The 57,671-nt window shown below is 60.5% G+C and carries 52 protein-coding genes, 1 tRNA gene and 1 pseudogene (1 of these 54 running past the window's edge); 12 read left to right on the plus strand and 42 right to left on the minus strand.

What is annotated here, in order from left to right:
- From J7I86_RS18560 to J7I86_RS18585, 6 genes and pseudogenes are all read left to right on the plus strand, one after another.
- Nucleotides 1-221, plus strand: a pseudogene (locus tag J7I86_RS18560) (hypothetical protein); the annotation flags it as partial.
- A gap of 209 nt (nucleotides 222-430) precedes the next feature.
- Nucleotides 431-688, plus strand: coding sequence for a hypothetical protein (locus J7I86_RS18565; protein WP_214822239.1), 258 nt, complete (start codon nucleotides 431-433; stop codon nucleotides 686-688).
- Between the two features lie 20 nt (nucleotides 689-708).
- Nucleotides 709-1,377, plus strand: coding sequence for an alpha/beta hydrolase fold domain-containing protein (locus J7I86_RS18570; RefSeq protein ID WP_214822241.1), 669 nt, complete (start codon nucleotides 709-711; stop codon nucleotides 1,375-1,377).
- Nucleotides 1,378-1,453: 76 nt separating this feature from the next.
- A complete protein-coding gene (locus J7I86_RS18575) occupies nucleotides 1,454-2,134 on the plus strand; it encodes a TetR family transcriptional regulator (RefSeq protein ID WP_214822243.1) in 681 nt (226 codons plus the stop codon).
- Nucleotides 2,135-2,503: 369 nt separating this feature from the next.
- Entirely contained in the window at nucleotides 2,504-2,944 is a 441-nt protein-coding gene (locus tag J7I86_RS18580) for a MarR family winged helix-turn-helix transcriptional regulator (protein ID WP_214822245.1), read from the plus strand.
- A complete protein-coding gene (locus tag J7I86_RS18585; RefSeq protein ID WP_286180017.1) occupies nucleotides 2,937-4,331 on the plus strand; it encodes an MFS transporter in 1,395 nt (464 codons plus the stop codon). Before J7I86_RS18580 ends, J7I86_RS18585 begins: the two co-directional genes overlap by 8 nt.
- Before the next feature lie 62 nt (nucleotides 4,332-4,393).
- Here the strand turns inward: J7I86_RS18585 and J7I86_RS23170 are convergent, their stop codons facing one another.
- Nucleotides 4,394-4,723 (minus strand): aldo/keto reductase, encoded by a 330-nt coding sequence (locus J7I86_RS23170; RefSeq protein WP_214822247.1) that lies wholly within the window; start codon nucleotides 4,721-4,723, stop codon nucleotides 4,394-4,396.
- 1,398 nt (nucleotides 4,724-6,121) lie between these two features.
- Nucleotides 6,122-6,256 carry a hypothetical protein gene (locus J7I86_RS22950; protein ID WP_286180018.1) on the minus strand — a complete coding sequence of 45 codons (135 nt, stop codon included), beginning with the start codon at nucleotides 6,254-6,256 and terminating at the stop codon, nucleotides 6,122-6,124.
- 98 nt (nucleotides 6,257-6,354) lie between these two features.
- Between J7I86_RS22950 and mobF the strand changes: the two genes are divergently transcribed.
- Nucleotides 6,355-9,918 carry a MobF family relaxase gene (gene mobF / locus J7I86_RS18595; protein ID WP_214822249.1) on the plus strand — a complete coding sequence of 1,188 codons (3,564 nt, stop codon included), beginning with the start codon at nucleotides 6,355-6,357 and terminating at the stop codon, nucleotides 9,916-9,918.
- 575 nt (nucleotides 9,919-10,493) lie between these two features.
- Here the strand turns inward: mobF and J7I86_RS18600 are convergent.
- The 15 genes from J7I86_RS18600 to J7I86_RS18670 form a co-directional block, all read right to left on the minus strand.
- A complete protein-coding gene (locus J7I86_RS18600; protein ID WP_214822251.1) occupies nucleotides 10,494-10,775 on the minus strand; it encodes a hypothetical protein in 282 nt (93 codons plus the stop codon).
- A gap of 108 nt (nucleotides 10,776-10,883) precedes the next feature.
- Nucleotides 10,884-11,390, minus strand: coding sequence for a single-stranded DNA-binding protein (locus tag J7I86_RS18605; protein WP_214822253.1), 507 nt, complete (start codon nucleotides 11,388-11,390; stop codon nucleotides 10,884-10,886).
- A 53-nt stretch (nucleotides 11,391-11,443) separates the two neighbouring features.
- Nucleotides 11,444-12,589, minus strand: coding sequence for an ArdC-like ssDNA-binding domain-containing protein (locus J7I86_RS18610; protein ID WP_214822255.1), 1,146 nt, complete (start codon nucleotides 12,587-12,589; stop codon nucleotides 11,444-11,446).
- Nucleotides 12,590-12,674: 85 nt separating this feature from the next.
- Nucleotides 12,675-13,175: a hypothetical protein gene (locus J7I86_RS18615; protein ID WP_214822257.1), complete on the minus strand. Its 501-nt coding sequence runs from the start codon at nucleotides 13,173-13,175 to the stop codon at nucleotides 12,675-12,677.
- Complete coding sequence (locus J7I86_RS18620; RefSeq protein ID WP_214822259.1) at nucleotides 13,172-14,974, minus strand: type IV secretory system conjugative DNA transfer family protein; 1,803 nt, start codon at nucleotides 14,972-14,974, stop codon at nucleotides 13,172-13,174. Before J7I86_RS18620 ends, J7I86_RS18615 begins: the two co-directional genes overlap by 4 nt.
- The gene (locus J7I86_RS18625) at nucleotides 14,971-16,431 is read right to left on the minus strand and encodes an ATP-binding protein (RefSeq protein WP_214822261.1); all 1,461 of its coding nucleotides are present in this window, start codon (nucleotides 16,429-16,431) and stop codon (nucleotides 14,971-14,973) included. Before J7I86_RS18625 ends, J7I86_RS18620 begins: the two co-directional genes overlap by 4 nt.
- Nucleotides 16,428-17,903, minus strand: a complete 1,476-nt coding sequence (locus J7I86_RS18630) for an SCO6880 family protein (RefSeq protein ID WP_214822263.1) — start codon at nucleotides 17,901-17,903, stop codon at nucleotides 16,428-16,430. The genes J7I86_RS18625 and J7I86_RS18630 overlap by 4 nt, the downstream gene beginning before the upstream one ends.
- Entirely contained in the window at nucleotides 17,896-19,299 is a 1,404-nt protein-coding gene (locus tag J7I86_RS18635; RefSeq protein ID WP_214822264.1) for a type IV secretion system protein, read from the minus strand. Before J7I86_RS18635 ends, J7I86_RS18630 begins: the two co-directional genes overlap by 8 nt.
- 6 nt (nucleotides 19,300-19,305) lie before the next feature.
- Nucleotides 19,306-19,620, minus strand: a complete 315-nt coding sequence (locus J7I86_RS18640; protein WP_062096305.1) for a hypothetical protein — start codon at nucleotides 19,618-19,620, stop codon at nucleotides 19,306-19,308.
- Nucleotides 19,621-20,010: 390 nt separating this feature from the next.
- Entirely contained in the window at nucleotides 20,011-20,694 is a 684-nt protein-coding gene (locus J7I86_RS18645) for an HNH endonuclease (RefSeq protein WP_214822265.1), read from the minus strand.
- 142 nt (nucleotides 20,695-20,836) lie between these two features.
- A complete protein-coding gene (locus J7I86_RS18650) occupies nucleotides 20,837-22,339 on the minus strand; it encodes an ATP-dependent endonuclease (protein ID WP_214822266.1) in 1,503 nt (500 codons plus the stop codon).
- A 265-nt stretch (nucleotides 22,340-22,604) separates the two neighbouring features.
- Nucleotides 22,605-22,985, minus strand: a complete 381-nt coding sequence (locus tag J7I86_RS18655) for a hypothetical protein (protein WP_214822267.1) — start codon at nucleotides 22,983-22,985, stop codon at nucleotides 22,605-22,607.
- Nucleotides 22,986-23,002: 17 nt separating this feature from the next.
- Complete coding sequence (locus J7I86_RS23175) at nucleotides 23,003-23,866, minus strand: protein kinase family protein (RefSeq protein WP_214822268.1); 864 nt, start codon at nucleotides 23,864-23,866, stop codon at nucleotides 23,003-23,005.
- A gap of 261 nt (nucleotides 23,867-24,127) precedes the next feature.
- Nucleotides 24,128-25,234, minus strand: coding sequence for an NlpC/P60 family protein (locus tag J7I86_RS23180; protein ID WP_309476764.1), 1,107 nt, complete (start codon nucleotides 25,232-25,234; stop codon nucleotides 24,128-24,130).
- 760 nt (nucleotides 25,235-25,994) lie between these two features.
- On the minus strand, nucleotides 25,995-26,894 hold the full coding sequence (locus tag J7I86_RS18670) for a sigma factor (RefSeq protein ID WP_214822270.1): 900 nt from the start codon (nucleotides 26,892-26,894) through the stop codon (nucleotides 25,995-25,997).
- Between the two features lie 182 nt (nucleotides 26,895-27,076).
- Between J7I86_RS18670 and J7I86_RS18675 the strand changes: the two genes are divergently transcribed.
- Nucleotides 27,077-27,400 carry a helix-turn-helix transcriptional regulator gene (locus J7I86_RS18675; protein WP_214822271.1) on the plus strand — a complete coding sequence of 108 codons (324 nt, stop codon included), beginning with the start codon at nucleotides 27,077-27,079 and terminating at the stop codon, nucleotides 27,398-27,400.
- Here J7I86_RS18675 and J7I86_RS18680 read toward each other — a convergent pair.
- Nucleotides 27,354-27,860 carry a hypothetical protein gene (locus J7I86_RS18680; protein ID WP_214822272.1) on the minus strand — a complete coding sequence of 169 codons (507 nt, stop codon included), beginning with the start codon at nucleotides 27,858-27,860 and terminating at the stop codon, nucleotides 27,354-27,356. The genes J7I86_RS18675 and J7I86_RS18680 overlap by 47 nt on opposite strands.
- A gap of 194 nt (nucleotides 27,861-28,054) precedes the next feature.
- On the opposite strand from J7I86_RS18680, the gene J7I86_RS23340 reads away from it, so the two are divergent.
- On the plus strand, nucleotides 28,055-28,321 hold the full coding sequence (locus tag J7I86_RS23340; protein ID WP_396019922.1) for an ArsR family transcriptional regulator: 267 nt from the start codon (nucleotides 28,055-28,057) through the stop codon (nucleotides 28,319-28,321).
- On the opposite strand, the gene J7I86_RS18690 is transcribed toward J7I86_RS23340, so the two are convergent.
- The 4 genes from J7I86_RS18690 to J7I86_RS18705 all read right to left on the minus strand — a co-directional run bounded on the left by J7I86_RS18690 (nucleotide 28,318) and on the right by J7I86_RS18705 (nucleotide 31,442).
- Nucleotides 28,318-29,184: an alpha/beta hydrolase gene (locus tag J7I86_RS18690; protein WP_214822275.1), complete on the minus strand. Its 867-nt coding sequence runs from the start codon at nucleotides 29,182-29,184 to the stop codon at nucleotides 28,318-28,320. The two genes, J7I86_RS23340 and J7I86_RS18690, sit on opposite strands and share 4 nt — an antisense overlap.
- A 298-nt stretch (nucleotides 29,185-29,482) precedes the next feature.
- Complete coding sequence (locus J7I86_RS18695; RefSeq protein WP_286180019.1) at nucleotides 29,483-29,815, minus strand: hypothetical protein; 333 nt, start codon at nucleotides 29,813-29,815, stop codon at nucleotides 29,483-29,485.
- A gap of 122 nt (nucleotides 29,816-29,937) precedes the next feature.
- A complete protein-coding gene (locus J7I86_RS18700) occupies nucleotides 29,938-30,954 on the minus strand; it encodes a hypothetical protein (protein ID WP_214822277.1) in 1,017 nt (338 codons plus the stop codon).
- Nucleotides 30,951-31,442, minus strand: coding sequence for a hypothetical protein (locus J7I86_RS18705; RefSeq protein ID WP_214822278.1), 492 nt, complete (start codon nucleotides 31,440-31,442; stop codon nucleotides 30,951-30,953). Before J7I86_RS18705 ends, J7I86_RS18700 begins: the two co-directional genes overlap by 4 nt.
- 598 nt (nucleotides 31,443-32,040) lie before the next feature.
- Between J7I86_RS18705 and J7I86_RS18710 the strand changes: the two genes are divergently transcribed.
- Nucleotides 32,041-34,821 carry an ATP-binding protein gene (locus J7I86_RS18710; protein WP_214822279.1) on the plus strand — a complete coding sequence of 927 codons (2,781 nt, stop codon included), beginning with the start codon at nucleotides 32,041-32,043 and terminating at the stop codon, nucleotides 34,819-34,821.
- 160 nt (nucleotides 34,822-34,981) lie between these two features.
- On the opposite strand, the gene J7I86_RS18715 is transcribed toward J7I86_RS18710, so the two are convergent.
- A complete protein-coding gene (locus tag J7I86_RS18715) occupies nucleotides 34,982-36,064 on the minus strand; it encodes a site-specific integrase (protein ID WP_286180041.1) in 1,083 nt (360 codons plus the stop codon).
- 134 nt (nucleotides 36,065-36,198) lie between these two features.
- Nucleotides 36,199-36,280: transfer RNA gene (locus J7I86_RS18720), tRNA-Leu, on the minus strand.
- A gap of 198 nt (nucleotides 36,281-36,478) precedes the next feature.
- Between J7I86_RS18720 and J7I86_RS18725 the strand changes: the two genes are divergently transcribed.
- The gene (locus J7I86_RS18725) at nucleotides 36,479-37,084 is read left to right on the plus strand and encodes an ANTAR domain-containing response regulator (RefSeq protein WP_214822282.1); all 606 of its coding nucleotides are present in this window, start codon (nucleotides 36,479-36,481) and stop codon (nucleotides 37,082-37,084) included.
- 127 nt (nucleotides 37,085-37,211) lie between these two features.
- On the opposite strand, the gene pyk is transcribed toward J7I86_RS18725, so the two are convergent.
- From pyk to hisI, 11 genes are all read right to left on the minus strand, one after another.
- The gene (gene pyk, locus J7I86_RS18730; protein ID WP_214822284.1) at nucleotides 37,212-38,705 is read right to left on the minus strand and encodes a pyruvate kinase; all 1,494 of its coding nucleotides are present in this window, start codon (nucleotides 38,703-38,705) and stop codon (nucleotides 37,212-37,214) included.
- Between the two features lie 54 nt (nucleotides 38,706-38,759).
- Entirely contained in the window at nucleotides 38,760-40,217 is a 1,458-nt protein-coding gene (locus tag J7I86_RS18735; protein WP_024820589.1) for a glutamate synthase subunit beta, read from the minus strand.
- Nucleotides 40,210-44,823: a glutamate synthase large subunit gene (gene gltB, locus J7I86_RS18740; protein ID WP_214822287.1), complete on the minus strand. Its 4,614-nt coding sequence runs from the start codon at nucleotides 44,821-44,823 to the stop codon at nucleotides 40,210-40,212. Before gltB ends, J7I86_RS18735 begins: the two co-directional genes overlap by 8 nt.
- Nucleotides 44,824-45,082: 259 nt before the next feature.
- Nucleotides 45,083-46,237, minus strand: coding sequence for a prolipoprotein diacylglyceryl transferase (lgt, locus tag J7I86_RS18745; RefSeq protein ID WP_214822289.1), 1,155 nt, complete (start codon nucleotides 46,235-46,237; stop codon nucleotides 45,083-45,085).
- A gap of 21 nt (nucleotides 46,238-46,258) precedes the next feature.
- Nucleotides 46,259-47,071: a tryptophan synthase subunit alpha gene (gene trpA / locus J7I86_RS18750; RefSeq protein WP_214822291.1), complete on the minus strand. Its 813-nt coding sequence runs from the start codon at nucleotides 47,069-47,071 to the stop codon at nucleotides 46,259-46,261.
- On the minus strand, nucleotides 47,071-48,447 hold the full coding sequence (gene trpB / locus J7I86_RS18755; RefSeq protein WP_214822293.1) for a tryptophan synthase subunit beta: 1,377 nt from the start codon (nucleotides 48,445-48,447) through the stop codon (nucleotides 47,071-47,073). Before trpB ends, trpA begins: the two co-directional genes overlap by 1 nt.
- Before the next feature lie 114 nt (nucleotides 48,448-48,561).
- Nucleotides 48,562-49,380: an indole-3-glycerol phosphate synthase TrpC gene (trpC, locus tag J7I86_RS18760; protein WP_214822294.1), complete on the minus strand. Its 819-nt coding sequence runs from the start codon at nucleotides 49,378-49,380 to the stop codon at nucleotides 48,562-48,564.
- A 2-nt stretch (nucleotides 49,381-49,382) separates the two neighbouring features.
- Complete coding sequence (locus J7I86_RS18765) at nucleotides 49,383-49,655, minus strand: HGxxPAAW family protein (RefSeq protein WP_214822295.1); 273 nt, start codon at nucleotides 49,653-49,655, stop codon at nucleotides 49,383-49,385.
- A 133-nt stretch (nucleotides 49,656-49,788) separates the two neighbouring features.
- Nucleotides 49,789-50,394 (minus strand): Trp biosynthesis-associated membrane protein, encoded by a 606-nt coding sequence (locus tag J7I86_RS18770; protein WP_214822296.1) that lies wholly within the window; start codon nucleotides 50,392-50,394, stop codon nucleotides 49,789-49,791.
- Nucleotides 50,391-51,974 (minus strand): anthranilate synthase component I, encoded by a 1,584-nt coding sequence (locus tag J7I86_RS18775; protein WP_214822301.1) that lies wholly within the window; start codon nucleotides 51,972-51,974, stop codon nucleotides 50,391-50,393. The genes J7I86_RS18770 and J7I86_RS18775 overlap by 4 nt, the downstream gene beginning before the upstream one ends.
- A gap of 58 nt (nucleotides 51,975-52,032) precedes the next feature.
- Nucleotides 52,033-52,449, minus strand: coding sequence for a phosphoribosyl-AMP cyclohydrolase (gene hisI, locus J7I86_RS18780; RefSeq protein ID WP_214822305.1), 417 nt, complete (start codon nucleotides 52,447-52,449; stop codon nucleotides 52,033-52,035).
- Between the two features lie 89 nt (nucleotides 52,450-52,538).
- Between hisI and J7I86_RS18785 the strand changes: the two genes are divergently transcribed.
- The gene (locus tag J7I86_RS18785) at nucleotides 52,539-53,183 is read left to right on the plus strand and encodes a TIGR03085 family metal-binding protein (protein ID WP_214822307.1); all 645 of its coding nucleotides are present in this window, start codon (nucleotides 52,539-52,541) and stop codon (nucleotides 53,181-53,183) included.
- A 77-nt stretch (nucleotides 53,184-53,260) separates the two neighbouring features.
- Here the strand turns inward: J7I86_RS18785 and hisF are convergent, their stop codons facing one another.
- The 7 genes from hisF to J7I86_RS18820 all read right to left on the minus strand — a co-directional run.
- Nucleotides 53,261-54,037, minus strand: coding sequence for an imidazole glycerol phosphate synthase subunit HisF (hisF, locus tag J7I86_RS18790; protein WP_214822313.1), 777 nt, complete (start codon nucleotides 54,035-54,037; stop codon nucleotides 53,261-53,263).
- A 36-nt stretch (nucleotides 54,038-54,073) separates the two neighbouring features.
- Entirely contained in the window at nucleotides 54,074-54,934 is an 861-nt protein-coding gene (hisG, locus tag J7I86_RS18795) for an ATP phosphoribosyltransferase (RefSeq protein ID WP_214822314.1), read from the minus strand.
- 84 nt (nucleotides 54,935-55,018) lie between these two features.
- Nucleotides 55,019-55,282: a phosphoribosyl-ATP diphosphatase gene (locus J7I86_RS18800; RefSeq protein ID WP_214822316.1), complete on the minus strand. Its 264-nt coding sequence runs from the start codon at nucleotides 55,280-55,282 to the stop codon at nucleotides 55,019-55,021.
- Nucleotides 55,283-55,389: 107 nt separating this feature from the next.
- Nucleotides 55,390-55,875 carry a 6,7-dimethyl-8-ribityllumazine synthase gene (ribH, locus tag J7I86_RS18805; RefSeq protein WP_214822318.1) on the minus strand — a complete coding sequence of 162 codons (486 nt, stop codon included), beginning with the start codon at nucleotides 55,873-55,875 and terminating at the stop codon, nucleotides 55,390-55,392.
- A gap of 16 nt (nucleotides 55,876-55,891) precedes the next feature.
- Nucleotides 55,892-56,596 (minus strand): GTP cyclohydrolase II, encoded by a 705-nt coding sequence (gene ribA, locus J7I86_RS18810; protein ID WP_214822319.1) that lies wholly within the window; start codon nucleotides 56,594-56,596, stop codon nucleotides 55,892-55,894.
- On the minus strand, nucleotides 56,593-57,288 hold the full coding sequence (gene ribB, locus J7I86_RS18815; RefSeq protein ID WP_214822320.1) for a 3,4-dihydroxy-2-butanone-4-phosphate synthase: 696 nt from the start codon (nucleotides 57,286-57,288) through the stop codon (nucleotides 56,593-56,595). Before ribB ends, ribA begins: the two co-directional genes overlap by 4 nt.
- On the minus strand, nucleotides 57,285-57,671 hold the 3' portion of the coding sequence (locus tag J7I86_RS18820; RefSeq protein WP_214822321.1) for a riboflavin synthase. 243 nt of this gene lie beyond the right edge of the window; 387 of the gene's 630 nt are visible here — the last part of the coding sequence; the start codon falls outside the window, past its right edge; the stop codon is at nucleotides 57,285-57,287. The genes ribB and J7I86_RS18820 overlap by 4 nt, the downstream gene beginning before the upstream one ends.

The following is a 57,671-nucleotide window of genomic DNA, read 5'->3' on the forward strand; positions in this document are numbered from 1 at the left end:
GCACGCCTGAAATGATGCGCGCAATCCGGCTCACGGGCCCCGTTGACATCGACAATCTCATCGTCAGAGACGTACCGATCCCCGAAGTGCGCCCGGGATGGGTGCGCATTCACGTGATGGCGTTCGGGGTCAACGAGTCCGAGGCGACGAGCCTCGTCATCGAGAGGGCGCTGGCTCCGGTTGGCCTTGAGGGTGATGGCACGTCGGCGTGGGCGAGATAACACCGCCTGGATGGACAGCGTAGGGCCAATTCCTAGTTGTGCAACAAGTAATTTCTTGCGGCTTCGGAAGCCATGTTGATAGCTTTCGCGACGCTCCGAATCGAGAATCTAGCCCAGCTCGGCCTGGCCCTTCCGTGATGTGGCACGGAGTGCCAGACTTTAGGGCCTTGGTTACAGTCCGCAATGGAGCGGAAGATTAGGAGACAGCGATGCCACTCACACTCGATGCAGAGATCGCGGCAGTTCTGGCGGCGACTGCCGCAGCAGCAGGCGAGATCCCCGCCGCCGCGCACGGAAGCGCGCTGGAGTTACGCGCGCAGATCGACGTCATGCTCGCAGGACTCAACTCGATGGATCCAGAATCGCCGGACGTGGCAACGAAGGACTACGAAATCCCGGTGGCCAGCGACTCGTCGATCCTTGCCCGCTGGTACACGAAGTCCGGTTCGAACCCGGCTCAGCAGTAGTCAACCTCCATGGCGGCGGTATGGTCTGCGGCTCACTCGAAGCCTACGACCGGTTCGTGGCGAGGTACGTCGACGTGACGGGAGTACCGTTCCTGTCGGTGGACTATCGACTTGCACCGGAATTCCCGGGAACCACCCTCGTCGACGACAGCCACATTGCTCTCGTGTGGCTCGTTGATCACGCCGAGCAACTCGGTATCGACGCGGACCGTATCGCTGTCATGGGCGACAGCGGGGGCGGCGGAGTCGCCGCCGGAGTGGCGATCGCGGCCCGCGATGCTGGCACGCCCCTCGCCAAGCAGATCCTGATGAATCCGATGCTGGATGACCGCAACCTCGAACCCGATGCTGAGCTCGCACCTTTCGCCCTATGGACATACGACAACAACTACACCGGGTGGCACGCACTTCTCGGAGACGACCTGGGCACGGACGGGGTCTCTCCACTCGCAGCACCCTCGCGCCTGAAGGACTTCAGAGGACTCGCCCCGGCATTCATCGACGTCGGCGAAATCGATATCTTCCGTGATGAGAACATTCTCTACGCCCTCGGACTCTTGCGCGCCGGCGTGTCGTGCGAGCTCTACGTCCGCGCCGGAAGCTTGCACGGCTTCGACCGGCTCGCCCCGGAAGCGAGAGTCGCCATGGCGTCGTGGGACGATAGGTGCCGCGCGATCAAGGCGATTTAGAAAGCTGGCGTGCCGCGTCCACGTATCTCGAGCGCTGGGGGCGGCCACGTGTTCCCAACAACCGGAAGGAGACCCGGTGGTTCTGACAATCCGCCCATCGTGGTCCACGCATGGAGACGACCGCCGCGGCGATCGTCTCTCTGAACGCCTCGCGGTTCGCCGTGGAGCACTCCCACTCCTCGCCGAGCGGGGGTATGACAACACGACCGTCGCGGACATCACAACGGCCGCTGGTGTCTCCCGACGCACATTCTTCCGTCTCTTCGGCGGAAAGAGCGAAGTGCTTTCGTGCGACCACGAGGTGTATCACCTAGAGATGCATACACACCTCCTGCAACATCAGAGCGAGCGAACCTTGGGCAGAGCAGCGCGCGGAGCCGCGCTGATCGTCGTTAGCCTCACGGCCGATCCAAACGAGGCGGCCATCCGGACCAAACTCCTTGCAGAAAGCAGCGATCTTCGCACCGAGGAGAACCGATGGTTTAACCGGCACCAAGCCGCGCTCGCGCTGTTCTTGAGCGACCGTCATGACGGAACGACGAGCATCGAGGCTGAGATGACGGCCGCCGCTATCATCGCTGCCGCACAGACATCGATCCGAGACTCTCTTCTCGATCCCGCGCAGACCGCACTACGCCGATTCGATCGTGCCATCGATCACCTCGGCAAGGGGGGTGGCGACGCCGGAAACCTCGTGGCAGTCATACAGTCCACGCTCACCATCGACGAGCTCATCAGGCGGATCGGCGGGGAGTAAGAGCCTGTTGGTGTCACCAAACGTCTACGTAAAACGCTGGAAGCGTTCCAGCACCTGGCGGCGCTGCTTCATGGCACCACTCACTGCGACCCCTAAACCGTGGAACACGCATGAAACGCAGCAACCGTACAGTGGTAAGGGATCCAGCAAAATGCGCTGCGCACTTGCGGGAAACCCTCACCGCAATTTTCGACCCACGCGCCTTCTTGTACGGGTAGTCATTCAGCCGGAGCTCGTCGTGACAACCAGCTCCGATCGATCGACGCCGGAGTCCCCGATACCGATGGTGTACGCCGTCCTCTTCCATCGTTGCCGGAGCGTTCTGAATATACGCAAGCAACTTGATCAAGAGTTTTGTATAGTTGAGGGATGACCCACGGATCAATGACGGACCAGTTAATGACGCGCTCCTTCTTCGACGCACTGCGCCCGCTGCTGCGGCGGCTCAATGCCGAACGGACGCTGTCTCCGGGCAAGTTGGGGGTGCTCAGCCACTTGGCGGAACAGGGGCGGGCGACCTCCTCGGAACTCGCTGCCGTCGTTCAGGTCAGCCCCCAGGCCATTTCGCTGGCCGTCGGCGAGCTGGAACGGTTGGGATTCGTGGCGCGGGTGCCCGACGAGGAGGACCGTCGTCGGACCTGGATCACGCTCACCGACGCGGGACAGCAGAAGCTGGCCCAGGAGTTGGCGTCCGGTTATGCCTGGCTTGACCGGGCTATTGCGGAGCGGCTGACGCCGGAAGGCCGGAAGGCACTTGAGGCGGCCATCCCCGTCCTCCGCAAGCTTGGGTCTGAGGCGTCCGTTGACTGAACCGGCGGCACGTTCAAGCCTCGTTCCGGCGCTGGTCTATGCGGCGCTCTCCACGGCCATCGTGAGCTCGCTCGGCATGTTGCTGGTGCCGTCCATTTCCCGCGAGATGGACGTGTCGGTCAGTACGGCGCAGTGGATGCTCACCATCAACCTCTTGGTCGGTGTGGTGGCGACCCCGGTGATGGGACGGATCAGCGACGGACCACACAAGAAGCGGCTCCTGCTGTTGGCACTGTGGATCATCCTCGCCGGGTCCGTCATCGCCGCGGCGGCGCCCAACTTCACGGTGTTCCTGGTCGGACGGGCGCTTCAGGGCCTGACTTACGGGATTGTTCCGGTGACGATCGCCCTCGCCCGCCGCTACATCGCTGCTGATAAGGTGCGGTTCTCCATTTCGAGCCTGTCGGTGACGGTGGCGACTGGCCTTGGCGTCGGCTACCCACTGACTGGAATCATTGCGGGGCTCTTCGACTTCCGGTTCGCTTTCTGGTTCGCGGCGTTGTTCGTGGTGACGGCGATCTTTGTGGTCTTCCGCGCCGTGCCGGCAGGACCCGACGAACGAGCCCCACGGCTTCCCTTTGATTTCGCCGGCGCGGGTCAGCTCGGCCTTGGCTTGGGCGCTCTGCTCCTGGGCGTCAGTGAAGGGCCCTCCTGGGGGTGGAGCTCTCCCGGGGTTGTCGGCGCGTTCATTGTCGCGGCAGCAGTCCTGACGGCCTGGGTCCGGGCTGAGCTTCGGACGCGGCATCCCCTGGTCAACCTTCGGGTCCTGCGGAACGGTGAGGTGCTGCTGGCTAACGGTACGGCAGTGGGGCTGGGCGCCGCACTGTACATTGGCCTGTCAATTTCCAGCCTCGTGGCCCAAGCCCCGGCCTCCACCGGCTACGGCATCGCCTTGCCAGTGTTCTGGGCCGGTTTCGTGATGTTCCCGCTGTCGGTTGGTAGCTTCCTCGCGAATCGTCTGGTGCGCCGATTAGCGCGCCGGATCCCTCTGGCGACCGTGCTGCCGATCGGTGCCGGCCTGGTGACGGCAGCCGGAATGCTGCTCTGGTTTGCCCATACCGAGCTCTGGGAGATCCTGATCGGGATGCTGGTGTTCGGTCTGGGCATGGGTGCCAGCTATGCCGCCATGCCAGCACTGATTGCCCGCAGCGTGGCCACTGAAGAGCTGGGCAGTTCCGTGAGTTTCAATCAGGTCCTCCGCAACGTGGGAGCCTCCTTCGGCACCGCGGTCTCGGGTGCGGTACTCGCGGCGAACATGGCACCGGACCTTCACCCGACCGATGCCGGAATCAGCACCACGTTCGCGATCGGCGCAGTCCTCTGCGCGGCGGTGTTCATCGCCCTGCTCATCCACACCCTGATAACGCGTTCCCGCCGGGCGACCTGACGCTTTGGTGGGGTAAACGCGGCAGCTTGCCGCAAACGAGGGATGCTCCGGCCCACCGGAGGCTAGCCTGGCAGACTCCCACCTCGGGGCAGATATGGATCTCGCTTCGCTCGGACTGTAGAAGCATTTTTTCTTTGCTTTTTTGCCGCTGTCCTGCGGATCGTACGCGCCCGCTCCACCGGCGCAACCGTCCTGCGGACGGCCGCGAACTCCTTCACGGCACCTGCGACCTCCTCGATGGGGACGTTGGGGTCGGGGCGGTGCTGGTAGAGGACGTCGATGTGATCCATGCCGAGGTAGCGGAGGCTGTTCTCGACGACTTCGCGGAGATGCTCGGGGCGGCTGTCGAGACCAAATTCGGGTGTGAAGCCGAACTTGGTCGCGATGACCACGTCGTCGCGGAAGCTCTTGACGGCACGGCCGACGGTGCCGTGAAAACTGGGGTGCTACTCGACGAGGCCTTCCAGATGCTCAGACCGGCCGCACTGGTCGATTAGAGCCACCATCGAGACGGCACCGTTGGATAGAGTGCCCACCGTGGGTGCGTTCCTTTCGGCATCGATCACGACTTACTGAGACACCACCGCTGAGAGGTAGTACTTCAACTGCGCTCTCGGGCGAGGGCATCATCCATGAAGGATGGTGCCCTCGCCCTTTGGCGGCGCTCGGTTCCCCGGAGCCGTTCCCATCGCTAGGCGCGCGCCTATCAGCCCGGCCGCTGAACGAGGCGGGAGTGGCCGCACATTGGTGAGTTCAGGTTCAGCGTGGATGCGTTCTACCGCCTCGGTTCCGAATTTAGTAGTGCTGCTGCCGGATGAGCCCGAAGGGCACTGCCGGGTGTGCGCGGACGATGTAGCGGTCGGGGCCAGTTCCGGTGATTATGATCCCGGTCTCGTGGCGGGTGGCCGCGGCTTTTACGGTCTCAACTGCGTCGTTGAGGGCCCGGGACTACCTGCGCGGCGTCGTCAACGCTCACATCGACCATTCCAGGTGAGGGGTAACTTTGTGTTGTTGTTGTCACTGGGATCTCACATCTGCAGAAAGTAGTTATCAAAGCTGTTGAATTAAGGGTGGTGCGGGAAAGGTAGAGCCACACCGACGTTGTCAGGTGCATCTACATCCCCTCCCCTCCCGCCCGCTTTTGCAGGGCCAACCGCATGATGACTAGAGCAAAGGCGGGCGCTATTTGTGGCAGCGTCCCATACGGGAGGGCATGGGGCGCTGATCTGTGCTTAGCGCCAACCGCTGCACGGATACTACTCAACCCCCGGATCAACCAGTCGACCAAGGGGACTGCCCCCGGTTTTGTTGACTCCTTGACCTGATATGTAGAGGGTTCTTGCCACTAGGGCAAGGGAGAGCGGTCCGCGGCTGGTTTCGCGTTGACCGCTCTTTTGTGTTCGTCAAAGGCTTTCACGATGGTTACTCAATGTCGATTCAGGCTTGGTCATGGCGGGTTCCATTGACTTGTTTGAAAGGATCGCTGTTGACTCGCTAAGCCGCGTTGCTGCCGCTCAAGGGCACTGCGTCACCATGACCTAGACCCCTCAACCAACTACGACAATCGCACCTAACAATCGAACCCGCCACTCTCTTCACTCTCTTCACACCTCTGGCATCCAAGGCGGACCGAGTTGTTTTGGTCGCGAAGATCATGCAGAGCGCCTCGCCAATGTGTATGAAACCTTGTGAACAGAAAAACTGCGATACCTTCAGCGCATCCCAACGGCGAACAGTGCCAAAACCGTGTCGACCGCCTCACCACGGAACTGCGGACCCAGTCCTCCGAACTAGAACGCCTCCACGCCATCTACGACGAACTGGAAACGAGGAGCAGCCTCCTCCATAACGAAGTCCTGCGCCTGAAACGAGCCCAGCGCACGAACATCCAGGACCTCGCCCACGTAGCCGCGGTCCTCGTTCACGTCTCCAAACTCAAAGGCGTTGCTCTCGACCCCACAACCGTGAGCCTCCTCCGTCGCCGCGGCTGGCTCCCAAAATCGAGAACCGGCACGTCACGGCCATGACTATGTCCATCGCCCGGTTGTCCGTGAAGTCCGGGCTGAAGTACCTCTTCAAGTCCACGATGCTGGACGACGCCAGGCCCACTCCCCCAGACACCATCAGCTACTACCTAGCCACGGGAACACCCCAAGGTCAGTGGATCGGCCGCGGACTCGACGGCATCAACCGCACATCGGGAAGCCACGTAACGGAATCGGACGCAAGGTCTATCTTCCAAGACGCCCAAAACCCAGACACAGCGGCGCCCCTCGGCCGCGTTTACGGCGAAGTCACCATCACCGAAGGAAACCACGGCCAAACCAGCACCAAGCACGCCGTCGCTGGCTTCGACCTCACCTTCAGCGTCCCGAAATCCGTCTCAGCACTCTGGGCACTTAGCCCCCGGCATCTGCAAGAACAAATCCTCCAAACCCACCACTCGGCAGTCGAAGCAAGTATCCGTTGGCTGGAGGACTTCGTCATCAACACCCGCGCCGGACGCAACGGCATCGCGCACCTCGGAACACGAGGAGTCATCGCCGCGGCCTTCGACCATTGGGAATCAAGAGCCGGCGACCCGCAAATCCACACCCACGTCATAATCGCCAACCGCGTCCAGCGAATCACCGACAACGCTTGGACGACACTGGACTCGCGAAGCCTCTACAAGGCCGTAGTATCGGCCAGCGAACACTACAACGGCCTCCTCTTCGACGCCCTCAAAAGGAACCTCGGCACCGACACGGACATCCGGGCTCCGGCACAGAACACGCACAATCCGAGCCAACAACTGACCGGCATCGATGACGCCCTTATCCGCGAATTCTCCAATCGGTCAAGGCTCATTGATGTCGAAACCGACCGGCTCGTCGACGAATGGATCGTCGAGCATGGCAAACCACCATCAGCCACCACCGTCGTCAAACTCCGGCAACAGGCAACGCTCTTAACCCGATCCCCCAAGGATTCAACTCTGACTCCCCTGCGCTTGCTCTCCGCTCATTGGAGAGAGCGGGCAAAGGCCAGAGGCTTTGACCCTGAAAGGGTCCTGGCGTCCACCATCCGACGCTCGCAGTCTCGATCGTTTCGTGTCGGCGACATGGCCCCAGACTGGATTGCCGCCGTCGGACATGTCACCCGGCAGCGTGTGGCCGAAAAGCGGTCCACGTGGAATCGCTGGAACCTGATTGCGGAAGCCGAGCGCGTGTGCGCTGAGATCCGTTGCGCCGCTCCGGAGGACCGTAACGCGATGATCGACGCCGTCGCCACAGCTGCGGAGCTCCAGTCGGTACCGCTCAACGAATACCGCTACAGCCTCCCTGTCGAGGCTGCCGACGATCTCCATTTTGCGAACAGGAGCGTCTTCGACTTTCACGGATCGCGCCTCTATACGGACGAGGCGACGCTCACCTTCGAAGATCAGATCCTTGCGGCCAGGAACGACGACGTCGGCCCGACTGTCAGCGCGGACGTTGCCATGGCGTCACTCGCCTCGTACAGAAAGAATGGCACGTCGGAGTTGCACCACGACCAGAGGGCTGCAGCTGCCGAGGTCCTGCTGAGCTCCCATCGACTGGATGCCATCGTTGGCCCGGCCGGCACGGGCAAAACCACAACCCTGGGCGCGATCAAGGCCGCTTGGGAGGCGCAGTTCGGTGCGGGCAGCGTTGTCGGATTGGCTCCGGCGGCTGCGAGCGCGGAAGTTTTGGGCTCGGAGTTGGCCATGGTTGCTGAGAATGTTTCCAAATGGCTTTATGAGTCCGTGGGTAGCGGAGCGGCGCAAAGGAGTTCGGCTTTCTTCGATGCGGAGTCACGGCTCACGCCAGGTCGGGCCAGGGATGTGGCAAGGACTCTGCTTGAGCAACGGATCACGCGGTTGGTGGCTGAGCAGGCCCTGTGGACCTTTAGGGCGAATCAGCTTGTGGTGGTCGATGAGGCGTCGATGGTTTCCAGCCAGCAGCTCGCGGCCATTGTGGCGCAGGCCCGACAGGCTCAGGCGAAGGTGTTGTTGGTTGGTGATCCGGGCCAGCTAGATTCCATTGATGCCGGTGGGGTTCTAGGTTGGCTCGACCGGCAGGCTAAGGCGGAAAGGTTGAGTTCGATTTGGCGGTTCCAGCACGCGTGGGAGGCTTCGGCTTCCGTGGGACTACGTGCAGGCGAGATTTCCGTTCTGGCGGAGTACGAACATCATGAGCGGATCAGTCACGGCACGTATCTCCACATGATGGACCGCGCTTATGCCGCTTGGCACGCCGACGTTCTTTCGGGGCAGGCTTCGGTCCTTATTGCTCCCGATAACGAGACGGTTAGCATGCTGAACGAACGAGCTCAGGCTGACAGGGTGATCTTGGGTGTCGCTGATGCGGAACAAACGCTCGTGCTCAGGGATGGGCTGCAGGCGGGTCGGGGCGACATCGTCATTGCCCGTCGAAATGATCGATCTCTTGTGGACGACCAAGGCGCATTCATCCGGAACGGGACACTACTTGAAGTACTCGGTGTCAACGTACGACAACGATCACTGCATGCTCGCCGTACGGATACCGGCGCGACGGTCGAGCTAGGCGCTTCGTATTTGGAGTCTTCGGTTGAGCTTGGATATGCCACTACCGCCCACAGGTCTCAGGGCATCACGGTGGACTCAGCCCACGTCGTCGTCACACCGGGTCGGCTGACCCGTGAACTCCTTTACGTCAGCATGACCCGGGGACGACTCTCCAACATGGCATACATCAGTGAGAACGACCCCGACGAAGACGAAATCCTTGACCCGACTGCTCGATCGGGGTGGCGGGCGATACTGGGTGAAGTCCTGGCTGCAGAAGGTGCAGAAAGGACGGCCCACGAGGTTCGCGACCGGGAACGCTCCCACGCGGACAGCCTTGAGCGGCTGAACTGCGAGTACGATTACTTGGCTCAGATAGCGGCGAGCACCGATTTGGCACGAGTGATGGAGACCCTTTCACCCGGTCTGGCAGACACACTTCGGGTCTCCCCCGCATGGGGAGCAGCGGTAGCTTCATGGCGGCAGGCGACAAACGCCAATCGCCCAGGGGCGCATCGCGCACTCTCCGAATCCCTTGAGTCAGGCGCCACGGCCAATGACCTCACCGCAGTAATGCACTCACGCCTTCGCCGCTTCTACTCCGCGATGCCCCACGCACCCATCGATCCCTTGTCAGAACAGCTCCTTAGCGAGCGTGACGATTTGCAAGAGATTCTGAATGGTGTACGACGTCGGATTGGGAACCGCACGAATCTCGTCACCAGAGCTGCACTACTTGAGGAACCTGAATGGATGGCAGCCCTTATCAAAGACCTCGGGGCTCAACGAGATGCGTTTGAGCTCGCAGCCCTGGTTCGCGAAGTTGCCATCTACAGAGACCGTTGGGGTATTTTCGACTCCCCACTCCCTCTAGGTACTGCACCTGCCGACTGGGAGTGGGAACAGCGCTCGCAATGGGAACACCTCCAAGGGACAGTCCAACAAGCATCCCACCCAGTTCTCGAGTCGCCAGCCATCGTGGATTTCAACGGAATGCAACCCCAGCAAAGCCTTACAAGCGCGGGTTGGCAGCTTTAAACTGGGAAGTGGAGCAAGCCATGCAAGCAAATCCAGTACTCAGACCGAAAGTCGCGACACCCGCCCTGATCGTTACTAGCGCGGTGATAGTCGTCGTTGCCCCGATGCTCTTTGCGCTTGCGTCCACGCTGACCGGCCCCAACCTCTGGGTTTGGCTCGTCGGCTTAGCGGCTCTCATTCTTCTGGCGGCGTGGGGTCAGCGCATTCGCAGGCTGCGGCACTGGCAGACCGCAACTAGCGAAAAATGGAAAGTACTCGAAAGCTTCAGGCATTCGGGCATTACAACCACTGAAGTTACGCTGCTCTCCATGGACACGGTCCAGCCCACTGGAGCCTGGATAACGATCCGCTGGAACCGCTTTGGCTACGTTCAATCCGCCTGGATCGAAGCACTAGATGAACCATTGTGGCCTGGATCCGTTCTGCTCATCAAACCCGACCCACGGCAGATTCACCCCGGAGCTCCGTGGCCATCAACCTACCGAATCAGCAGTGACCAAGTCTTGGCGTGGGCTCCACTCATGCGAACCAAGTCGTTAGGGCATACAACTTGATGTCAATCCAATTGGCAGGACCTACAGCGGTCGCCCCCTCCACGCTTCCTGGTCCACCCGCTTGATCTGCCCGGCCGGGAACCACTGAACGTGGTAGGCACGCTTGTCATCTACCCCCTCCACCAACCCATAGGACCGCGTGTATTTGATGGCACGTCCGTAAACTTCACTGACGCGGACAAACGGCTGCTTGCTGACGTCCAGCTCCACAATCTTGCCGTCGTCGGGCTTGGGGTGGTTGGTCTCAGCATTGGTTTGGGCCATCATGCGGGCGAACGCTGTGGAGTCTTGCTTCGGTCTCATAGAATCCAGATTAGAACATATATTCGAATGCGGCGAAGCTCTCCGAGCGGAGTGCAGCCCACGTCGCAAGGCTGAGACGTGGGCTGTGAACCGGGGCAGCGAACAGAATCAGGCAGACATCTCACTCCCCGGCGCCCCGGCTAAAGGGGACGTCACCACCGGACTCTTAGTCGTCACGTTGTAGACCGGCCAGCCTGTCGCGGTCGTGGGCTGCGGCCCCGTGGCCTCAACCTGCGATTCCGGTTCGGCTACCGCACGGGCTGAGCGCTGATACGAGGCAGTTCCAAAGCGAAGATCCGGACCGATCGTGTCGGCGATGATGCGCCTGGCCTCTCGGCGCTCTCCGTCCTTGTCGTAAGACCGAAACTCCAGTTCGCCCGAGACCGTCACAGGATCCCCCTTCTTGAGTGAGATGGCTGCGTTCTCCGCCAGCATCCGAAAGGCCGAGACGTTGTGGAAGACCGGCTCGCCGTCCCGCCAGGTACCGTCCGGGTTCTGAATTCGTTGGTTCACAGCGACCCGGAGTTTGGCGTGCGGGGTCCCGGACTCTCCGATGGTGAGCTCAGGATCCGCAACAAGGTTCCCGGCGATGGTGATAGGGATCTTGGTATTCATTGTGGTTTACCTTCCTTAGCCGACAGGTCTCTCCCGTCGGACAACTGCGTTGCCTAGGGCCCCTTCAACTCCGGGCCGTTCAAAGAGCTGCTCGGCCCAGGCACGCCGGCGTATGTTGATGAGGCCTTTAAGTCCCTCGATGCATCGACTGCGGCAAACTTCCCTCCATACCCAGGTGGATCCGAGACAGCGAGAATGCCTTTGGTCGCCGCCGTCACCCGCCCCAGCACAGACTTAGCGATATCCACGCGCGACGTCGGAGCACGCCCCTCCTGCATTTCCTTCTCTGTTCTAATCACCGCGTCAGCCCAACCAGCCAAGTACGTCGCCGATTGTGGTCCACGATCGATGCCGTGAGCCCTGAGGACCGTGTAAGCGACCGACTCGGCCTCCACTTCGGCTAAGCCACGATGGTTCGCACTGCTGCCGTAGAGCCGGCCAACGCTGTCGTCCGGGCCGTGCAAGAGGACGTGACCAAGTTCGTGGGCCAGAACGGCCACCTGCTCTTCGGTGCTCATCCAAAGGCCAACTTGGATTCGACGAGCATCAAAGTCCGTGTAGCCACTCGTATAGCCGTACTGGTAACCCGTAACCTCGACACGGAAGCTGTGTTCCTTAGCGACCTCACACAGGGAGCTCCACAGATCGTCCAAGTTTTCCCCGGATTCAGCGCCCCCGCGCGGGACCAGGATCGGCGTCCCCTCTGTTTGGGTAACGTCAAAGACGGCTTGTCCCCGCCACCCCGTGACGACGTTCTTCTTACCAAGGCTGACGGCATCGATCGGAGCTGTCTGGGCTGCTGGCAGCAGCTTCCGCTGGCCATCCGCCATTTTCAACTCCTGCATGGAAGCAGTCCGCGGCGCGATCACCCACAGCGCGTGTTCGCCCCGCAGCACCGTCCGCCCATGGCGCGCCCATTCCTTGTAGCCGGCCACCAGTGTGGGCTCCTCGGCACCACGCTGCGCCATCTGCATCATCAGCAGGGCGACGTTGCCCCCTGAGTAGCGCCAGAGAGTTGCGGAGGCATCAAGCAGAACCTGCCAACGCGCCGGTGACTCTATCGCTTGCTCAAGTGCGGTATGGAGCCCTTCGGTGAGGCTCGCGATGCGCTCTTCCGGTGACATTCGAACTCCAGCCGCGCGGCCGCCGTCGTCCGTCCCGCCAGGCAGGTGAGTGTTCGATTCAAATTCAGCGGCCACGACAGCCATCCTTCATACTTCCGAGTCAGCCCTGAGAAGGGATCACCTATTCATGTCCCGCCGGAGCCGGGACGCCATGACGTAATCAGCTCCCAAACTGGTGAGCGCCCAATTTCCAGTCGTCGAAGGCCGGTTCCGCCGGCACAATCCTTGAGACCGGTTCCTTGTGGCTCTGCAGACCGACACACCCTGCGGTTCTCGTGTGGGTTCGGAGGCGCTCGACGCCGTGAGGCAGCCTCTCGTGGAAGGCCAACGGTCCGAAACCAGAGTCGTCCGCCGTGTACGAGGCCCTCTCGGCTCGCTGCAGAGCGTAGAGCTCGGCCACCACTTCCGAATGCCGCCACCAGCAATCCGGCACAACAGAGGTGGTCAGCTGGTAGGTTGCGACGAACCATCGAACCCACTCGAAGAGGCTCTGCCACACAACTTCAGCTTGTTCCGATGACATCTCCCGCCAGCGGCGAGTAACTCCCCCCGCGCGAATCGAGGGCTGAAACGACGAGCGGAACAACTCAGCCGTCAGTTCGTCGTCAAGGTCCGGGACGCGGCCAACTTCAAACTCGGAATCGTCGGCCTGTGTGCTCATGACTCTGCCTCACTGTTCAGTTCCTGCCGGGTCAGGTGACCGGCAGCCAACTCCCGCTCCGTCTCCACCTTCGAACGGCCCAGTTCCGCCGCGTCTTTGCGTTTGTGCCAGTCGCGGAGGTCCAGAAGGATGGGACGGGTTCTCCTGCCGAGCATGAGGGCCGCGCCGACCGGGAGACGCCGGATTTCGTCCAGGCGAATCACTGGAGTGTCCCGGATCTGTTCGCCGTCCTGGCGGCCTTGAGCGGACCAGGACCGGGTGTTCATGATGAGGCTGCGTTCCCCCAGCAGGCCTGCCAGCGAACGCAGGTCACGTTCGTCAGATCCGCCGCCGAATATCACCTTGATGATCGCGGAGTCCCAAATAGTGGCTGCCTCCTCAATCGACCATCCACTGCGGGCTTGGGACAGTGACTGGAGGACCACCAGGGTCGAGATCCCAATACCTCCGCCGTCGGAGAGGACCACTGGGAGCCCGGGCCATGGAGACAGGTTGGCGATCTCATCAAGGATCAACGACAATGGTGGGTCCAGTCGCCCGCCCGCCGAGACGAAAGCCATCTCGCGGGCCGCGTTGTCTATGTCGTCAATGAGCGCTGAGAGGTAGGGCCCTGCGGCCGCGGCTCCAGACCGAGTGCCAATCAGATACAAAGTTCCCCGCTGTCTGATGAACGCCTTAGGGTCGAACTCCTGGGCTTCATCCTGCGGATTCAGCGCCGCCATCACTCGCGGCGAGGACAGGGGTGCGACGGCCGCGGAGACTCCAATCCAAGAGTTCGAAGTGTTGCGAGGATCGTCCTCCAGTATCCCCATCAAGTCTGCCTGCCAACCGAGGGCCGCACCCGTGCGGCCGAGGATATCCAGTGCCTCACGTGCAAGGACCGGGCTGGATGACCAACGGCGGAAAGCAACAATTCCCTCTCCCGAGAGGGCCGAAGCATGGAGGAGGCACTGCAGAATGATGAGTGAGCGCTTCTGCCAAGCCGCGTTCTCCCCCTTCATCTCTGTATCTGCCGTAATCACCAAGGCTCGTCTTGTTGCGATATCAGGATCGCCACAACCGCGGACAGGTGACCATCGAAGCGTCGACGGCAGCCCTGACATACCTTGCGGATCAAAGACAGTCACAGGTCGTCCATCACTCATCCGGGCCCGCATCGTGACCACTAAGTTGTCGGCGCGTGTGGACGTGGTCACCACAGCCCCGGGGGCATCAAGGATCGCATTGATGACGACGTACAGGCCCTTACCTGACCGAGGCGCCCCTTGGATCACCATCGATTCCTCCGTCGAGACGTGGATGGTCACTCCCCGCGAGCGCCCCAGCGTCCATGAGACATCTTGGATGCTGGGTTTGCTGAGCCCTGGGCGCGTGTACAGACCGCGACGTCGGACGGCCCTGGAACCGAAGTCGCGGACTATTTCCGCTCTGCCAGCCACGCCGTCCCTGCTCAGGATGTCTTGTCTCAGCCAGGCGCCGGATTGCTTCCACATCCTCCAGCCGAGTGCTCCCCCGACGGTGAGCGCCGCGACCACGGCAAGCACTCCGCCGACGATCCACCAGAGTGCAGCCATATCGAACGTGCAGTCGCCGGTACCTCGTGAGATCCAGTCAGAGCGTCCAACGAAAAGCCCGACGCCGGCTACAGGATTGAAGAACGACGGCGACCTGCCGCCACACTGCCGAGGCGTCACCACAGAGGCCGCGGCCTGGACGAGAAAGCAAAAGACCACATAGCCAGCAATCGCCCACAGACCCACCGACACCATCGGATTGTTGCTTGCAGACCGAGTTCTCACAGGTGCATCCGATCATCTGTGCCGAAGACCTCTAGCTCATCGGTGGTCACCCGGTTGGCGACGATGAACGAGCGGTTTCCCACCTTCCACAGACCGACACCCTTGGGCAAGTTCTCCACGTGATCACACTCAGCTTCGGTGAGACCCAGAGCCTCCTTGGTCAGCCGCATGGCGTCGTGCTTTTGCCGGTAGATGATGCGCGTGTCTGCCTCAGTCAGCAGGCCCAGGGCCTTCTGCCGGTGGCCGCTGGTACTGTCGCCGATCTCGTTGAGGTCCGCCACCTTGTGCATGATCAGCAGGTTGGCGATCCCGTAGGTTCGCGCGAGTCTCCACTGCTCACTCATCTTGGCCAACATGTAGGGATCGGCGAGCATCCGCCAACCTTCGTCGTACACCACAAGCCGCTTGCCGCCGTCGGGGTTCGTCACCGCAGCCTCAAGCCACGTGGCGCTGCAAGCGGCAGCCAAAGACAGTGCCTGCTCGGACGCCCCGATCAGCGCGGACGTGTCCATGACCATCATTGGCGCGTCGGCGTCGAACGCCACAGTTGAGGGAGCGTCGAACATACCTTCCAAGTCACCGGAAACAGTCCTGCGCAACGAATGACTAACCGCTACGCCGCCGTCCTTGCCGACCAGAGCCAGAGTCTCTGGGGATGGCCGCAACAGATGGTCCAGCACCATGGGGAGCGTCGGCGTCGAGTTCTCGGCGGTCGTCTCCATCAGCGCCATGTCCAAAGCCGTATGCTCAACCGGATGCAGTGGAGTCCCCTGCCGCATAAGCGACACGAGAGCAACAATCAGCTGCCGCCGTCGTTGACGTACGACGGCCTTCCACTGCGTGTCCGTCAGCAGGCTCGGCCTCGATCCAGCATCGAGTGGGTTCACACGCGCCGATCGACCCGGGCCAACAGAAATGACCTTGCCGCCCACAGCATTGGCTACGGAAACCCACTCACCTTTGGGGTCCGACGCAACCGCGGCTTTCCGGCCAAGGGTTATGGAGCGCGCGACCAGGGACTTACCGCACATCGATTTACCAGTTCCCACCGTGCCGATGACAACAATCGATGGGCCGCTGATGATCCCTTTGTCGTAAAGGATCCACGGATCATACGAGAACGCGCCGGAGCCAAAGACATCCGTACCAATGTAGGTTCCTTCGTGACCCAGACCGGACTCCGTGATGAACGGGTAGGCAGCCGCGAACGTCATGGTCGATGCGCGGTGCGGAGCCGGGCGCAGCCGATGGGGACCCCATAACGAGTTGGCTTCCCGACTCCCCCAGTCACCGCGAAGCCGCCCACCGTCCTGGGGCTCCGATGCCTTGTCCTCATCGCTGTGGAACTGCCGCCTTTTGGCTGGAGTCGCCGCTGCGACCGCTGCCCGTCTGGCGTCCTTTCGCTCGGAGCGAGTGCCCGACGGCGTATAGGTCACGTCATGGTTCTTGAGGCTCATCGCAATCCCCGCCCCAAGGGAAGTCCTCCAGCAATGAAAGCAGCCCACTGCTGGCCCGCAAGCAATCGCAGTTCAACGAACGCACCAGCGGCTGCTGATTCGAGTTCATGCCTATGACGGGCAAGGTCTTCCAACGACCCACCGGTGATGGTGACGAAGGCCGTAGGCCGAACGTCACCATGCCCTGCGACGATTTCCTCTTCCCGCTGTGAAACCTCTTCTTCCTCCGCACGCTGCTCGCGCGTCGTCGGTCGATCGAAACGAGAGTTGATCCGCCGTCTTGTTTCGTGAGCCTCCTGGGCGGAGCGAATGTCGCGCAGAGCTTCGATGGTCGGCACGGTCCTGATCACCTGGGTAACCGTGTGCCTAAAGTCGCCGACGTAGACGAGCGGATGCAGGAAACCCGGGTACACCTTCTGTCGCGGCCATTCAGCCACCCAGAAGGTTTGGTGGAACCCAGAGTCGCTTCGAAGATAAGTCCAGTGCTCTTCGACGGCCATAGGGCCGGAACTTTGACGGAGTGGCTGCATCCCTTCCCTCGGTTGCTCCGACTTGGAGGATCCACGCGCAAGGGTCTCAGGATCGAAGGCTCCGCGGAAAACGTCGAGGAGATTCGACTCGGACAACCATCCATCAACCATGACACCGTGGGTTGCCAACGACGTCGTGATCGCACCAACCTCAAGCCGCAGCAACCGTTCGAGCCCGTTCTTCCCGCCGCCCGATTCTTTGATCCGTCGTCGCGACTTGGACGTGTCCACCACCAGCGACAGCAGCACATCGTGGCTCATCGCCGAGCCGGCCGCAGAGATCAGATCCTGGTAGGCAACCTGCCCCCACGAGCTGCGCTCGCCGTCTGCAGCGGTAACAGTCCGATCGTAGAAATCCTGAAGCGCTGACGACGGGTACGGCACGGTGTAGTCCTGGACCGCAATGCGGGCGATGTCAGATCGTTGGGCCAACCCTGCTTGCACCCTGGACCATGCCTGCGCGGCCCAGGCTTTGTCATCGTCGTCGAGCAGAGCAAAGGACCGGGTGCTGCAACGGAGCACAACGATGGCCTCTTTGCCCTGGACGTCGAGGATGACGCACTCGCCGCGGGTAAGCGGTTGGACCTCGAGGTTACCCAGTCCGCCAGGCAGTGCAAGTTTTCCTGCTTTGACCGGGCGCTCCGGCCGAGCCAGGTAGCGAGTCTGCCCTAGAACACTCCGCACAAAGAACAAGACGATGAGACTGCCCCAAATCGGATACGGGATCCGTGAGTACTGCAGCACTCCAAGCAGCACGAGTGACATCCACATTGGGGCTGTCAGCACCAGGGCGCCAGGACCGCCCGCCGCTGAGGCAATAATTGCTACGAGGACGCCGGCGCCTACCAGCCCCAGCTGATACCACTTGAGCCCCATGAAGATTCCACGGCGTTCGTACCTGGGAAATTTGACGGGTTCAAGTGCCCGCGATTCATCACTCATTGGACTTGTCCAGAGGTAGTGGCCTATAGGTGTCTTTGTGCTTGACCGGCGGCAGCTCTGTCGTGGGCAAGGCGCTATTCGGTGCGCTCACCTCGGGAGGCCGCGAAGTGGAGAATCTGGCCGCCGTCGAAGTGCTCTGTTGGCCGCTGGCCACACGGTTCGTTGAGGACGGACGAGTGGCGCCGTCGACGTCCATGACCACCTGCCGACTCACCACGGAGTTACTCGAATCAGAAGAGTTCGACGGCGGCGGCGCCTCCAGACGGGCGACTTCGCCGCCCGAGCGGTGTACCGGCGTCGTTGTTGTCAGGCTTCGCGGCACTGGAACCGACGCTGCCAGCACTCTGTCTCTGCGGCTGAATGGAACCGGCCGCGTGATTGAGGACCGGGCCATCATGGACGCCATGGTGAGGCGGCCACCAAGTTGTCGGCTCACTTGGCGCGACGCGATGCTGGTGGTCCGGGTGAGAATATGTCCACCGCCTGCCATTTGGGCTGTGGCAGCGAGTTCCCCACCAGCGAAGCTGACAAGTCGAAGCGCCATCAATGGTGCTCCGCAGGCTAGCACCATGCCAACCGTGCCCGCGGCGAGGCCCGCAAATGATTTGGAATCGGCAAACAGCTTGATAGCAGTTGCCAGGACGGTCGCGGCCAGCGGTTTCGCTAGGAATAGTGCGACGACGATCTCGCACCAACGTCCAGCCCACGACTTTGATTTCTCCCAAGGAAGCAACATGAGTGCGACCGGCGCCACTGCGGCCAAAACCGCAAGCGCGAAGGTTCGGAAAATCATCGAGCACATAAGGATGAACGCCAAGACCCACACCACAATGACAGCCATGACCGTCACGATCGCACCGCCAACCGCGCCTCCCTGATTACCGGGGGCGAGGGAGACGACGTTCCATTCGCGGTCTGAGCCCTGAGGAGCTCGTTCGAAGCCGAACAGGCGCATGAACACGACGTAGGGATCCGTCCCGATTGATTCAAGGAGTGCCGCTGAGGCTTGGTCGCTGGCCCTCGTCAGTTGACGAATGACGTATACGGCAGCCGCAACGAGAGGCACCGCTGCCGCTCCCCCGATCAGGGCACGTAAGAGCCGTCGGGGTTGTTGGCTGAGCAGCCCCGACAGGAGTTGGATGATCATCACAACGACGAGAGGCGTCATCATGACGATGACCCACCAGTTCGTCAGGCCGCCGATTGCCGTCCACTGGGAGTCGTCGACGTCGGAGACGGTGAAGGCACCCGTAATGAAGCCCCACATCCACGAGGCGATGTTCTGCAGGACGTTGGCGAAGATGGATGTGATGGAGCCTTGGATGCCGTCGTTCGCTTGGGAAACGAGTCCGCATCCTGGCGGCCACCATCCGTTGAGGTCGCAGTCGACAGGCATAGCTACTCAGAAACCAAGCGGGAATGCCGTCTGCGACCAGAGGATGTAACCGTTGATCCCGCCGAGGATGGCCGCGACCGGTCCAGTCCACAGCAGTATCACTCCTCCGCCGGATGCGAGCCGTGAAGATTGGCTCAGCTTGCCGGCCAAAAGCATCGCGGCTCCGATGATCGCCACGATGGCGATGACGATGAAGGCACCGACGAGGATGCCCCCGCCGATCTGCTTCAACGACTCAAGAAATGGGAAATTCGCGTTTGGTGTGATCCCAGGATCCACCGCTGCCAGAAACATCTGGTGCTCCATCCAGTCGTCTTCCAATGGAATGAGCTGATTGGGCTCACGACTTCATGTGGGTGGATGAGGCGAACGACATGATTGCCTGCTTAGTCAGCGTCGAATGGTCACCCTAGTTGAACTGCCGACATTGTCGGACGGACGCCAGAACCACCGCCCTTGGAGAGGTGAAACGCGATCTAGCCTCGGACCGTCAGATTCCAAATGCCTCAACGGGCAGTCAGTTCCGTAGTGCGCGTCCCGAAAACGGCGAAATAAATCGCCAGTCCCGGTCAGACCCGAGGATCTTCTAGTACGGAATCACCAGGACTCATCGCGTCCAGGGATGTACCTGTCGGAGTCATGTCCTATTTGTCCCGGCAACTCGCCGGGCGCCGTTAGAGCCGAGTCTTGCTTCAGCCGAATTTCTACAGGTCAGGAGACCAAAAACCGGAATCCGCCGCTGCAGAAATCTTCTGAGTCCGCCGCAGCAGCAAGTATCACCGGTTTCCAATGATTCAGGCCGAAGCGCTGTTCGATGCTGCGCGCTTCCCGATTCAAGTACTTTTTCACCGTGCTCGCACCGCCGTCGTCGAAGTAATCGATGATGGCACCATGCTTCTCTACCAGCAGCTCAGTTGCTTCCTCCGAGTAGAAAGTCGCTAGTTGGAACCGGTCAAACTGCGATGAAAGAATTCGATAAGTTGACTTAGACATTCCCGGGGCGCGGACCACTTGAAACGAAGGAAGAACCGCGTTCTCAATAGACAAGTCGGCGACGAGAAATCGCTCCGTCTTCGGAAGTACGTCCAGATAAGCGTGGATGAACGCCGGGAAACCTTCGTCAGTCCTGTAGTGCTCGTCCTTCTGTTTGTTGCAGTCACCGCACACGGGTATCAAATTGACCGTGTACGCTGCAAACTCCGGGAAAATCTGCTTGGGAAGATAGTGATCCAGCTCGCTCGTATCTCGTAGTCCGCAGAGACAGCAGATACGGCTGCGGGCCAGAATCTGGGCGCCATCTTCGCTCAACGCCCCAGACCTCAATATGCCGTAGTTCGAGCGCAGCTTCTCTGCCGTGTCGTCGACTTTGATTACGGTCGACAGGTTGACGACCATACCTGCCCTATACGTTGAGTAAGCCGACAGAACTGTCCCCCGGGCCTCGACGAGTACTTCTGCAAATCGGCGTTGACGGCGCGCCAAGAGGCGATCATAGAGGTCTTCTTCGTCGGTCGCGGGTGGCGATAATGTTCGCATATTAGCGCGAAGCCGCTTGCGTACGGAGGGCCAGTGCCCGTGCTTGACTGCTGAGCCCTAAGGGGAAGAGTGCCTCCAACGCATCAAGCTTCATGTCCGCGGCCATAGCGCGAATCACTGCTCGATAGTCGGAAACGGTGTTGTCGAGTCCAAAAGCCTCGTGGGTAAGTTCTCCAAGTCCAGCACCAAAGGTCTCCACCTGAGGGTCAACCGTACGAACAGTAGTACCGAATCTCTCGACGACCCGCACGTCCTTCGCCGGGACTTCCTGTAGCACTACGGGACTGTGGGTCGCGATGATCGCAAAAGAGTCGAAGCCCTCCAGAAGTCTCTGGGTTGCACGCAGGAGGGCCGCCAGGAGTGAAGGATGCAGATGCGTCTCCGGTTCATCGATCAGAATCAGCGAGCGGTTACGAAGGTGTGCCGCGAGTTGGACGACGATATTGATCACGATCTTCTGCCCAGCACTCAACTTCCCTAGCTTCTCCGCTGGCAAGTGACCGTCTTCAAACCACACTGACAGGTTCAGGCCGGCTCTTCCGAACGATGGATCCCTGTCAAGATCAGCTAGCGCCTCCTTGAACGCAGCAGTCTCACGGCTGCAAGCCGTCCAGAACGCGCTTGTAAGCTCGACATCAAGCTCTGCAATCGACTTCAACTGAGAACTGGCCTTGCCGTCTTCGAGTCGGCGGAGCCCGCAGTAGGTATACCCAAAGTAAGTGGTCGATGAGGACTCCTCATCATCCGTGAAGCCTTTGTACTCGCGCCCAGTCGTAGGGGGGAGCTCAAAGGTGTCAAACGCACTGTAGGATACCGCAACCACAGTGCTGAACGTCGAACTACCGCTGGCCGTTCGATGCGTGATGTCCTCCCCAACTCTGCTTATCTCCCTCGCCACGTCTGCTAGCAGCCGAGTCTTCCCCACACCGTTATAGCCGATCAGCACCTTACAACGACCCGGCAGCGGGCCTGAGTCGTCGTAGTCGAAGCGAATCTCCCCATCGTGGTCATCGCTGTGGTGAGCAAACGACACCACTCCGTTGGGTGCTGAGGAACCTTCGACCACTGAGCGTCCATTCGCCAGCGTGTGCTCAGCTTGCCCGAACCTGAGTAGTGATACCTGCCAGCCCTCTTCAGACGAAAATGCCGACGCTATCTCGCTATTCGTGGCCGCGTCACGGATTGATTGGAGAAACTCCGCGCGTTCGGTCTCCGCAAGCGAGGCCAGTTTCTCGTAGTACTCAACATCCTGGCCAAGAGAACAGTAAGTACTGTCCAAGGCGTCCAAAAGCGCCCCGCTGAGCGGTGTAAAACCGCTGGTCTGCCCAGCTTTCAGAATCTTAACGGGCCCAAGTTCAATAAGCTCACCTCCGGCCGTGAGTAACTCTGCCTGGAAAAGCGTTTTGAACCCGAAGTCATCCCAATTATCTTTTCGCAGGATGACTAGGCTCTCATCGCGAAGGCTCTCGGGCCTTGCGAAACCTTCTACTACGCGAAATTTCATCTCTGTCCTCCCAACGTGACGTTACCAAGAAGCAGCAGGACTAGAGAAAAGAATCGGTCATATGAACCAAGTCTTCAAAGATGCGGCTCGTTGGCACGCAACCCGTTTGGCTGCTCGATCTCTGAGCCATTTCTCTGCTGATTTTGAGACGCCGCCTACGCTAGTCTTGGCCGCCGTTACGTCTGGAGCGCTGCAGCCCGCCATGCTACCCCCCCTAGCACGGGCTCTTGGACAGGGTCTCGAGCGCTATGAAGGTCTGCCTGAATTAAGCTGGGGCTTCGACACTTCCCGCTCGGCCCGCATCCTTCAACGGTTGCCCCTCAACTCGTTGAAGCGCGCTAGATGCGGTGTCGGCTTGTGAGGCGGTTACTGGGGCGTCGATCTTCTCAACGGCCCCTATGATCTCGAGAATCGACTGAAACCTGCGGGTTGGCTCCGGATCCACACATTTAGCGACAATGCCGGCCACTTGAGACTTCCCACCGACATGTTTTTGTCCTGTGAAAATGAATTGAAGGATGAACCCCACCGAGTAGATGTCGTTGACCGCCGCGAAGTCTTTAAATCGGTTAAGCGCAGGGTCGAGCTTTGTTCCTTTTAGTTCAGTCTCGGTCCGGGTGAATTCGGATCCTTTACGCTTGGCCAAACCAAAATCGGAGAGTTTTACAAGTACGGCGGTTCGGTGTATATCCGGACAAGGACATTATTTACACTAAGATCCCGATGAAGGTGGCCTCTAGAGTGGATGTAGTTCAGACCATAAAGGAACTGCAGAGCGATCCGCTTGCGGGATGCGAGGCTCAGACTGGTCTTGTTGTTCCGGCGTGTAACGTATTGCTCCAGCGTGGAGTCACAGTACTCCATCAAGTAGGAGCCATCAGCCTCGTTATATTTATAGACCTCGAGAATGTATGGGAATTTCAGCTCCTTCATCAGATCGAACTCTTGTCGGAACCGGGCCCGTTCGCGATTGTCGACTCCAGGTTTCAGCTTCTTACGTGCCAGCGTGATGCCATAAGCCGGGTCTACAAACTTGTGAACCGTGGCGAACGCCCCTGCCCCAACCATCTTCAGCTCGACTTTGGCGCCCCCAGACACAGCTAGTGCCGTCTCTTTACGCCAGAGCATCGGCGCGTAAGGATCCACCTCCACCGGTATGAATCCCGGAGGAACTGGACTGCCGTGAGACGATTGAAGCCAAGTGGCTGCAGTCCTTAGAGTCTCCGCGTACTCTGGCCGGACTACCAGATCCTGGCCGACCATGCGCAGGGCACGTAGCAACTCGTTGACTTCCTGTATGAGGCTCAATAGCTCCCGGGAATCATCGGCGTTATAGTGCCCTTCTTGCCCATTAGGCGCCTTCATGTTGAGGAACTTCAAACAGGCGTCGAGTCGCTCGTGGATCGAAGCGAAAGCCCTTGGAGCTAGGTCCTCACGGCGATACACAAGTAGATAAGACTGGTCTATATGTGCGGAGTCGTACCTACGCAGAAATAATGCCAATCGTTCCTCTTCGGGCGTTTTCACACCTAAAGACTAGGGTAGGAAGTACAGCAGCCCTGGGGTTCGACGGAGTTTGTCCTTCGAGTTTTCCGCCTTTGTCCATCCGTAGCGAGCGAGCCCAACCGAAAAGGCTTCATTTGCTTGGTGTTTCTCGTACGGGGGACTTGGGATGGGCGCCGGAAAGCTCGACTTGATGGAATGTAGCCAGTCAGAACGGCTCGCGGTCTTAGAAAAGCGTGTTCGACGTGACGCGAAGCGTTTGTGCTCAAGTCAAACGGGGACATCTCAAGGCAACAGGTTGAAGTAGACGGTCCCCGGATTCCAGTCGATTGGATGCAACAACGTACCAACGGACGGGTTGAGGGCGCTGTACATCATCCCGTCGCCCGCGTAGATCCCCACATGCCCCCAGTTGTAAGGACCTTGGGGGTTTTGAACAACAAGGTCCCCGATCTGGGGAGTGTCGGTCATACGCCCAACGCGCCATTGCTCCACGCGTGGCAGTTCAATTCCAACCTGCCGATATATCCACTGCACAAATCCAGAGCAATCCCATGCCTTAAACGCAGTCCCGCCCCAGACGTAAGCACCGCCCACGCCCGCCTGCGTGAATCGCAATAGGTCCTGTCGAATTTGAGGCAAGCCTTCTGCAGAGACCGGCTCTGGCCGGCGGGTCTCCCCCGCACCGCAAGTCGGAGCCGTGGTGACACCCTGGAGCAGATCAACGATGGCTGACGCCTGTGGTTCCCATCGAGCATAAAGCTCGGGAAACGCCGAGACTTGGACTGCTTGGGCTGCCTGCCCTTTGCTCATGGCAGACCAGCCTGGCACATCCAACAGACCTCGAGGACTACCGTGATTCGGTCCAGACGGCCCTCCATAAAATGCCCGTGCGTTGTAAGAAAGATCCATCAGCTCTGCAACGGTTCCCCATCCGGCCGCTGGCCGCTGCTGCGCCGAACCCACTGAATCGTGGTCACTCCCCACCCCGTCGTGTGGAAACTGAAATGACGCAGGGACATTCGCGTTGGCGAGCATCCGGAGAGTCGACTCCTGGAGAGACATCATTATGGCGATCACCATCGCCTCCCGCGGAACGCCAAGTTGCTTCCCTACGGAAATGTACCCCTGTGCCACAGCAATCTGCCCTACTAAGAGTCCAACCGCTTGACCGTCCGGCCGAGATCCACTGTTCTCGAGAACGCTTTGTGTGACAGCGCCGTTGCTAGCCACACACGCGACACGTGATTCCGGCTTGTCCCCTGCAAGGGCTATAGCGACGGCACTGACGACAACACCCAGAGAAAGAACGAGGACGAGAACGACGGCGATTGCAGCCCGCACGAGCGCTCGGCGCCTGACTAGGGCCATCGCCAAAGCCGCATGCGGCATCAGTAGACGATCCGGCTAGTCGAGGCATAGAAGCCGACCATTTGGCATCGATCAGGTGGGGCGGTAGCTGCCGGCGGGCAATTGGCCATCACGCTGACCGGCGCTGTGTATGAATTGCTGCTACTGACTGTTTGGTCAATGACCTTGAGTCGAACCGTGCAGACATGAAGCCCCACCCACGGGGCCGGGCGTTCGCGAACTTTTACGAGTTCGTTGTCGCATGCCATGGATTCGAACGTTGCTACCCTGTAGGCACCTTGGCCTGCAAGCGAAGCGAAAGACCCCGCGTTTACGCCCGTTGCCTCAAACTCCTGGACTAGCACGGCCAACGGATTTGATCCGTCAGGGAGGACGAACCACCAACCCCGTATTCGAGCGTACACATCCGAATAGGAGGAATTCCGGGTGTCCCAGCTATAGACAGCTACGGCGGCCGCAGATGCAAGCGCCCGATAGTCGGCCGTAGCAGGCGGAACGGACGCGGGCTCCGTAGAGCGCGGAGCTGACTTCTTTGGCTTTGGCGAAGCCGTCGGGGAAGTGTTTGGAAGTGCCTTCTGTGTTGAAGACTCAGCCGATGGGACACCCGTCCCATCCGTAGACGGTGACTCCCGCGGTCCGACCACAACGAGAATGAGGGCGCCTAGGATGGCCGCCAGTGCTAAACCAAACACCCACCGATGAGTTAGTCGCCCGCGCCAAAGGGATTTCACCATGTTTGCCTCCTCGCCTCTTCATGGCTCAGCTCGCCAAGCAACATGACTCAAACAGCCGAAGTCGTGGAACTGCGAATCACTCTCCACGCCGTTTGGTACAGGCGACGGGCCGTGCCGATTTGAACTGCCACATATCGATCAGTCACTTTGAACTCCTCGGCAACAGCGGCGATGGCAACCTGCCGTTCGATGCCGTGATGTTCGGGCAGAACGATTGCTTCGGCCACCCCCCGCAACAGCGGACTCGGCAGACAAGCAACGGCGCGCCGGCATAGACCGGCCATGTCGTGCACAGCTTCAGGATTAACATCCAACGCTTGGCTTATAGTCTTTGCAGTCAGCCGAACCGCGGTGACTGCGTTCCAGCGGCGGCGGTCTTGCGGCGACGGAGGGGCGTATCGTCGCGGCTCGGTCAGGCTGCCCACAGCGAGGCGCCATACCGGAGCCGACACAGCGGCCCGAGTCAGCCCCAGAACCATTTGCGCCCATTCTTGATCGATGATCTCCTCGGCTTCCCGGTAATCACGGGACACGACCAGCACTGTTAGCTGCTGGAGAATACCCGGGCTCTCACCGTTGCCCGGATCCAAAAGCAGCGGCAGCGTCTTGTGGCCGAGTTCCCTGCGGACGTGCGCTGCGCAAACATTCCCGGTTACGCCTTGCACCCAGGCCTCGAACGGAACCCCAGGGATCTGCCGGTAGTTTCCGCGTGCCACCCCGTCCCAGACTGCCATCCTGATGTCCTGCATGACATCGTCCACATCGCACGAGCGGCCGATCCGAGCCAAGTGCGAGATGACGTATCGACGCACGCCTTCGACCGCTCCCATTATTTGGTCGACGGAAACTTGCAGGGTCGGTGCCACCGGATTCAGCAGCGAAAAGTCCACCGGGGATGAATTTGAGTTCTCTACTTCAGCGTTGCCCGCCAGGTGTTCCAGGCTCATGGCTCTCACCGCTTTGACTAACGGATTCGAATATCTTCAGCGTCACCAGACGGGGCGACACGACGTGGCAGAAGCGATCCTGACCACAACACAAGCTTCTTTAAATTATTGTCAAAGATAATTAAAATATCGTCAAGACCCAAGTTCTTACTTTTCGCATGTTGTTCAGTAAGAATGAAGCCATGCCACGGATCACGCAGCCTCACGACGACGCCTGGTCGCCTGACGTTGAAGACGCCGTGGCGACGTTCGGGAACCGCTCACGGAACGAAATTCTGAGGTTTCTGACGGCAAATGGTCCTGCGTCCAGAGGGGACATCGTCGCAGCCGTCAGCGCTGGCGAGCCCAGCGTAGCCAAACACCTCATCGCACTTGAACAGGTCGGCGCCATTGAGGTCGATGTGGAGGCTGGGCGGCGTCACGGCCGCTCCCCCCGCTACGCGGCCAATCCTGCCCGCATCAAGGAGTTGCTGGACGCCCATCTCCGGTATGTCTTGGAGGAGTAGCCGCGGCACGCTCCCCATTCGGGTGCAAGTCGATGTCTTTGTTCAGATACTCGGAGATTGCGCGAAGCGTCTCCGGCGAGACGTCCCCGAGCGTCCTAGCAGCGAATGACTTCACCCGGGCTGCCCTCAGAGACTTTACAAACTCCAGCTGCGAGTCGATGCGTTCGGGAACGTCGCCTTCGACGCCGTTCAGCAAATAGGAGGGATCGACGTCGAACATCTCGCAGATAGCGGAAAGCAGCTGCGGATCGCTCACCAGGCGGCCTGTTCCATCCTTCATGTAGAACCATCTGGCTCTGGAGATCTTGACGCCTCGATCCCGGAGGCCGGCTTCAATCTCCCTAAAGGTGACCGGTGATCCCCTCTCGGCCACAACGACGTCGAGCAGCAGATTTAGCCGGCGGGCAAGGGTCGCTTGTGGTGACAACTCGCCGTTGCGGCTGGCGTCTTTTGCCGGCATACTCCACTGCCTCGTTCCGATAGAAATACTGCTGCGTTGCCATCAGTATTCCGCGAGCGCAGTGACTAAACAATCAACCCCACCTTGAATCTAGTCCGCTGCCTCCATGAGGCGTATCATGATGCTGTAGACCCGTCTACAGCTAGCAGCCTCCACAATCGTGAGCCTTGGTTTGAATGTCGACATCCATCTTGATGAACCGAACACGGAGCCAGATCCTTCGCTTCCTCATCAGAAGTGGGCCATCGTCCCCTAGCGTTTTGGCTTCCGGACTTCAGGCCTCTCGAGCAACGGTTCGGCGTCATCTCCTCGTCCTTGAGTCGGCTGGTTACGTTCAGGCTTTGGCTGACGAACGTTACTCCGCTCACGCCTCACTCGTCGAGTGTCAGCTCATTGACCTAGCGGCCGAGTACTCAGTGCAAGTGCCTCCTACGACTGCGCTCCCCCGTGTTCAGGACTAGAGCCAGCCAGCGGGACCGTGGAACCACTCCTCAACCGATCGCTCCCACTTTTCGGAGTCGATATTCCACTCCAGAGAGTGGCCCACAGATTTAAACTCCACCAATTTGACTAGGTCGGGCCTCAGACTGGCAGCTTTCTTGGATGCTTCGACGGGCGTTGTGTCGTCCTTCTCTCCATGGAGCACGAGGACCGGATTGTCCAGTTCAGTTGCTCGCGCCAGCCAATCCAGGGAATCGAGACGTATGGGTTCAGCAAGGCCCGTCACCCACCGGAGGGCCTTGGATCGAAGAATGGTGAAGCCCAGGCGCACAAGTGGCCGAGGAAGTCCGGCCGCCTTGGCGTTCGCTGCCAGGGTCGTTCGCCAGTCGAAGACTGGCGCGTCGAGAACCATTCCGGCTACTCGCGAGGAATTCGGCGACAGGGCCGCCGCTTGAAGGGCGATGGAAGCGCCCAGTGACCACCCAAAAAGGACAAGGCGTTCAGCGCCGTTGGAAATGGCGTAGTTGATGCCGGCCTCGACGTCGCGCCACTCGCCTTGGCCAAGGCTGTAGCGGCCATCGTACGACGGCGGCGCGTCGCCGTCGTTGCGGAACGAGACAACCAGCGACGTCAGTCCCAGACGCCTCGCGACCGGTATGCCGCGAAGCGTGCCGGCTCTTTTGCCGCCCATGCCGTGGATGTGGATGGCCCATCCGCCGGATGGGTTGACACCGGCGACTGGATCGAATTTCCAAGCCGGGGCGACACCATTCTCAACGGGAATCAGAACGTCTTGGTACGGCAGGCCGAGTTGGTCCGGTTCCGAGTAAACGTACCCACTCCAGATACCTGCCTCGGCATGTTCGAGGTTGCCAGAGTCCACTCGCTCAACCGTCCGGGTTACTGTCCTTCGGCCGGGGTTGGACTCGACGACCGGTCCTAGGCATGCATGGCCGGTCCCCTGCTCATACCAAAAGCTATATCGTCCCGTCGCTCTAGTTTGTTCAGTAGCGGGAAGTTCGATCTGCAAAGATCCGTCCCTGTCAGTGTGCACGGCCCTTACGACCAAATCCTCACGACGGCTATATTTCGGCACAACAACTTGACGAGCGAAGTACGCTGCGCCGGCGACGCCTGCAAGCAAAGCCACGGAGGCAGCAAGACCTCCAACCTCCAAGGCCCTACGACTGGTTGCTGTCGGCATCGCCCACCCCCTGGGCCCTCTTGCGTTCGTCGATCACTTGGCGGAGCTTCACCAGGGTTTCCGGAGAGATCCCCTGCAACTGACGAGCGGCGAAGCTCCGCACACGTGACTCACGCAGGGTACGAAGAAGTTCCAGCTGAGCTTCTACAAGCTTTGGTATCTCGCCGGCATCGTACAAGAGGTAATCACGGTCCACTCCAAAGAACTCTGCAAGGTTACGAAGCAGCATGGGATCGGTTGCCAGCGAGCTATCTCCGCTTCGCATGTAGGCCCAGCGGGAGCGGGAAAGTGGTGTGCCACGCTGAGTCATGTGCCGATTGATCTCGGGGTATGTCAATGCCTCCGACCCCTCGGCCTCATAGAGGTCAAGGAGAAGGTTAAGCTTTCGCGCCAATCTCGTTTGAGGGGTTTCGGTGGGACTGGCATCATCCGTCATAGCGCCCGCTCCCCATTCCGTCTACGAACTGGAACTTGGCGCACGAAGGGCCCCGCCAGGTAGTTCTCCGCGGCGTTCAAGACATTGAGGTCGTGGATGTCCAAGGAGCTGCCTAGACCGGGCTCGACTAACAGCGCGTCCTGTACTTCAACAAGCATCCGATGGAGTCTTTTGGCCCGGTCCTGTTGCGTGACCATCTCGGTGCCTCGCAAGAGCCGAACGTCTTGCCGTTTCTTGGTCGTCTTTTCCCATATTTTCGTGAGATCGCTAGCGAGCTCCTCTTCGGTCGCGGATTGCTTACGGCCGAGAACTCGATGCGCCACGGGCGGGATGGCCAGACCAACGCACAAGAAGACCATGGCTGCAACGAATGCCGCATCATAAACAGGCGAGACAGAACGCATGGCATTCAAGCGGCCTTGTAGGTGCAGAACGTCCATCACCAGCACCAGGATTACAAGGAAAACGGCAAAGGCACAGCCAACCCCGATGAGAGTGAACGATGCGCGGAAGTACGGCCTCAACATGTCGCCGCGGAACCGTAAACATGTAATGCCGGTAACACTTACCACGAAGCCGATGTACAGGAACTGGACGGATGAATAGAGGGCGGCAGGCCACTGATTGCCGTAATCCAACATGAAGCGAGTGGAACTGCCCTGAGTGACGATGGCACTGAAGCTGGCTGCAAGGCCCGCAATCACGGCGGCCAGGAGGAGTATGCCAGCCCTGTGTCGTTTCTCGACCGTCTCGTCTGGCGTCGCCGCACGAATGATTGCTCGCGCGAGGAAGTAGATCCCAACGACCATACAGACGTTGGCCAATAGGTCAACGAAGTTGCGACCACCAAGTGCGGAGTCCAAGCCCACATAGATCTGATCGATGTTCAGCGTCAGTGCGACTGAAATCGTCATGGCTGCCGTCAGCACGCTGTGGTCGCGGCGTCGCCATAGTCCAGGCAGGAGGCAAATGACGAGTAGCCAGATCAAAGCTGCGGCCACAATCTGGATCATTCGAAAACCCTCTCGAACGATCTTGGCTCCCTGTCGCTGTTCCTGATTGCAGCTGCGAAGAGATCCGCAAGCGATTCCGCGGCTGCTTCCAGATCATCAGTGAAACTGCTCCGGGCAAGGACGCGTGAGACAAGCCCCACGGGAAGGTTCGGGAAGAGGACATCTATATAGTCCGCCGGTACGACAAGTTCGTCGTGCCTCAGGACCATGTGTCCCAACTCGTGAAGGACGAACTGTTGCCGGTGCAGCCCAGAAGGACTAATGGCATGCAGGATGATTTCAACTTCGTCCGTGGAAAGCCAGAGGCCACAGATAGAGCCACCGTTCAGAGCTCCGGCCGCTTCGATTTGTATGGGACGATGCCTGACACCCTCGACCACCTTCACCAGACGCTCCAGGCTCAGATGAGTCGGAAGCTCCAAGGAGTCGAAGGCACTAGCAGCGCGTTCCGCCGGAGATTGTCCTGAGGGATATGAGTCGTTGTTCATGGCATCCCCAGTGATGGGTTCCCTTGGTTCGTTGTGCTTCTATGCGGACGGAGCTAGCACCGCACTCGAACCCTCAAATCAATTGAACGCCAAAGCTCTGGACATGTCCAGAGCGTGAGGCGCGTCCTGTCCTGTCGATGTCCTCGCGGGCTCTGCGTCATGCGCTTGACCATAGAAATCGGCATGGAGAGTTAGATGGCTACCATTTGAGCGGATTTTTCATGGACCTTGAATTCTTCGAACCCTCCGAGGCCGCGGCCCTTATGCGGTGTAGTGAAGGCTGGCTCCGCGACGGCGCCGCTTCAGGTCGCTTTCCGCATGCCTGCTGGGGTAAAGGAAAAATCGTTTTCACGTCGGCGCATATTGCTGAGATAGCCAGGCTAAGCGAAGTGCTTCCATCGCCCCGCGGAGCATCCGTTACTCAGAACCCCAAGGCTGTCAGTACTCGCCTAATCGGCACCCGGGCTCGGGCAAAGCTCAAAACTGGAGGATAGGGTCGGCTGGTTGGACCAAACAGAAATCCTCCCTTCACAAACAGCCACACGGGTCGACCGCGCGTCGTGTAGCTTCCACAACCACAGTCCAGCAATATCAGAGGATGAAATTCTACGGTCGAGAAGCTGAGCTGAGGCAACTATCAGTGAGCCAACGACGCTGCATTGTCGTTCACGGCGACTCCGGGATCGGCAAATCGACCCTCTTACGACATGTCGCGATGAACGCCGCTGGCCGCCAGGTTCCAATCAACGTCGCTAACCTTCAGAGGGCTCCGGGGGCTATCCACCATGCGCTCATCGCCCAACTGGCTTCGGTCCTCGAGGTTCACGTTCAGAGCCGACCCGCAATAGACGACACACTTCAACTCCTCAAGGCTGCTGCCCTGCGTCTCGGGGCCGTGGGCGGCAAAGAACTAGCTCGCGTTGTCGCCGAAGAACTCCTCAACCTGCTGAAGGCCAAATTGGGTCCCGATTTTGGGGAACCCATAGGAAAGGTCATAACCGAGATACTTCGGTCAGAAGATGAGAGCCTCCGCGGCAAGCTTGAAAACGCATCTGAGATCGGAACTGCCGAGGTTGTTTTGGCCTTCGCAGAGGAGGTGACGAACATTACCCAGACAGACATGAGGTTGGTTCTTGACCGAGCGGAACGACTGACGGATGCAGACCGGAGTATCCTCTTGGACTTGATCGAATTATTGCCGCAGAAAGTTCAGGTAATCGTTGGTCTAAGTACAAGCAAACAGTCAGATGTCCAGTTTCTGTCAGACATGATCCTCAGCGGTGCGGAGGCAGTGGCAGTAGAGGCGCTTCCTGTTCAAGTTATCCAAGAGTGGCTCAACGAAGCCGGGCTAACTCGACCATCCGTAGATATTCTCCGCAGAGTCACCGCCGGCTACCCATTTTTCCTCGAACAAGCGATCTCACTCGTAAGTGCAGGTCAGAATGTCGAGGACCTGAGCCCGGGGGCCGCTTTTCAAGAACTCATGCGACTGTCGTGGAACACTCTAAGCCCCCTGGCAAAAACTGTGGGCCGAAAGCTTGCTTTGTTTCGGGACTGTCCGCCTGACAGTTTCATTGTCAAGCTTCTTGATATGGATCAACTGGCGTGGTCCGCAGTACGAGACGAGTTGGAGCTCACCCACATCTTCATCCGCGACGCCGCTGAATCATCATGGTTTCATGACCGACGGCGGGACATGATCTGGAAGACACTGATGGTGACCAGTGACCGGGCAGAGGCCGCCTCGACTGCGCTGAACCGCCTAAGCAGCTGGCTCGAATCAGAACGTGATATTCCATCGTGGGCGATCGCCAGCATGCCTGACCTGTTGGCACAACCAAGTCTCCTTCAGAACTTGCCTCAGTCGTTCGTCAAGGTGACAGAACTGTCCACAGCAGGGCTGGCAGTGCTGTTGGGACTCCTGGAGCTGACCGAAAGATCAGAAAACCCAGAGTCAGCCTTCGTCGAGACCGCAACACTGCTCACATACGTTTCGCGTTTAGCCGAAATGGAGAGTGACCCCGTGGGCGCCTTGGAAGAGTTGCAGACCGCAAAGTTTGTTTACACACATTCCGAAGGCAGCCAGTCAATTACCACGACTACGCTTCCAGATGTCCTCACCTACATCGCGATATTGGGACGAATGACCACAGATTTCGGTCGGTGGCCGGTTCCTCGCTTGGCATCTCAGCTTTTCAACCAGTACTTTTCACCTTTGCTCAAGGGCTTCACTTTGGCTAACTTTGGTCTCGGCAGTCCAGCGCTTGCGACCGTTGCCGGGGAGACGCAGAAGGCGGCTGAACACAAGGCCTCTCTGCACGACACACTGTCCATGCCTTCCCTTGCCCTGACAGCGGACTTAGAAGGTAGAACATTCTACTTGGGCGCTATCTTTAGTGCGGAAGAGGATCGAAATGATGCAATTGCTAGGCTTTCCGAGGCGGCGCAAGCGCTGGGTAGAGCAAACATCACTCTGAATCACGTTTTATCGGTTCCTACCAGAAGACTGCGCTCTCAACGTTTCAAAAGACTCCTCCGTCTGGGTAAAGTCGACACTCTTCCCGCCGAATCATACAACGCACTCACTGATATCGAACGGGCTGGAGTCCGACTGAGCGTCACAGAACTAGCACGTGGGATGATGAACGATCAGGAGCGAGGTGGATCCGGCCTAGAACGCTCCAGGGGCATCCTCATTGATGTCGAGAGCTCCTCAAGCTACCTCGAGGTCCATTTGATTGGGGACTCACCGCGTGCGGCCGAGATCAACATCAGGCAGGCTAAACTGACTCCCTTTAAGGATCCGCTCTTCATGTTCAAACTTAGAGGGGCAGGCTTCGTACAGGCGTCTGAACAAGTCGAGTCATTCCATGAAAGCCTTGGGTCACCCGCGAACCGTCAGAACCGAAATCCCGTCGAAGAGACCGTGGACGACATAACGAAACGTCTGGAGAAGTTCAATAGGCTCCTTTCGCCCGTACTGATCTCCTTCGACGAGATTGAGGATAGAGTTCGCGAATCACGCCAGGAAGTCATAGAAGACCTGAAGAGCCTGGCCATCGCCGGATATTGTTCAGTTGAACATGTGAGTTCTGTTGAAAACGAAGAGCTTCGAATTTTGATTTCGCCTGCCGACGCTCCGTGGAACGGTGGTTATCACGGAATACTCTTACGAAGACCCGGCAATGGTGATGCAATCACCGTGAACGTGCTTACTCAGTCTGAAGCCAAAGTTTTTAATGAGCTAGAAGAAACGGAGTCTCCGAGGTTGGAAGGATGGAGACAGGCGACGTATGCATTCGCGGATGATCTCGTTGCTGAGCTTTTAGGATACAAGTACGGTGATGTTCACATCCTAGTTCAGCACAAAGACAACTAGAGGCAAACACCCGGCCCTGACGATCCGCTGCTGGTATCGTCGACGTCCAAAGGGCCACATGGAGCAAGTGAAGCGTAGGGCTTTGCGTGACTCCTTTGACCGACCCCGGAAGCTACCGGGGCGGTTGTCGAACAAACCGGGACTTAGTTGCACACCGGCTTCACCTCATGAACGCTGATACCGAACGCTCCGTGGCATCCGCCCCGGCCTGCAAGGCTTCCGGCATGAGGTGCCCATAGACGCCCTCAGTGGTCCGGGTTGACGCGTGCCCAAGCCGCCGCGAGATCGTAAAGATCGGTACCCCGTCCTGGATCAGCCAGGACGCGTGAGTGTGCCGCAAATCGTGTATACGAGGTTTCTTGCGCAGCCCCTGCAGCTGGGCAGCTTTCACCGCGGGAACCCAGTAATGATCCCAGTACAACTTGTGATAAATCCGGCCGCCCGTGGGCGACGTGAAAAGCAGTTCACTGCTTTGCCGGCCGGCCACCAAAGGAATCAGCAGATCAACAAGCGCGGGATTCAACCCGATGGTCCTCTTGCCAGCGCCGGTCTTCGTCGGCCCGATGTAGAACTGGTTCTGCCCATCCCGCTTCCACGCCTTATTTATCCGGGCCGTTGCCGGCTTTCCCAGCAGGTCAATGTCCGCAACAGTCAATGCCGTCGCTTCCCCGAACCGTGTTCCTGTCATCACCAGGAAGTTCGTGAAATCACGGTACCGCTCCCCCATGCCCTCCATGATCAAGCCGAACTCGGCGTGGGTGAGGAACATCATTTCGTCCTCGGCCTTCTCCACACTCGGCAGCTGCACGCCGCGGCAAGGATTGCGCGAGATGTACCCCAGCATCTCCGCCGTGCTCATCGACGCGGAGATCAGGCCATGCACGTTCTTAATGGTCTTGGGTGAGCGGCCTTTGGCCAGCATCGACTTCACCCAGTAGGCGATCATCCGATAATCAAGCTTGTCGACAGGCACATGACCAATCACCAGCTTCACATGGAGATCCAGCATGGTCTGGTATGTCTTCACCGTGCCGCTCGACGGTCGGATCAGCAGATCGATGTGCTCCTGGATGACATAAGCGACAGTCGGAATCTTCGCCCTGTTGTCCAGCAATGCCTGCTGTGCAATTTCGAAGGATTGGCCGTTCGCATCGAGCAACCGCTTGAGCGTTTCAGCCTCATGCGCGGAGTCGACAGTAATGCCCTGCTGCTTCCGGAACTTGGGGTCGCGCCAGACCACCATGAAGGACGAAGAGCCGTCCTTTTTGACGCGTTTCCGGATACTAGCCACATAAAAATGTTAGTTCCGTGTCAACAGATTTGGGGGTTTTGTCAACAGTCAGGGGCCATATAGGCCCCTGACCTGCGACAATACAGTGCCCGAGGTGGGACTCGAACCCACACACCTTTCGATACTGCATTTTGAGTGCAGCGCGTCTGCCAATTCCGCCACTCGGGCGCGGATTACCGGGATGTTAATTCTCGCTGACTGCTCTCATTTCTGTGAGCAACGCGATCCTTTCCCAGCACGCGAAACTACTCTACATGCAGATAGGCTAATTCAAAGAACCGGGCGCGCGAGTGCAACAAAATCTTGCTCCGCATCGGTCCACACTAAGATGGACATGAACCCGCCGAACCTTTTCAAGGAGATCCCGTGACCGAACAGACGGAGTCCACGTCCAACAGCCAGCCGGCCCGACGCGTTGTCGTAGCCGAGGATGAGACTCTCATCCGCCTGGACATTATCGAGATTTTGAAGGGCGAGGGGTACGACGTCGTCGGCGAGGCAGATAACGGCGAGAAGGCCGTGCAGCTGGCCGAGGAACTGAAGCCTGACCTTGTCCTCATGGATGTGAAAATGCCAGTCATGGACGGTATTTCGGCGGCTGAGAAGATCGTCAAGGCACGCATTGCCCCTGTTGTCCTGCTGACTGCTTTCAGCCAGAAGGAATTGGTGGAGCGGGCACGCGACGCCGGTGCCATGGCGTACGTCGTCAAGCCGTTCTCCCCCGCGGATTTGATCCCGGCTATTGAGATCGCCCTCTCCCGCCATGAGGAGATCAAGGCGCTCGAGAACGAGGTTTCCGACCTCCAGGAGCAGTTCGCCACACGCAAGCTTGTGGAGCGCGCCAAGAGCCTCCTGACCACCAAGATGGGCCTGACGGAGCCGGAAGCTTTCCGCTGGATCCAGAAGACCTCCATGGACCGTCGCCTCAGCATGCGTGAGGTTGCCGAAACCATCATCAACCAGGTCAACTAACCTCAAGCACCGCACGACGGCGGCCGCTCACCTCACGCGAGGTGGGCGGCCGCCGTCGTCCTCACCCAAAAGCAAAAAATGCGGGCCCCGCCAAAAGGCAGGGCCCGCATCACATAAAACCGAAGAACTAGCTCTTCGTCTTGGACTTCTTCTCCGGCCACGGGCCAACGGGTTCCTTGCGCGAACCGTCGTCGGTCTTTGAGGTGTCGGCGAGGTCGCCCACCTTGTGGACCTTCAGCGAGTTCGTGGAACCTGCCTGTCCTGGAGGGGAACCGGCAGCAATGACAACCAGGTCGCCTTCCTCCACGAGATCCATTTCCAGAAGGCTCTTGTCCACCTGTGCGGTCATTTCGTCGGTGTGGCCCACGGAGGGAACCAGAACCGGCTGGATGCCCCAGGTGAGTGCCAGCTGGTTCCAGACGTGCTCAACAGGCGTGAACGCGAAGACCGGCTTGACGGGGCGCAGGCGCGAGAGGCGTCGTGCCGAGTCGCCGGACTGGGTGAAAGTACAGATGTACTTAGCGTCCAGCTGGTCAGCAATTTCGACGGCGGCACGGGTGATGGCGCCACCGCGGGTCTTGGGCTTGGTGCCCAGCGGGGGTACGCGCTCAAGACCGTGTACTTCGGTGGATTCGATGATCCGGGCCATGACCTTGACGGTCTCGATGGGGTACTGGCCCACAGAGGTTTCGCCGGAGAGCATCACTGCGTCGGCGCCGTCGAGGACTGCGTTGGCGCAGTCGGAAGCCTCGGCGCGGGTCGGACGCGGGTTGTCGATCATGGATTCCAGGACCTGGGTGGCCACGATGACCGGCTTGGCCCAGCGGCGTGCCAATTCAATGGCGCGCTTCTGAACGATCGGCACCTCTTCGAGCGGCAGTTCAACACCGAGGTCGCCACGGGCAACCATGATGGCATCGAAGGCGTCGATGATTTCGTGGAGCTGCTCCACTGCCTGCGGCTTTTCGATCTTGGCGATCACCGGTACTCGGCGGCCTTCTTCATCCATGATCTCGTGGACGCGCTTGATGTCTGAGGCATCACGCACGAACGAGAGGGCGATGAGGTCAGCGCCACGCTTGAGGGCCCAACGGAGATCGTCCTCGTCCTTTTCGCTCAAGGCGGGGACGTTGACGGCAACACCGGGCAGGTTGATGCCCTTGTTGTTGGAGACCTTGCCGCCGACGGTCACGACCGTGACAACCTTGACGTCGTCTACTTCTACGGCACGCAGTGCCACTTTGCCGTCGTCAATGAGCAGGGCGTCGCCCACGTTGACGTCCTCGGTAAGGCTCTTGAGCGTGGTGGAGCAGATGTCCTTGGTGCCGGGAACGTCTTCGGTGGTGATAGTGAAGGTGTCGCCAACGGCCAACTCGTGGGGTCCGTCAACAAAACGGCCAAGACGGATCTTGGGTCCCTGGAGGTCGGCCATGATAGCCACAGGCTTACCCAGCTGGCCGGCAGCCTTGCGGACGTTTTCGTAGGTGATGTCATGCACGGAGTAGTCGCCGTGGCTCATGTTCATGCGAGCAACGTCGACGCCGGCCTCCAGCACCGCGAGGGTGTTCTCGAAGCTGGAGATAGCCGGGCCGAAAGTTGCCACAATTTTCGCGCGTCTCATATACCTACCCTAAGTAGTCATGCTGATTGAGTAAAAGAAGTGTTCCTGCCGGCGCTATAAGACCGCTATCGCCCGGTCGGTGGGGGCGACCGGTGCCGGGAGGATGGTGCTTCCCATCAGGAACCTGTCCACTGCAGCCGCGCAAGCACGGCCTTCCGCAATGGCCCACACAATCAGTGACTGGCCACGTCCGGCATCACCGGCAACAAACACTCCCTCGGTGTTCGTCATGTAGTAGCCGTCGCGGGCAACGTTGCCCCGACCGTCGAATTCTGCACTGACCTGCTCCGTGATACCTGCCGGCTCAGCACCGGTAAAGCCAAGGCTCAAGAACACAAGGTCAGCTGGAATGATTCGTTCTGTACCGGCCTTGGGCAGGCGTTTGCCGTCCACGAACTCGGTTTCAGCAACTTTTACGCCGGTGAGCTTGCCGTTTTCTCCAACGAACTCAACGGTTGATGCAAGGTAGGTACGCTCTCCGCCTTCTTCGTGGGCGCTGGCGACCTCGAAGAGAGTAGGGAACGTCGGCCACGGCTGGTGGGTGGCACGTTCTGCTGGCGGCTGCTTGCCGATCGCGAGCGTGGTCACCGATGCAGCCTGGTGGCGGTGCGCAGTACCGATGCAGTCAGCACCGGTATCGCCGCCACCGAGGATGACAACGTGCTTGCCGCGGGCATCAATGTGGTTTTCGGGGTTCTCCCCCGCCACCATACGGTTCGAAGGAACCAGGTAATCCATAGCGAAATGAACACCCTCGAGGTCACGGCCCGGGATGGGCAGGTCACGCGGAACGGTGGCACCGGTGGCGACTACAACGGCGTCGTAACGGCGGCGCAACTGCTCCCAGGTAACGTCCGTGCCAACAGCGACGCCGGTCCTGAAGCGGGTGCCTTCGGCCTTCATCTGCTCCAGGCGGCGGTCAACCTGTTCCTTCTCCATCTTGAAGTCGGGGATGCCGTAGCGAAGCAGGCCGCCGATCTTGTCGTCACGCTCGTATACGGCAACGGTGTGACCCACACGGGTCAGCTGCTGTGCCACAGCCAGGCCTGCGGGACCGGAACCGACCACAGCCACCGTCTTGCCGGTGAGGCGCGTCGGAGGCAGGGGCTGGACCCAGTCGTTGTCAAAGGCTTGGTCGATGATGGAGACCTCAACCTGCTTGATGGTCACGGCAGGCTGGTTGATGCCCAGCACGCAGGACGCTTCGCAGGGTGCAGGACACAGGCGGCCCGTGAACTCCGGGAAGTTGTTGGTAGCGTGAAGGCGCTCAATCGCTTCTTCACCCTTGTCACGCCACACGAGGTCGTTCCACTCGGGAATGAGGTTACCCAGCGGGCAGCCCTGGTGACAGAACGGAACACCGCAGTCCATGCAGCGGCCGGCCTGACTCTTCAGGACACCCTTTTCCTGGGCTTCGTAAACCTCTTTCCAGTCCATGATGCGGACAGGAACAGGACGGCGTGGCTGCGTTTCGCGCTGCCGGACTTTCAGAAATCCGCGTGGATCAGCCACCGGTTACCTCCAGGATTCGAGACCATACTTCTTCGCCGTCAGGGTCAAGACCCTCTTCGATGGCGTCGAGACGGGTTTGCAGGACTGCAGCGTAGTCGCGCGGCAGTACTTTGGTGATGCGGGCGGCGGTGTCGTCGAAGTTTTCGAGCAGACGGCCGGCCAGGACGGATTCGGTTTCTTCAAGGTGCTTGGTGAGCAGGCCGTGAACGATGTCGCGGTCCTCGGCGTCGAGTTCCAGGAGCTGGAGTTCGCCGGTATCGAGGGCCATCTTGTTGACGCGCTCAGGCTGCAGGTCCAGCACATAGGCGGTTCCACCTGACATGCCGGCACCGAAGTTGCGGCCGGTGCGGCCGATGATCAGCGTCTGGCCACCGGTCATGTACTCGCAACCGTGATCGCCAATACCTTCGACGACGGCGGTCGCACCGGAGTTACGCACCAAGAAGCGTTCACCAACCTGGCCACGCAGGAACATTTCACCACTGGTGGCACCATAACCAATGACGTTGCCGGCAATGACGTTCCGCTCTGCCTGGAACACGTTGGTGCGGTCCGGCCGGACGATGATGCGTCCGCCGGAGAGACCCTTGCCAACGTAGTCGTTGGAGTCACCGAACATGCGCAGCGTGATGCCGGCGGGCAGGAACGCGCCGAGGGACTGGCCTGCGGTGCCGTTGAGCGTGACGTCGATGGTGTCTGTCGCCAGGACATCGATGCCGAACGTCTTGGTCACCACGTGGCCGAGCATCGTACCCACGGAACGGTCCGTGTTGATGACGTTCAGGGTGATCTTGACCGGCATGCGGTCGCTGAGCGCTTCCTGCGCCATGGTGATCAGGCGCTGGTCAAAGTGCTTGTCCAACTCGTGGTTCTGCCCGGTCATGTTGCGCAGCGGAACGTCGTCGTCGAACTCCAGTCCGTGCAGGATGGGGTCCAGGTCCAGCCCTTCGGCCTTCCAGTGGTTGATCGCTTCGCGGGTATCCAGAACCTCGGCATGGCCGATTGCCTCTTCCAAGCTGCGGAAACCGAGCTCGGCAAGGATTTCGCGGACTTCTTCTGCGAGGAACTCGAAGAAGTTGACCACGAACTCGGGCTTGCCGTTGAACCGCGAACGCAGCTCGGGGTTCTGCGTGGCGACACCAACAGGACAGGTGTCCAGGTGGCAGACGCGCATCATGATGCAGCCGGAAACCACCAGAGGAGCAGTCGCGAAGCCGTATTCCTCGCCGCCTAGCAGGGCAGCGATGACTACGTCGCGGCCGGTCTTGAGCTGGCCGTCCACCTGAACCACTACGCGGTCACGGAGACCGTTGAGCATAAGGGTCTGCTGGGTCTCGGCGAGGCCAAGTTCCCACGGCACACCCGCGTGCTTGAGCGAGTTCAGCGGCGAGGCGCCGGTACCGCCGTCGTGACCTGAAACAAGCACGACGTCGGCCTTGGCCTTGGTGACGCCGGACGCCACCGTGCCGATCCCGACTTCCGAAACCAGCTTCACGTGGACGCGGGCCGAAGGGTTGGCGCGCTTGGCATCATAGATGAGCTGCGCGAGGTCTTCGATCGAGTAGATGTCGTGGTGCGGGGGCGGGGAAATGAGTCCGACGCCGGGGGTTGAGTGCCGCGTCCGGGCTACCCAGGGGTAGACCTTCTGCGCCATCAACTGACCGCCTTCGCCGGGCTTGGCGCCCTGCGCCATCTTGATCTGGATGTCATCGGCGTTGGTCAGGTACAGGCTGGTGACGCCGAAGCGGCCGGAAGCGATCTGCTTGATGGCAGAGCGGCGCTCCGGATCCAGCAGGCGGTCAACGTCCTCGCCGCCTTCACCGGTGTTGGACTTGGCGCCCAAACGATTCATGGCGATTGCCAGGGTCTCGTGGGCTTCCTTGGAAATGGAGCCGTAGCTCATGGCACCCGTGGAGAAACGCTTGACGATGCTGGAGACGGACTCCACTTCCTCGAGCGGAACGGCCGGACGGACTCCGTCCTTGAACTTGAGGAGACCGCGAAGGGTCATCAGGTTTTCGGACTGATCGTCAATGCCCTTGGTGTAGGACTTGAAGATGTCGTAACGGCGTTCGCGTGTGGCGTGCTGCAGGCGGAACACCGTCTCCGGGTTGAAGAGGTGCGGTTCGCCATCACGGCGCCATTGGTACTCGCCGCCGCCCAGCAGCGGCTGGTGCGGATGCTCGATGCCGCCTTCCGGGTACGCCATCTGGTGGCGTGCCGAAACTTCGGCTGCGATGACATCCAGGCCGACGCCGCCCAACTGGGAGTGGGTGCCGGAGAAGAATTCGTCCACGAGTTCCTGGGACAGGCCCAGTGCCTCGAAGGTCTGGGCGCCCGTGTAGGACGCCACCGTGGAGATGCCCATCTTGGACATGATCTTCAGGACACCCTTGCCGAGGCCCTTGATGAGGTTGTACACGCCGTCTTCGGCGGTGACGCCTGTGACGTCGCCGTTGGAGATCAGCTGTTCCACCGATTCCATGGCCAGGTACGGGTTGACGGCAGATGCACCGTAACCAATGAGTACTGCCACGTGGTGCGTCTCGCGGACGTCGCCGGCCTCAACCACCAGTGCGGTCTTGGTGCGGTTGGCACTGCGGAGCAGGTGGTGGTGGACTGCGCTGACCAGCAGGAGCGAAGGAATCGGAGCCCACTGAGCGTTCGAGTCACGGTCGGACAGCACCACGTACTGCACGCCTCGGTTGATGGCTCCGGAGACCTGCTCGCAGATCTCGGTCAGGCGTGCACGAAGTGCCGCTTCTCCGCCCTCGGGGCGGTAAAGGCCACGGACCTTCATGGCGATGCGATCGCCGTCAGGGGTTTCGATGTTCGCGATCTTGGCGAGCTGATCGTTGTTGATCACGGGGAACGGCAGGGAGATCTGCGGCTGGCGGACCTGCTTGCCGTCCAGGAGGTTGCCGTTGGGGCCGATGGCGCACGTCAGCGAGGTGACCAGCTCTTCGCGGATGGCATCCAGAGGGGGGTTGGTGACCTGGGCGAAGGACTGCACAAAGTAGTCGAACAACAGGCGCGGGCGTTTGGAGAGTACAGCCACCGGAGTGTCCGAACCCATGGCACCCAAAGGCTCAGCACCGGTGCGGGACATCGGTCCAAGCAGGATCTTCAGTTCTTCAGTGGTGTAGCCGAAGGTCCGCTGACGAATGTTCACTGATGCTGCGGTGTGCACCACGTGCTCGCGCTCGGGGAGTTCATTGATGTCGATCAGGTTGTCCTTGAGCCACTCGGCCCAGGGGTTGGCGGCAGCGACTTCGGCCTTGACCTCGGCGTCGTCGATGATGCGGCCGGCCTCGGTGTCCACCAGGAACATCTTGCCCGGCGCAACGCGGCCCTTTTTGACCACATTGGAAGGCTCAACCTCGATCACGCCAACCTCGGAGGCGAAGATGATGAGGCCGTCTTCGGTGATCCAGTAACGTCCCGGGCGCAGGCCATTGCGGTCCAGCGTTGCGCCAACAAGGTTGCCGTCCGTGAAGGAAACGGCTGCAGGACCATCCCACGGCTCCATGAGGAGGGAGTGGTATTCGTAGAACGCACGCCGGGCGGGATCCATGGTGGCGTGGTTCTCCCACGCTTCAGGGATCATCATCATGATGGAGTGCGTGATGGGGCGGCCGGACAGCCAGAGGAGCTCGGCTACTTCATCGAAGGAAGCCGAGTCCGAGGCACCAGGGGTGCAGATCGGGTACAGCTCTTCGGGTACTGAGCCCAGCAGCGGGCTGGCCAGCTGCGACTGACGGGCACGCATCCAGTTTCGGTTGCCCTTGACCGTGTTGATTTCACCATTGTGGGCGATGGTGCGGAACGGCTGCGCCAATGGCCAGGACGGGAACGTGTTGGTGGAGAAGCGTGAGTGGACGATTGCGAGCTTGGTCTTGAAGCGCTTGTCCGAGAGGTCCGGGTAGAACGGCTCCAGCTGAGCGGTGGTCAGCATGCCCTTGTACACGATGGTGCGCGAGGACAGCGACGGGAAGTACACGCCGAACTTGTTCTGGGCACGCTTGCGGATACGCCAGGCGCGGGAGTCCAGCTCGTTGCACTCAAGCTGCTCACCGGTGGCGGAGGCAAAGAACGGCTGCGAGAAGTACGGCATGCACGCCCGTGCCATGGCGCCTACGAGGTCTGCGACCACTGGAACCTCACGCCAGCCCAGAACCGTCAGGCCCTCGTCAGAAGCAAGTGCTTCAATGCCGGCCTTTGCCGTCTCTGCTTCGCGGGACTCAGCAGGAAGGAAGGCGGTGCCCACCACATACTGGCCAGGAGCAGGCAGTTCGAATTCGGTGATGGCCCGGAAGAACTCGTCGGGAACCTGCATGAGCAGGCCCGCACCGTCGCCGGTTCCTTCGTCGGCGCCCACGGCGCCGCGATGTTCGAGATTGCGGAGGGCGGTCAAGGCCGCTTCCACGATGTCGTATCCCGGTTCCCCGCGGAGCGTGGCAATAATAGCCAGGCCGCAGGCGTCCTTCTCCTTGTCAGGGTTGTAAAGACCCTGAGCCTCCGGGAGCGCGGCAAAGCGCTTGAACGGAGACATGGCACCCTGAGGTTCGATATTTTCGGACCAACCGGGGTTATGAAGATGGGTCATGGGAGACGTCCTTCCTCGAGATCGTGCGTATGGAAGGGACAACGTTGGCCCCACCTTGCCTGCCCTGTGACGGGCACAACAAAGCGCTAGTAATTGGAATTGTAGGCCAGCCGATCCAGCGCAACGAACAGTTACGCAGACCTCTGGCCCCGGCTTGACCAGTGAACATCGGTATGCTGCGATCCGGTTTCCGGGGTGCCACGACGCTGTGGACTGGGCCCTACGAGCGGTGACTCTGTTGCCCCTTTACCGAACGCGACTACTTGGTGTCGTCTGCCTTCGGCGTGGATCCGGGGGCCTTCCTTGCGGCAGTGGCAGCAGATACGGAACCCGTGCTGGACTTGGTGTCCTGACTCGCGTCCCCTGCTGATTCCTGCGGCTCGTCAACGTGGCCCGGATCGCTTTGGTTATCTGGGAGATTACCACGCGAACCAGTATCTGAGACAGATGCGTCCACATCATGACTGGTGACGCTGGTCACCGCTGCGGGCTCATTTTCGGCTCCTGTTTCCGGTTCCCGGCCCGGCAAATAGGGAGTGTCGGGTACCGGACGGCCCCGCCTGCCGAGGATGAAGAAGATCGCCAAGGCGGCAATAAAGACGAAGATGCTGGTCCACACATTAAGTCTGGTGGTGATCCCGAAGAGACTGATCTGCTCAGCGTCGTCAATACGCAGCGCTTCAATCCACACTCGGCCCAAGGTGTAGTAAACGGCGTACAGCCAGAAGAGCCGGCCCCAACGGAATTTGAACTTCTTATCCAGCAGCAGCAGGATGGCCACTCCAACGAGGTTCCACACCATCTCGTACAGGAACGTCGGGTGGAAGAGCGTGTCGGCAGCCATGTCCGGCGGGAAGTTGGCATTGGCGGGATCGATCTCCAGCCCCCACGGCAAAGTGGTGGGCGCGCCGAAAAGTTCCTGGTTGAACCAGTTTCCCAGGCGTCCAATGGCCTGGGCCAACAGGAGGCCGGGAGCAGCTGCGTCAAGGAACGCCGTCAACTTCACACCGGCCCGCCGGCAACCGATCCATGCGCCTACCGCGCCGAGGATTACGGCACCCCATATACCCAAGCCACCGCGCTGGATCTGCGGAATCAGCGAGAGGTCACCTGTGCCATCAAAACCAGGGCCGAAGTAGGCATCCGGGGAAGAGAACACGTGGTAAAGGCGGCCACCGATGATGCCGAACGGGATCGCCCAGATGGCGATGTCCCACAGGCTGCCTCCTGGCGCTCCACGGCGCTTCCAACGTGCCGAGGTCAGCCACAGGCCAACGATGATGCCCGCCAGGATGCAGAGAGCGTAGGCGTGGATGCGCAACGTCCCCCACGGCAGCGGAATGTCGAAACCGGACCACGATGGGCTCGGGATACTCAAGGGGACCATTGCCGCAGCGTGGAGGACGGTCTGCATTCGCTTCGCTGTTTCCTTTTCCTAGGCTTCTGCAGCTGCGCGGCCCAGGCCGGCGCTGAGGTTCTTGGTGAGTTGTCCGACGGCGTCCACGCCGCCATCGCGCAGGGCAGCCACCAAAGCGGTACCGACGATCACGCCGTCCGCATAGGCAGCGATTTCACGGACGTGATCCGGGTTAGAGACGCCCAAACCTACGCAAACGCGCTCGGCGCCCGCGGCATGGGCGCGGGCCACCACGTCTTCGGCAGTGCTGCTGACCGAGGTGCGCGTTCCCGTGACACCCATGATCGAGACAGCGTAGACAAATCCACGGCTTGCCTTGACCGTCATGTCCAACCGCTCCGGGGTGGAGGAGGGTGCCACAAGGAACACCCGGTCCAAGCCGTACCTGTCCGAGGCTTCGAACCACTCATGAGCCTCATCAGGAACCAGGTCCGGTGTAATGAGGCCTGCTCCCCCGGCTTCTGCCAGGCGGCGGGCAAATTCATCCACGCCCATGCGCATGACAGGATTCCAATACGTCATGACCAGGACTGCCGAATCAGTGGCTGCAGTGATGCCGGCAACCACGTCAAAGACGTTGGCAACGCGGAATCCGTTGGAAATCGCTTCGGTGGTGGCGGCCTGGATGACGGGGCCGTCCATCACGGGATCGGAATACGGGATTCCGATCTCGATCAGGTCAGCACCGTTGCGGGCCAGGGCAATGCCGGCCTCAATGCTTTCCTGGACGGTGGGGTAGCCCGCGGGAAGGTACCCCACCAGCGCAGCCCGTCCTTCTGCTTTGGCTCGGTCAATGGCGGCAGCGGATTTGCTGGCGAATTCTTCAGTCATCAGTTCTGGTCCTCGTTGACATCCACGGCAGCTTCGTTAGTGCGCTCGGTTGGCCCCTTCGGCTTCCGCGTGGACAGCGTAGTGCCCTTGACGTGCCCTTCCTCGTCCAACATGTTGAACCAGGCAGCAGCAGTCTCCACGTCCTTATCGCCACGACCGGACAAGTTAACGATCACCGTCACGTCAGAGGGGTTTTCCTTGCCCTCCGTGAGCCGGTGACCGATCTTGATGGCACCTGCCAAGGCATGTGAGGACTCAATGGCGGGGATGATGCCTTCAGTCCGGCACAGGACGCTGAAGGCGTCCATGGCCTCGGTGTCCGTCACCGCCTCGTAGGTAACACGCCCGATATCTGCCAGGTAGGAGTGTTCCGGGCCGACGCTCGGGTAGTCCAAGCCGGCGGAAATGGAGTGGGACTCAATGGTCTGGCCGTCTTCGTCCTGCATCAGGTAGGAACGGGCCCCGTGAAGTACACCAGGGCGGCCCAGGGAGATCGCTGCCGCGTGGCGGCCCGTCTCCACGCCTTCGCCTCCGGCTTCAAAGCCGTAGATCTTCACTGACGCGTCGTCAAGGAAAGCGTGGAAGAGGCCGATTGCGTTGGATCCTCCACCGATACATGCAGCAATGGCGTCGGGAAGCTTGCCTGTTTGCTCCAGGATCTGGCTGCGCGCTTCTTCACCGATGACTTCGTGGAAGTAGCGGACCATGGCGGGGAAGGGATGCGCCCCGGCTGCGGTGCCCAACAGGTAGTGGGTGTGCTCCACATTGGAGACCCAATCCCGAAGGGCATCGTTGATGGCATCCTTGAGTGTCTGTGAACCGTTGGTCACAGGTACCACCGTGGCACCGAGCAGCTGCATGCGGGCCACGTTCAGGGCCTGGCGCCGACAATCCTCGGCACCCATGTAGACCACGCAATCCAGGCCCAGCAGGGCTGCGGCCGTGGCGCTGGCGACACCGTGCTGTCCAGCACCGGTTTCCGCGATCACACGGGTTTTGCCCATGCGCTTGGCGAGGAGTGCCTGACCCAGGACGTTGTTGATCTTGTGGGAGCCGGTGTGGTTCAGGTCCTCGCGCTTGAGGAAGATGCGTGCCCCGCCGGCGTGCTCCGAGAAGCGCTTGGCTTCGGTGAGCAGGGAAGGCCTGCCGGAGTAGTTCTTGTTGAGGTCCTTGAGCTGCGCGATGAAATCTGGATCAGCCTTGGCTTTCTCAAAAGTGTCTTGGACTTCGTCGAGGGCGGCGATGAGCGACTCGGGCATCCAGCGTCCGCCATAGCTGCCAAAGTAGGGCCCCGATGCATTCCGCAGCGAAGGGCCACCTTGGAGGAATGCGTCAGCCACATTCTCTTCTGAGCCGGCTGTTGGCGCGTCGACCATCAGTCTCACCGTCCTGTTCCAGTTAGTTCATTGGGTAGTTCCACGTGCCACAAGGCAGCCGCAGGCTAATGCCCGGGCTGCCTTGCAACTATTCGCCGTGATTCAGTTACTGCCTCAGTTCCTGACGGCGATGGCGGCAGCTCCGGCTGCCTTGAATTCAGTGATGCGTTCCCGGGGCGTGGAGTCGCTGACCAGCGCCTCCCCCACCAGGATGGCGTTGGCGCCGCCCTCGGCGTAATGCGAGACGTCCTCGGGCCCCCTGACGCCGGATTCGGCCACGATGACGGACTCAGCTGGAATCAAGCCGGCCAGTGATCCGAAAACGGAGCGATCGACGTCGAGCGTTTTGAGGTTGCGGACATTGATGCCAATGATCTTGGCCTGCGCCGCTACTGCCCGCTCGATTTCTTCTTCGGTGTGCGTCTCCACCAGTACGTTCATGCCGAGCTCGTGGCTCAGGGCACTGAAGTCGGCAAGCTCCGAGTCGGACAATGCCGCGACGATCAGCAGGATGAGGTCCGCGCCATGGGCACGGGCTTCCCAGATCTGGTACTCATCAACGGTGAAGTCCTTGCGCAACAACGGCGTTTCGACGGCGGCGCGCACCGCATCGAGGTCCGCCAACGAACCGCCAAAGCGGCGCTGTTCGGTGAGGACGCTGATTACGGAAGCTCCGCCGTCGGCATACTGCACCGCGAGCGACGCGGGATCGGCGATGGACGCGAGGTCACCCTTGGAGGGGCTGCGACGCTTGATCTCGGCGATGACTTTGAGGTCGTTGCGGATCGATGACGGGCCACCAAGGGCTGCCCATGCATCACGAGCGGGAGCAGCGTTTGCGGCGCGCTCCTTCAGCTCCGCAAGGGACACGCGGCCGCGGCGGACCTCCATGTCCTCCTTGACTCCAACAATGATGTCATCAAGAACGGTCACGATTAGTGGCCGTTGTTCTGCAGCTTGCTGCCGCCAACTCCGTAGCCGGCCTTGCGCATGACGAAGCCTACGATCAGGCCGATGACCATGACCACCAGTCCGCCGACGAAGATCGGGGTGCTGGCGATGACAAAGGCGATGGAGGAAATCAGGGCGCCGACCAGCATCACAAGTACGCAGGTCCAGGCAGCCGGGCTGTTTCCATGACCGATGGCGTCAGCGTGGCTGGCCATGGTGGATTCCGCTTGATGGTTGGACACTGTGGTTTTGCTCATGTGAAATCTCCTCAGGATGAATACTGCTTACATTCTGCCATTTATTGACGACTGCCGGGACATCGGCGGACGTCAGGACAGGCGGCGTCGGCTTTGTTGCTCCGGACCGCCCGAAAGTCTGATGGGCGACTGCCTATGTGGGGTCTTCACCGCGCGAGAGGCTGTCCCAACTGTCGATCTCGTCCACTGGTTCGTTGCTGCTCTTCCTGCCCCGCGCCCCGGCGTCGTACTTGGTTCGGGAGGTCCAGTGCCGCCCTGCCAGAGGCAAGACAACAGCGCAGACCGCCAAGAGGAAACCGGCAATGATGGCAAGTACCGGGAACGCAGTTACTACAGCATCGGCCTGCCCGCCGGAGACTCCCGTGGCGGCAGCGATGGAACCCTGTGCGGCTCCCAGCGGATCAAGGATCACCGTGACTGCTGCGAGGATGATTCCCGCAGCGGACAAGGCGATGAGGAATGCGGTTATCCAGCGGGCGATCTTCCCGGCGATGGACGCCGCCAGGCCACCCGCCAAAGCCACGACGGCCAGCGCCGTGACCGCGGTAGCCGCTTTGCTTCCTTGGACATGGAGGTCGCTGTTGGAAGCGCCGGTGGGATCCAGCCGGACCTCGATCCACGTCTGAGTGGTGGCTCCGAAGACAGCCAGCGCAAGGATGGTGGTGGCAAGAACCAGAGTGGACTTCCTCGCCCAACGCGGCGACCGCTTCGGCGAAGGCGCTGAAGATGCACTGCTCATGACGCCGGCGTCTCGTCATCGGACACGTCAGCATTCCGGGCGGCGCTTGCGGAAATGTTCTGCAGCGACCCGGCTGTGTGCACCGCGCGAAGGGGCGCGGCGGCCTTGTTCACCGTCTCCAAAGCTTCAGAAGGCTTGTGCGAATCGGCCACAATCCCACCGCCGGCCTGAACGTAGGCACGCCCCTCACGGAGCAGTGCGGACCGGATGGCAATGGCCATGTCCATGTCTCCGGCGAAGTCCAGGTAGCCCACCACGCCACCGTAGATGCCGCGCCGGTGCGGTTCCAGTTCGTCGAGCAGCCTCAGCGCACGCGGCTTGGGAGCACCGGACAGAGTGCCTGCCGGGAAGGTCGCTTTGAGCACGTCGTAGGCCTTGGCGTGGGGAGCCAGCTCGCCAACCACAGTGGAAACAAGGTGCATGATGTGGCTGAACCGCTCCACTTCCATGAACTGCGTGACATCCACGGTTCCCGCGACGCAGACCTTGGAGAGATCGTTGCGTGAGAGGTCAACCAGCATCAGGTGCTCGGCGCGCTCTTTCTGGTCGGCCAGGAGTTCCAACGCCAAGGCCTTGTCCGCCTCCACGGTCTTGCCACGGGGGCGCGAACCGGCGATGGGGTGGGTAATGACTTCCTGTCCGGTCACCGTGACCAAAGCCTCCGGCGACGAGCCCACAATCGAGTACTCGCGACCGTCCGCGTCCTCCAGGCTGAAGAGGTACATGTACGGGCTGGGGTTGGTGTTCCGCAGGACGCGGTAAACATCCAGCGGGTCCGCGGCACACTCCATTTCGAATCGCCGGGAGATCACCACCTGGAAAACCTCGCCGTCAACAATGGCTTCCTTGCCGCGGTCGATCGCTTCCAAGTACTTGGCCTCATCCCAGCGTTCCTGGACGCTGGAGGCAAAGTCCAGGGCACCGGTTTCCAGCACGGAGACCGGCTGGGCAACAGGGGTGCTGATCTGTGCCAGCAGCCCTTTAACCCTGGCTACGGCGTCGTGCCAGGCATCATCCACCCGCTCGGTGCTGTCATCGAAGTTGATGGCATTGGCTATCAGGAGGACTGTGCCGTCCACGTTGTCGTGCACCGCCATATCGGTGACCAGGTTCAGTGCCATCTCCGGCAGTTGAAGGTCATCCTCGGGCGGAGACGTCAGTCGCTCCCAATGGCGCACGGCTTCCCAGCCAAGGAAGCCGACCAATCCCGAGGTGAACGGAGGCAAGTCTTCAAAACGATCCGTCTGCAAAGCAGCAATGGTCTCGCGGACGGCTTCCACCGGGTTGCCGGAAACCGGGACGCCTACAGGGGGCTGGCCGATCCAGTGGGCTTCGCCGTCCTTGGTGGTCAGCGTTGCACGAGACTTCGAACCAATGAAGGAATAGCGGGACCAGGAGCCGCCAACCGCAGCTGATTCCAGGAGGAAGGTTCCCGGTTGCCCTTTGGCCAGCTTCCGGTACAAGCCGATGGGGGTCTCGGCATCCGCCAAAACCTTGAGTCGGACAGGGATGACACGGCTGTGGACGGCGAGTTCGCGGAACTCTTCCAGGCCCGGGCTGATGATTCCAAGGTCCTGCATGGCTATGTTCTCCGCCTTATTGTCTGAGGTGGTACGTCGGTGGAAAGTGGTGGGTGCCTTATTCGCGGTGGCCCGTAACGACTGTGAAGTCGCGACCATCAAAGCAGGTGCGGGTTCCGGTGTGGCAGGCTGCGCCAATTTGGTCCACGCGAATCAAAAGGGCATCGCCGTCGCAGTCAAGGGCAACAGACTTCACGAACTGTACGTGTCCGGAGGTGTCGCCCTTGCGCCAGTACTCCTGGCGGGAGCGGGAGTAGAAAGTGACCCTGCCGGAGGTCATGGTGCGGTGGAGCGCTTCGTCGTCCATCCAGCCGAGCATGAGGACCTCATGGGTGTCGTGCTGCTGCACGATTGCAGCAACGAGGCCTGAAGAATCCCGTTTCAGGGCGCTGGCGATCTCCTGCGGCAAGGGGCTCGCGGGGTCGCTTGAGAGCTCCGCGGCAGGAGTTGGGCTGGGGGCGGACTGCTCTGACATCAGATCAAGTCTAGTGCCTTTGGCGGGAGCCGGATTCTGCGGCGGTTCCACTGCGCAAGAGTGCTCCGATCGTGCTAGTTTCACAAGTGATGCATTTCGTCGAACCTTCCCGAGAAGTACTGGCCGAAACCCTGCTGGCGGCCGGGCCTGACTCCCCCACGCTCTGCGAAGGGTGGTTGACCCGGGATCTTGCCGCGCACTTGTACCTGCGGGAACGGAAGATTGCAGTTGGCTTGGGGCTCCTGATTCCTAGCCTGGGCAAGGCCTCCGAGAAGGCTACATCCAAGCTGGCAGAAAAGCTGAAGAGTTCGGACGCCTACGCGGATCTCGTCAAGACCTTCCGCGGTGGCCCGCCGGCTCTGTCCCCCTTGAAGATCAAAGCCCTGGATGAGACGTCAAACCTCATCGAGTACTTCGTGCACACCGAGGATATTCGCCGTGCCGGTGACCGCTGGGCGCCCCGCGCCCTGGACGAAGCCTATTCGGACGCCTTGTGGGACGAACTCATCAAGCGCGCGGCGTTCCTTTATCGCGGCGTGGACCTCGGCATTGTGCTTGTGCGGCCCACCGGCCCCCGGCACGTAGCCAAGCGCGCTCCCGTCTCCGTTGCCATTGTCGGCGAGCCCGGCGAGCTGCTCATGCATGCCCATGGCCGCACCAGCCAAGCCCTCGTCACCTTCGAGGGCCAGCCGGACGCCGTCGCGCTCTTGCAGTCTGCGGACATCGGCCTTTAAACAGCAACGCGGGTCACTTCCCGCCCGTAATCCGCTAGGGGAAGGGCAGGAAGTGACCCGCGTTGCTTTTATGGGGACTAGCGGACCTCGAAGCCTGCCTCACGAATCGCGGTCTTGACCTGGGCAATCATGTCGTCTGGTCCAAAGTGAAACACTGATGCCGCCAGAACGGCGTCCGCGCCTGCCTCCACAGCAGGCGGGAAATGCGCAGGCACACCTGCCCCACCGGACGCGATGATGGGAATGTTCACGGCGGCACGAACCAGGCGGATCAATTCAAGATCGAAACCGTCTTTGGTGCCATCAGCGTCGATCGAGTTGAGCAGAATTTCTCCCACACCCCGATCAGCTGCTTCTTTGGCCCAGGCTATGGCGTCGATTCCGGCGCCGGTGCGGCCACCATGGGTGGTCACCTCAAAACCGGACGACGTCGGCTGGTCACCTTCGCGGGTACGGCGTGCATCCACGGAGAGCACCAGCACCTGCGAGCCGAAGTGTCGGGTGATCTCATCGATCACATCGGGCCGGGCAACGGCAGCGGTGTTGATGGATGCCTTGTCCGCGCCGAAGCGCAGGAGTTTGTCCACCTCGGCAACACCACGGACGCCTCCGCCCACGGTAAGGGGGATGAATACTTCCTCTGCAGTGCGGCGAACGACATCGAACGTGGTTTCCCGGTTGCCGGACGAGGCTGTAACGTCCAGGAACGTCAGTTCGTCGGCCCCGCCGTTGTCGTACCGGTGTGCGAGTTCCACTGGATCTCCGGCGTCGCGGAGGCCTTCAAAATTGACACCTTTGACCACGCGGCCTGCATCGACATCCAGGCATGGGATGACGCGTACGGCTACAGCCATGTGCTGCTCCTAGATTCTGCTGGACTCATACCGGGATCAGATGCGGCAGGCGTGGATGCTGCTGACCAGGATGGCGCGTGCGCCGAGGTCGTACAGCTCGTCCATGATGCGGTTGGTTTCCTTCTTGGGAACCATGGACCGCACGGCAACCCACTCGGAATCCCGCAGCGGTGAGACGGTGGGCGATTCGAGGCCCGGAGTCAGGGCTGCCGCGTCTTCCACAAGGTCTTTGCGGATGTCGTAGTCCATCAGGACGTACTGGCGTGCCACGAGGACGCCTTGGAGTCGCCGGATGAGGATCTCAATTTCCTTGGCTGTTCCGTTGGCGGCTCCACCCGAGCCGAAGCGCCGGATCAGCACGGCCTCGGACTTCAGGATGGGATCGCCAAAGATCTCCATGCCGGCAGCCTTGAGGGTGTTACCTGTTTCAACCACGTCTGCGATCGCGTCTGCCACGCCGAGGCGTACCGAAGACTCCACGGCGCCGTCCAAGCGGACTACTGTGGCGTTCACGCCGCGCTCGGAGAGGTAGTCGCGCAGAAGTTGGTCGTAACTGGTGGCGAGGCGTTTGCCTTCGAGCTGCTCGACGCCGGTGAAGTCACCGACGGGACCGGCGAAACGGAAGGTGGACGGGGCGAAGCCCAACGGGAGCAGTTCTTCGGCTTCCACCTTTGCGTCCAGCAAGAGGTCGCGGCCGGTGATGCCTACGTCCAGGGTTCCCTCGCCCACGTACACTGCGATGTCGCGGGGACGGAGGAAGAAGAACTCAATGTCATTGTCGGGATCAACCATGACCAGTTCGCGGGTGTCGCGTCGCTGGCGGTAGCCGGCCTCGGACAACATTGCCGAGGCGGCTTCGGACAGGGATCCCTTGTTGGGGACTGCTACACGGAGCATTGGGAGACTTTCTTTTTGGAATGGAGGTTTTCAGGCACGTTGGCCACGCGGCGGGCTCCGCAACAGGTCAGCGGAGTGGCGTGGCTAGAGATGCTTGTAAACGTCTTCCAGGCTGAGGCCCTTGGCGAGCATGAGGACCTGCAGGTGGTACAGCAACTGGGAGATTTCCTCAGCAGCGGCTTCGTCCGATTCGTACTCCGCGGCCATCCAGACTTCGGCGGCCTCTTCGACCACCTTCTTGCCGATGCCGTGGATTCCGGAGTCCAGTTCGGCAACCGTGCGCGAACCTGACGGGCGGGTCGCTGCTTTCTCACTCAGTTCTGCGAACAGCGTCTCGAAATTCTTCACGCCCTCCAGACTACTTGCTCCAGGGCGGACACCGCTTGTTGGGGCGTTGCATGACGAAGGGGATGTGAGTGAAGACACACTCACATCCCCTTCTGCAGCAAGCGCTTCTAGCTGAACTGCTTGAGCGCCACAGCCGTGGCCAAGGCAGCGGTCACTGCTTCGTGGCCCTTGTCCTCCTTGGAACCGGGAAGACCGGCACGGTCGATCCCCTGTTGCTCGGTGTCGCAGGTGAGGACGCCGAAGCCAACCGGCACGCCGGTGCGGACGCTGACGTCGGTGAGGCCCGAGGTCGCCGCCTGGCAGACGTAGTCGAAGTGCGGGGTTCCGCCGCGGATCACCACGCCCAGGGCTACGACGGCGTCAAAGTGCGGCGCGAGCCTGGCCGCGGCAACCGGAAGCTCAAAGCTGCCCGGAACCCGCAGCAGTGTGGGTTCGGCGATGCCGGCTTCCTTTGCGGCGCGAAGGGCGCCGTCAACCAGTCCGTCCATGATCTGTGTGTGCCAGCTCGCGGCCACGATGGCCAGCTTCAGCTGAGAGGTTTCCTCGGGGTTGAGGGTGGTGAGGTCAATAGTGGGTGCGCCGTGGCCGCTCATATTGATTGAAGTCCGTTCAGTCTTGGTTGTTGTCGAAGGGGTGGGGTGCCGGCGTCTTGCCGTTGCTGACGGGCTCAACGTCGAGCGCCAGCCGGTGATCCATCCGGTCTTTCTTGGTCTGCAGGTAGCGCAGGTTCTGTTCGCGGGAAGGAACCTCGGTGGGTACCATCTCCACAACCGTGACTCCGGCTTGGGCAAGGCGGTTTTGCTTGTCCGGGTTGTTGCTCAACAACCTGACCTCGTGCAGCCCCATCTCCGCCAGGATCTGGCCCGCCGCTGTGTAGGAGCGTGCATCTACCGGCAGGCCGAGCTGTTCGTTGGCCTCCACGGTGTCGAAGCCGGCTTCCTGCAGCGCGTATGCCTTGATCTTGTTGGCCAGCCCGATGCCGCGGCCCTCTTGGCCGCGCAGGTAGAGCAGTGTCCCGCCCTCTGCGTGAATGAGTTCCAAAGCAAAGGCCAACTGCTCTCCGCAGTCACAGCGGTAGGAACCGAACACGTCACCGGTCAGGCACTCCGAATGCAGCCGTACCAGCGGCGCATGGCCGCCCTTGGGCGGGGTGGGGGAACTGACGGCAAGGTGCTCGTGGCCCGTCTCAAGGTCCGTCCACGCCTGTGCCACGAAATCACCAAAAGCGGTCGGCAATTGCACGATCGGCCCACCACTGACGGGATGCGGCCCGGGGCCGGTGTGGTCACTGCTGCGTGTGGTCGATGCGGTCATCGCTTCTCCTCGTTCTCCTGTGAAACATGTGCCGTGCGGGACTCTACCGCTTCAACATATGACACCAGGTCCTCAATGGAGATGAGGGGGCATCCATGTTCAGCGGCGAAATCGCGCAGACTGTCCAGCCGCATCATTTCACCGTCGTCATGTACCAACTCTGCGATCACACCCACCGGAGCAAGTCCGGCAAGACGACACAGGTCCACGGCAGCTTCCGTGTGGCCCGGACGTTCACGCACTCCCCCGTTAACTGCCCGCAACGGGAAAATATGCCCCGGGCGGGTGATTGAGGCCGGAGTGCTGCTGGGATCTGCCAGAACCCGAACCGTCAGCGCGCGGTCGGTGGCCGAGATTCCGGTGCTGACTCCGATCGCGGCATCGCAGGAAACAGTGTAAGCGGTTCCCTTGGAGTCCTGGTTGATCTCCACCATGGGCGGCAGGATGAGGGCGTTCGCACGCTCTCCATCCAAGGGAACGCAGATGACGCCGGATGAATACCGGATGGTCCACCCCATCAGCGCCGGTGTGGCGTGCTCGGCAGCGAAGATGATGTCGCCTTCGTTCTCCCGATCTTCGTTGTCCACCACTATTACGGCTTGGCCGGCGGCCATGGCGGCGATTGCTGATTCAACAGGATCGAGCCCGGTGCGTCGCGCGCCGGCCGGAGTGGTCTTGGCAGGGGCGCTCATTTTGACTCTCCCTGCTGAGGTGCGAAGGACAGAAGGCGCTCGGTGTACTTTGCCAGCACATCAACTTCGATGTTGACCCGGCCTCCCACCGTTTTGGCACCCAGGCCTGTTTCTTCCAAGGTGGTGGGGATCAGTCCGACCTCAAACCACGGTGCCGTCTCGGCGGCAGGACTGACAGCGGTCACGGTCAGTGAGACACCGTCGACGGCGATCGAACCCTTCTCGGCGATGTACCGTGCCAGCGTGGCCGGCACTCCGAACCGCAGCCGGTCCCAGTTTCCCAGCGGCTCGCGTTCCAACAGCTCACCAACACCGTCCACATGGCCCTGGACAACGTGCCCGTCCAGCCGCCCTCCGGCCGGAACGCAGCGTTCCAGGTTGAC

The sequence above is a fragment of the Arthrobacter sp. ISL-95 genome (assembly GCF_018613695.1).
Taxonomy (GTDB): domain Bacteria; phylum Actinomycetota; class Actinomycetes; order Actinomycetales; family Micrococcaceae; genus Arthrobacter.

What these genes read in the sequence shown, in the direction of transcription:
- J7I86_RS18565 (WP_214822239.1), top strand. Translation starts at nt 431, where the DNA reads ATGCCACTCACACTCGATGCAGAGATCGCGGCAGTTCTGGCGGCGACT.
- J7I86_RS18570 (WP_214822241.1), top strand. Translation starts at nt 709, where the DNA reads ATGGTCTGCGGCTCACTCGAAGCCTACGACCGGTTCGTGGCGAGGTAC.
- J7I86_RS18580 (WP_214822245.1), top strand. Translation starts at nt 2,504, where the DNA reads ATGACCCACGGATCAATGACGGACCAGTTAATGACGCGCTCCTTCTTC.
- mobF (WP_214822249.1), top strand. Translation starts at nt 6,355, where the DNA reads ATGACTATGTCCATCGCCCGGTTGTCCGTGAAGTCCGGGCTGAAGTAC.
- J7I86_RS18600 (WP_214822251.1), bottom strand. Translation starts at nt 10,775, where the DNA reads ATGAGACCGAAGCAAGACTCCACAGCGTTCGCCCGCATGATGGCCCAA.
- J7I86_RS18605 (WP_214822253.1), bottom strand. Translation starts at nt 11,390, where the DNA reads ATGAATACCAAGATCCCTATCACCATCGCCGGGAACCTTGTTGCGGAT.
- J7I86_RS18615 (WP_214822257.1), bottom strand. Translation starts at nt 13,175, where the DNA reads ATGAGCACACAGGCCGACGATTCCGAGTTTGAAGTTGGCCGCGTCCCG.
- J7I86_RS18625 (WP_214822261.1), bottom strand. Translation starts at nt 16,431, where the DNA reads ATGAGCCTCAAGAACCATGACGTGACCTATACGCCGTCGGGCACTCGC.
- J7I86_RS18630 (WP_214822263.1), bottom strand. Translation starts at nt 17,903, where the DNA reads ATGAGTGATGAATCGCGGGCACTTGAACCCGTCAAATTTCCCAGGTAC.
- J7I86_RS18635 (WP_214822264.1), bottom strand. Translation starts at nt 19,299, where the DNA reads ATGCCTGTCGACTGCGACCTCAACGGATGGTGGCCGCCAGGATGCGGA.
- J7I86_RS18645 (WP_214822265.1), bottom strand. Translation starts at nt 20,694, where the DNA reads ATGGTCGTCAACCTGTCGACCGTAATCAAAGTCGACGACACGGCAGAG.
- J7I86_RS18650 (WP_214822266.1), bottom strand. Translation starts at nt 22,339, where the DNA reads ATGAAATTTCGCGTAGTAGAAGGTTTCGCAAGGCCCGAGAGCCTTCGC.
- J7I86_RS23180 (WP_309476764.1), bottom strand. Translation starts at nt 25,234, where the DNA reads ATGCCGCATGCGGCTTTGGCGATGGCCCTAGTCAGGCGCCGAGCGCTC.
- J7I86_RS18670 (WP_214822270.1), bottom strand. Translation starts at nt 26,894, where the DNA reads ATGAGCCTGGAACACCTGGCGGGCAACGCTGAAGTAGAGAACTCAAAT.
- J7I86_RS18675 (WP_214822271.1), top strand. Translation starts at nt 27,077, where the DNA reads ATGCCACGGATCACGCAGCCTCACGACGACGCCTGGTCGCCTGACGTT.
- J7I86_RS18680 (WP_214822272.1), bottom strand. Translation starts at nt 27,860, where the DNA reads ATGCCGGCAAAAGACGCCAGCCGCAACGGCGAGTTGTCACCACAAGCG.
- J7I86_RS23340 (WP_396019922.1), top strand. Translation starts at nt 28,055, where the DNA reads ATGAACCGAACACGGAGCCAGATCCTTCGCTTCCTCATCAGAAGTGGG.
- J7I86_RS18695 (WP_286180019.1), bottom strand. Translation starts at nt 29,815, where the DNA reads ATGACTCAGCGTGGCACACCACTTTCCCGCTCCCGCTGGGCCTACATG.
- J7I86_RS18700 (WP_214822277.1), bottom strand. Translation starts at nt 30,954, where the DNA reads ATGATCCAGATTGTGGCCGCAGCTTTGATCTGGCTACTCGTCATTTGC.
- J7I86_RS18705 (WP_214822278.1), bottom strand. Translation starts at nt 31,442, where the DNA reads ATGAACAACGACTCATATCCCTCAGGACAATCTCCGGCGGAACGCGCT.
- J7I86_RS18710 (WP_214822279.1), top strand. Translation starts at nt 32,041, where the DNA reads ATGAAATTCTACGGTCGAGAAGCTGAGCTGAGGCAACTATCAGTGAGC.
- J7I86_RS18715 (WP_286180041.1), bottom strand. Translation starts at nt 36,064, where the DNA reads ATGGTGGTCTGGCGCGACCCCAAGTTCCGGAAGCAGCAGGGCATTACT.
- pyk (WP_214822284.1), bottom strand. Translation starts at nt 38,705, where the DNA reads ATGAGACGCGCGAAAATTGTGGCAACTTTCGGCCCGGCTATCTCCAGC.
- gltB (WP_214822287.1), bottom strand. Translation starts at nt 44,823, where the DNA reads ATGACCCATCTTCATAACCCCGGTTGGTCCGAAAATATCGAACCTCAG.
- lgt (WP_214822289.1), bottom strand. Translation starts at nt 46,237, where the DNA reads ATGCAGACCGTCCTCCACGCTGCGGCAATGGTCCCCTTGAGTATCCCG.
- trpA (WP_214822291.1), bottom strand. Translation starts at nt 47,071, where the DNA reads ATGACTGAAGAATTCGCCAGCAAATCCGCTGCCGCCATTGACCGAGCC.
- trpB (WP_214822293.1), bottom strand. Translation starts at nt 48,447, where the DNA reads ATGGTCGACGCGCCAACAGCCGGCTCAGAAGAGAATGTGGCTGACGCA.
- J7I86_RS18765 (WP_214822295.1), bottom strand. Translation starts at nt 49,655, where the DNA reads ATGAGCAAAACCACAGTGTCCAACCATCAAGCGGAATCCACCATGGCC.
- J7I86_RS18770 (WP_214822296.1), bottom strand. Translation starts at nt 50,394, where the DNA reads ATGAGCAGTGCATCTTCAGCGCCTTCGCCGAAGCGGTCGCCGCGTTGG.
- J7I86_RS18775 (WP_214822301.1), bottom strand. Translation starts at nt 51,974, where the DNA reads ATGCAGGACCTTGGAATCATCAGCCCGGGCCTGGAAGAGTTCCGCGAA.
- hisI (WP_214822305.1), bottom strand. Translation starts at nt 52,449, where the DNA reads ATGTCAGAGCAGTCCGCCCCCAGCCCAACTCCTGCCGCGGAGCTCTCA.
- J7I86_RS18785 (WP_214822307.1), top strand. Translation starts at nt 52,539, where the DNA reads ATGCATTTCGTCGAACCTTCCCGAGAAGTACTGGCCGAAACCCTGCTG.
- hisF (WP_214822313.1), bottom strand. Translation starts at nt 54,037, where the DNA reads ATGGCTGTAGCCGTACGCGTCATCCCATGCCTGGATGTCGATGCAGGC.
- hisG (WP_214822314.1), bottom strand. Translation starts at nt 54,934, where the DNA reads ATGCTCCGTGTAGCAGTCCCCAACAAGGGATCCCTGTCCGAAGCCGCC.
- ribH (WP_214822318.1), bottom strand. Translation starts at nt 55,875, where the DNA reads ATGAGCGGCCACGGCGCACCCACTATTGACCTCACCACCCTCAACCCC.
- ribA (WP_214822319.1), bottom strand. Translation starts at nt 56,596, where the DNA reads ATGACCGCATCGACCACACGCAGCAGTGACCACACCGGCCCCGGGCCG.
- ribB (WP_214822320.1), bottom strand. Translation starts at nt 57,288, where the DNA reads ATGAGCGCCCCTGCCAAGACCACTCCGGCCGGCGCGCGACGCACCGGG.